This window comes from Mangrovimonas spongiae (assembly GCF_003944795.1).
GTDB classification, from domain to species: Bacteria; Bacteroidota; Bacteroidia; order Flavobacteriales; family Flavobacteriaceae; genus Mangrovimonas; species Mangrovimonas spongiae.
The window spans coordinates 115,344-173,014 of the sequence record NZ_RWBG01000003.1 but is presented as its reverse complement, the minus strand read 5'-3'; the positions used below and the strand labels follow the sequence as shown (position 1 = coordinate 173,014).

General features: G+C 35.1%; 43 protein-coding genes and 1 tRNA gene (2 of these 44 cut by a window edge). 12 read left to right on the top strand and 32 right to left on the bottom strand.

Going from position 1 to position 57,671, the window contains the following annotated elements:
* The 22 genes from EJA19_RS07880 to EJA19_RS07775 all read right to left on the bottom strand — a co-directional run.
* Nucleotides 1-583, bottom strand: the beginning of a protein-coding gene (locus EJA19_RS07880) for a gliding motility protein RemB (protein WP_125467816.1). The gene continues 1,529 nt to the left of window position 1, outside the view; only the first 583 of its 2,112 coding nucleotides appear in the window; it begins with the start codon at nucleotides 581-583; its stop codon lies beyond the left edge, outside the window.
* Nucleotides 584-691: 108 nt separating this feature from the next.
* Nucleotides 692-1,444: an energy transducer TonB gene (locus EJA19_RS07875; protein ID WP_125467815.1), complete on the bottom strand. Its 753-nt coding sequence runs from the start codon at nucleotides 1,442-1,444 to the stop codon at nucleotides 692-694.
* Between the two features lie 116 nt (nucleotides 1,445-1,560).
* Nucleotides 1,561-2,283, bottom strand: a complete 723-nt coding sequence (locus EJA19_RS07870; RefSeq protein WP_125467814.1) for an energy transducer TonB — start codon at nucleotides 2,281-2,283, stop codon at nucleotides 1,561-1,563.
* Nucleotides 2,284-2,350: 67 nt separating this feature from the next.
* The gene (locus EJA19_RS07865; RefSeq protein WP_125467813.1) at nucleotides 2,351-2,725 is read right to left on the bottom strand and encodes a VanZ family protein; all 375 of its coding nucleotides are present in this window, start codon (nucleotides 2,723-2,725) and stop codon (nucleotides 2,351-2,353) included.
* Nucleotides 2,718-3,098 carry a glycine cleavage system protein GcvH gene (gcvH, locus tag EJA19_RS07860; RefSeq protein ID WP_125467812.1) on the bottom strand — a complete coding sequence of 127 codons (381 nt, stop codon included), beginning with the start codon at nucleotides 3,096-3,098 and terminating at the stop codon, nucleotides 2,718-2,720. The genes EJA19_RS07865 and gcvH overlap by 8 nt, the downstream gene beginning before the upstream one ends.
* Nucleotides 3,099-3,166: 68 nt before the next feature.
* Entirely contained in the window at nucleotides 3,167-10,273 is a 7,107-nt protein-coding gene (gene sov, locus EJA19_RS07855; RefSeq protein ID WP_240640247.1) for a T9SS outer membrane translocon Sov/SprA, read from the bottom strand.
* 86 nt (nucleotides 10,274-10,359) lie between these two features.
* Entirely contained in the window at nucleotides 10,360-10,941 is a 582-nt protein-coding gene (gene ruvA / locus EJA19_RS07850; protein ID WP_125467810.1) for a Holliday junction branch migration protein RuvA, read from the bottom strand.
* A gap of 80 nt (nucleotides 10,942-11,021) precedes the next feature.
* On the bottom strand, nucleotides 11,022-13,301 hold the full coding sequence (locus EJA19_RS07845) for an NADP-dependent malic enzyme (protein WP_125467809.1): 2,280 nt from the start codon (nucleotides 13,299-13,301) through the stop codon (nucleotides 11,022-11,024).
* Nucleotides 13,302-13,352: 51 nt separating this feature from the next.
* Entirely contained in the window at nucleotides 13,353-14,276 is a 924-nt protein-coding gene (gene queG / locus EJA19_RS07840; RefSeq protein WP_125467808.1) for a tRNA epoxyqueuosine(34) reductase QueG, read from the bottom strand.
* Nucleotides 14,277-14,294: 18 nt separating this feature from the next.
* Complete coding sequence (locus EJA19_RS07835; RefSeq protein WP_125467807.1) at nucleotides 14,295-15,650, bottom strand: FAD-binding oxidoreductase; 1,356 nt, start codon at nucleotides 15,648-15,650, stop codon at nucleotides 14,295-14,297.
* A gap of 35 nt (nucleotides 15,651-15,685) precedes the next feature.
* Nucleotides 15,686-16,204 carry a YybH family protein gene (locus EJA19_RS07830; protein ID WP_125467806.1) on the bottom strand — a complete coding sequence of 173 codons (519 nt, stop codon included), beginning with the start codon at nucleotides 16,202-16,204 and terminating at the stop codon, nucleotides 15,686-15,688.
* Nucleotides 16,205-16,506: 302 nt separating this feature from the next.
* Entirely contained in the window at nucleotides 16,507-17,586 is a 1,080-nt protein-coding gene (locus EJA19_RS07825) for a nickel-binding protein (protein ID WP_125467805.1), read from the bottom strand.
* Between the two features lie 89 nt (nucleotides 17,587-17,675).
* Entirely contained in the window at nucleotides 17,676-19,016 is a 1,341-nt protein-coding gene (locus EJA19_RS07820; protein WP_125467804.1) for a cytochrome P450, read from the bottom strand.
* Nucleotides 19,016-20,038 (bottom strand): Holliday junction branch migration DNA helicase RuvB, encoded by a 1,023-nt coding sequence (gene ruvB / locus EJA19_RS07815; RefSeq protein ID WP_125467803.1) that lies wholly within the window; start codon nucleotides 20,036-20,038, stop codon nucleotides 19,016-19,018. Before ruvB ends, EJA19_RS07820 begins: the two co-directional genes overlap by 1 nt.
* Nucleotides 20,039-20,121: 83 nt before the next feature.
* Nucleotides 20,122-21,912, bottom strand: coding sequence for a cytochrome c oxidase subunit I (locus EJA19_RS07810; protein ID WP_125467802.1), 1,791 nt, complete (start codon nucleotides 21,910-21,912; stop codon nucleotides 20,122-20,124).
* Nucleotides 21,913-21,938: 26 nt separating this feature from the next.
* Complete coding sequence (locus EJA19_RS07805; protein ID WP_125467801.1) at nucleotides 21,939-23,000, bottom strand: cytochrome c oxidase subunit II; 1,062 nt, start codon at nucleotides 22,998-23,000, stop codon at nucleotides 21,939-21,941.
* Between the two features lie 29 nt (nucleotides 23,001-23,029).
* Entirely contained in the window at nucleotides 23,030-24,391 is a 1,362-nt protein-coding gene (locus EJA19_RS07800) for a quinol:cytochrome C oxidoreductase (protein ID WP_125467800.1), read from the bottom strand.
* A 27-nt stretch (nucleotides 24,392-24,418) separates the two neighbouring features.
* Nucleotides 24,419-24,886, bottom strand: a complete 468-nt coding sequence (locus tag EJA19_RS07795) for a c-type cytochrome (protein WP_125468017.1) — start codon at nucleotides 24,884-24,886, stop codon at nucleotides 24,419-24,421.
* 157 nt (nucleotides 24,887-25,043) lie between these two features.
* Complete coding sequence (locus EJA19_RS07790; RefSeq protein ID WP_125467799.1) at nucleotides 25,044-25,577, bottom strand: DUF3341 domain-containing protein; 534 nt, start codon at nucleotides 25,575-25,577, stop codon at nucleotides 25,044-25,046.
* Between the two features lie 9 nt (nucleotides 25,578-25,586).
* Nucleotides 25,587-27,311 carry an NrfD/PsrC family molybdoenzyme membrane anchor subunit gene (gene nrfD, locus EJA19_RS07785; RefSeq protein WP_125467798.1) on the bottom strand — a complete coding sequence of 575 codons (1,725 nt, stop codon included), beginning with the start codon at nucleotides 27,309-27,311 and terminating at the stop codon, nucleotides 25,587-25,589.
* Nucleotides 27,312-27,349: 38 nt separating this feature from the next.
* Nucleotides 27,350-30,457: a TAT-variant-translocated molybdopterin oxidoreductase gene (locus EJA19_RS07780; protein WP_125467797.1), complete on the bottom strand. Its 3,108-nt coding sequence runs from the start codon at nucleotides 30,455-30,457 to the stop codon at nucleotides 27,350-27,352.
* A 33-nt stretch (nucleotides 30,458-30,490) separates the two neighbouring features.
* Nucleotides 30,491-31,783: a cytochrome c3 family protein gene (locus EJA19_RS07775; RefSeq protein ID WP_125468016.1), complete on the bottom strand. Its 1,293-nt coding sequence runs from the start codon at nucleotides 31,781-31,783 to the stop codon at nucleotides 30,491-30,493.
* Between the two features lie 211 nt (nucleotides 31,784-31,994).
* On the opposite strand from EJA19_RS07775, the gene EJA19_RS07770 reads away from it, so the two are divergent.
* Nucleotides 31,995-32,387, top strand: a complete 393-nt coding sequence (locus tag EJA19_RS07770; RefSeq protein ID WP_125467796.1) for an SPOR domain-containing protein — start codon at nucleotides 31,995-31,997, stop codon at nucleotides 32,385-32,387.
* A gap of 26 nt (nucleotides 32,388-32,413) precedes the next feature.
* Here EJA19_RS07770 and EJA19_RS07765 read toward each other — a convergent pair whose 3' ends face one another.
* The 5 genes from EJA19_RS07765 to rimP all read right to left on the bottom strand — a co-directional run bounded on the left by EJA19_RS07765 (nucleotide 32,414) and on the right by rimP (nucleotide 38,335).
* Nucleotides 32,414-33,103 (bottom strand): T9SS type A sorting domain-containing protein, encoded by a 690-nt coding sequence (locus EJA19_RS07765; RefSeq protein ID WP_125467795.1) that lies wholly within the window; start codon nucleotides 33,101-33,103, stop codon nucleotides 32,414-32,416.
* 8 nt (nucleotides 33,104-33,111) lie between these two features.
* Nucleotides 33,112-33,696: a phage tail protein gene (locus EJA19_RS07760; protein WP_240640246.1), complete on the bottom strand. Its 585-nt coding sequence runs from the start codon at nucleotides 33,694-33,696 to the stop codon at nucleotides 33,112-33,114.
* Nucleotides 33,697-33,805: 109 nt separating this feature from the next.
* On the bottom strand, nucleotides 33,806-36,601 hold the full coding sequence (gene infB, locus EJA19_RS07755; RefSeq protein ID WP_125467794.1) for a translation initiation factor IF-2: 2,796 nt from the start codon (nucleotides 36,599-36,601) through the stop codon (nucleotides 33,806-33,808).
* Nucleotides 36,602-36,631: 30 nt separating this feature from the next.
* Nucleotides 36,632-37,864, bottom strand: a complete 1,233-nt coding sequence (gene nusA / locus EJA19_RS07750) for a transcription termination factor NusA (protein WP_125467793.1) — start codon at nucleotides 37,862-37,864, stop codon at nucleotides 36,632-36,634.
* Nucleotides 37,865-37,873: 9 nt separating this feature from the next.
* The gene (gene rimP / locus EJA19_RS07745; protein ID WP_125467792.1) at nucleotides 37,874-38,335 is read right to left on the bottom strand and encodes a ribosome assembly cofactor RimP; all 462 of its coding nucleotides are present in this window, start codon (nucleotides 38,333-38,335) and stop codon (nucleotides 37,874-37,876) included.
* Nucleotides 38,336-38,510: 175 nt separating this feature from the next.
* Here rimP and EJA19_RS07740 point away from each other — a divergent pair, with 175 nt between their 5' ends.
* Nucleotides 38,511-39,335: a universal stress protein gene (locus tag EJA19_RS07740; RefSeq protein ID WP_125467791.1), complete on the top strand. Its 825-nt coding sequence runs from the start codon at nucleotides 38,511-38,513 to the stop codon at nucleotides 39,333-39,335.
* Nucleotides 39,336-39,373: 38 nt separating this feature from the next.
* Here the strand turns inward: EJA19_RS07740 and EJA19_RS07735 are convergent.
* Nucleotides 39,374-39,446 (bottom strand) — tRNA-Gln (locus EJA19_RS07735).
* Between the two features lie 152 nt (nucleotides 39,447-39,598).
* Here EJA19_RS07735 and EJA19_RS07730 point away from each other — a divergent pair.
* Nucleotides 39,599-42,916, top strand: coding sequence for a DUF2723 domain-containing protein (locus tag EJA19_RS07730; protein WP_125467790.1), 3,318 nt, complete (start codon nucleotides 39,599-39,601; stop codon nucleotides 42,914-42,916).
* Between the two features lie 5 nt (nucleotides 42,917-42,921).
* Nucleotides 42,922-43,542, top strand: a complete 621-nt coding sequence (locus EJA19_RS07725; protein ID WP_125467789.1) for a polysaccharide deacetylase family protein — start codon at nucleotides 42,922-42,924, stop codon at nucleotides 43,540-43,542.
* Here EJA19_RS07725 and EJA19_RS07720 read toward each other — a convergent pair whose 3' ends face one another.
* Both EJA19_RS07720 and EJA19_RS07715 read right to left on the bottom strand, forming a co-directional pair.
* Nucleotides 43,543-43,839, bottom strand: coding sequence for a thioredoxin family protein (locus tag EJA19_RS07720; protein WP_125467788.1), 297 nt, complete (start codon nucleotides 43,837-43,839; stop codon nucleotides 43,543-43,545). It abuts the gene before it with no gap.
* A 142-nt stretch (nucleotides 43,840-43,981) separates the two neighbouring features.
* A complete protein-coding gene (locus EJA19_RS07715; protein ID WP_125467787.1) occupies nucleotides 43,982-45,217 on the bottom strand; it encodes a metallophosphoesterase in 1,236 nt (411 codons plus the stop codon).
* 112 nt (nucleotides 45,218-45,329) lie between these two features.
* Here EJA19_RS07715 and EJA19_RS07710 point away from each other — a divergent pair, with 112 nt between their 5' ends.
* The 3 genes from EJA19_RS07710 to EJA19_RS07700 all read left to right on the top strand — a co-directional run bounded on the left by EJA19_RS07710 (nucleotide 45,330) and on the right by EJA19_RS07700 (nucleotide 49,730).
* Nucleotides 45,330-48,254, top strand: a complete 2,925-nt coding sequence (locus tag EJA19_RS07710; protein ID WP_125467786.1) for a GH92 family glycosyl hydrolase — start codon at nucleotides 45,330-45,332, stop codon at nucleotides 48,252-48,254.
* A gap of 5 nt (nucleotides 48,255-48,259) precedes the next feature.
* Nucleotides 48,260-49,264, top strand: a complete 1,005-nt coding sequence (locus tag EJA19_RS07705) for an isoaspartyl peptidase/L-asparaginase family protein (protein WP_125467785.1) — start codon at nucleotides 48,260-48,262, stop codon at nucleotides 49,262-49,264.
* Nucleotides 49,265-49,493: 229 nt separating this feature from the next.
* Nucleotides 49,494-49,730: a hypothetical protein gene (locus EJA19_RS07700; protein WP_125467784.1), complete on the top strand. Its 237-nt coding sequence runs from the start codon at nucleotides 49,494-49,496 to the stop codon at nucleotides 49,728-49,730.
* 4 nt (nucleotides 49,731-49,734) lie between these two features.
* On the opposite strand, the gene EJA19_RS07695 is transcribed toward EJA19_RS07700, so the two are convergent.
* Nucleotides 49,735-51,135 (bottom strand): aldehyde dehydrogenase family protein, encoded by a 1,401-nt coding sequence (locus EJA19_RS07695; RefSeq protein WP_240640245.1) that lies wholly within the window; start codon nucleotides 51,133-51,135, stop codon nucleotides 49,735-49,737.
* A gap of 103 nt (nucleotides 51,136-51,238) precedes the next feature.
* On the opposite strand from EJA19_RS07695, the gene polA reads away from it, so the two are divergent.
* Nucleotides 51,239-54,082: a DNA polymerase I gene (gene polA / locus EJA19_RS07690; protein WP_125467782.1), complete on the top strand. Its 2,844-nt coding sequence runs from the start codon at nucleotides 51,239-51,241 to the stop codon at nucleotides 54,080-54,082.
* A 5-nt stretch (nucleotides 54,083-54,087) separates the two neighbouring features.
* Here polA and EJA19_RS07685 read toward each other — a convergent pair whose 3' ends face one another.
* Nucleotides 54,088-55,257, bottom strand: a complete 1,170-nt coding sequence (locus EJA19_RS07685; protein ID WP_125467781.1) for a lipase family protein — start codon at nucleotides 55,255-55,257, stop codon at nucleotides 54,088-54,090.
* Nucleotides 55,258-55,463: 206 nt separating this feature from the next.
* Here EJA19_RS07685 and rplM point away from each other — a divergent pair, with 206 nt between their 5' ends.
* The 4 genes from rplM to tsf form a co-directional block, all read left to right on the top strand.
* Nucleotides 55,464-55,919, top strand: a complete 456-nt coding sequence (rplM, locus tag EJA19_RS07680) for a 50S ribosomal protein L13 (RefSeq protein ID WP_125467780.1) — start codon at nucleotides 55,464-55,466, stop codon at nucleotides 55,917-55,919.
* Nucleotides 55,919-56,305: a 30S ribosomal protein S9 gene (gene rpsI / locus EJA19_RS07675; RefSeq protein WP_125467779.1), complete on the top strand. Its 387-nt coding sequence runs from the start codon at nucleotides 55,919-55,921 to the stop codon at nucleotides 56,303-56,305. The genes rplM and rpsI overlap by 1 nt, the downstream gene beginning before the upstream one ends.
* 139 nt (nucleotides 56,306-56,444) lie before the next feature.
* Nucleotides 56,445-57,209 (top strand): 30S ribosomal protein S2, encoded by a 765-nt coding sequence (gene rpsB, locus EJA19_RS07670; RefSeq protein WP_125467778.1) that lies wholly within the window; start codon nucleotides 56,445-56,447, stop codon nucleotides 57,207-57,209.
* A 98-nt stretch (nucleotides 57,210-57,307) separates the two neighbouring features.
* On the top strand, nucleotides 57,308-57,671 hold the beginning of the coding sequence (tsf, locus tag EJA19_RS07665; protein WP_125467777.1) for a translation elongation factor Ts. 458 nt of this gene lie beyond the right edge of the window; 364 of the gene's 822 nt are visible here — the first part of the coding sequence; the start codon lies at nucleotides 57,308-57,310; the stop codon falls past the right edge of the window.

Below are 57,671 nucleotides of genomic sequence, written 5' to 3'. Positions count from 1 at the left end.
CAAATCTAGAGTAATAACTATGTGTAAACGGAATATTTAACTCACTTGTTAGCTCTTTTTGCGTGTAAGGCACTAGTTTAAAACCGACACTATCATACTCTGTTTTAGCAGCTTTTTCTAGAGCTGTTAACGCATTACTTTTTCCATTTACGCTATCTACAGAAGTACTCTTCGCAGATATGGTTTGGTCTTGTAATGGAATTTTAATTACTACCGAATATTGCTTAAAAATAGGATTTCCATTATAAGTAGCAGGTTGTATTTTTGGTAATTTTGAAAATACATTTTTTACTTCATCTTTTAACTCGTCGTAAATAGCATCTACATAAATAACGCGAAAATCACCCTCTTTATCAACTTCAAACAAAACAGCCACATCACCCTCATAATCATCTTTTACAATATCTGGAACTTGAAATGTTTTAAAAATGTGACTGAAAATTTGATTATCGAAGCACGTCTTTATGTTTTCAATAGATTCATTTTCGCACTCTGGAAAGACAGGAGGTTTTTCATAAAATTGGGATTGTGCTAATGAAGAAAGGCTACATAGCGTCAATAACAGAAGACCATATAATTTCATATGAAAAGATAAAATTTATTCGACTTGAAAGATACTATTTTTATTAATAACGACTATAAAAAAACCACTGCATGCTACAGTGGTTTTAACGTCTATACAAACAATAAATTAGTTTTGAACTTGAAACATAATTGGCAAGCCATAAACAACATCTACTGCTTTTTTATCTTGTTTTCCTGGTTGCATATTAGGCAATTTACCAATAACACGTTTTGCCTCATTATCTAATTGTTTATATGGCGATCTTGCTTTAATATCGGTTACTTGACCATTTTTGTCTACTTTAAACATCACATTAATGCGTTGCAAACCGCTTAATCCCAGATCTGAAGCTATATTGGTATCGAACTTTCTTTTAATATGCTTTGAGATTTTTTCTGACATGCATTTAATGCGGGCCTTATTAGAGGTTTCATCTTCACAACCAGGAAAAACTGGCACTTGCTCAACAGCCATAATACTTACTGGCGGTAAATCGTCTGGTTTTTTCTCTACTACAATATTTCCTGGGTCGGCAATAGGATCGTTAGTTACTGGCTCTGTTACAATATCTGGTGTTTCTTCAGCTGTATCATCATCATTAGAGATTACGGGATCCTTAAAGACTGTTGGTTTTTTCTTTTTCACTTTAACTTCTTCCTGATATACTTTTACTTGTTTATCGAATACATAAATATCGTCTTCTTCTAAGTTAGTTAATACTTGTGGCGCATAGTCTTTAGATTCAAATTTCATTTCTAACAATCCATAGGTAATTAGCAAGCAGATAATTAATCCAACCTGAAAATACAAGGTTGAGTTTTTTTGAATAGACAACTCATTTTTCTTTAAAACCTTCTGATTTTTCTTTGATTTTTTCATAATAGTGATGTTTAAATGTTAATATTTTCACAATTCACAATAAACGTACCAAACAAAAAAATCCCGATACTTTTAACAAGTATCGGGATTTTGATATTATAAAAAACTGAGTTTGCTTAGTCTTGAACTTGGAATAAGATTGGTAACGAGTAAGGCACTGTTACAGCCTTACCACGTTGCATTCCTGGTTTCATTTTAGGTAAAGATTTTACAACACTTTCTGCTTCTTGTTTTAATTTAGGGTGTGGTGCTCTTGCTCTTACACCAACAATATTACCTGTTTTATCAATTTTAAACATTACAATAATACGTTGTCTTCCTGAAAGGCCTAAGTCGCCTGCTAAATCTGTATCAAACTTTCTTTGAACAAATCTTTGTATTCTTTCAGACATACATTTTTTCTTAGCGTTGTTTCCTTTCTCATTTTCACAACCTGGAAAAACTGGTACGTTTTCAATTACAGCAAAAGGCACTTCTACATCTTCTTCTACTTCTTCTACTTCAATTTCTTCAACCTCAACGATTTCTTCTTCTTGACTTGTTTCGGTAGACTCGATAACAGTTTCTTCCACTTCTTCCTCATCTTCAACAACTTCAATTACTTCTGGAGCTGCTGGCGGTGGTGGCGGTGGTGGCGGTGTCTGGATTTGCTCAGTAATTGGAATTTCTTCTTCCAATTCTTCTTCCATATCTAATTTACCAATATCTATTGCTTCTTTATCGTAGGTTTTGTAGTTAATCGCATAGTTTGTTAAGAATAACATTAATGCTAAACCTACGGCAAAGTAAAGTGAACTGTTACGTCCTACGTTTGCTTTCGAATTTTTCTTAGGTTCCATAATTGTTGTTTTTCCTGATTGCTAAAATAACCATTTATTTGGTAAAAAAGCAAGTGATTATATATTTTTAATGTTGCCCAATTTTTGACTTTGATAGTACAAAAACTGTAAATAAAACACCTAAAGTGTTTGATAAAATATCCCAAAAGTCGAAACTTCTAGTACTTGTAAGTGTCATTTGTAACACCTCAATTATTATACCAAAAGTAATTGAGAACAGTAATGACGACCAAATAGCTTTTTGTTTTAACATTTTAAGATGAAACATAAAGGCTCTCATCCATAAAAAAGTTAGCAAGGCGTAAGCTAAAAAATGAAATATTTTATCGCTAAATGAGGGTGCAAAATCTGGCACCTCATTAAAGTCTATACTTATTAAACAAACCAAGGTTAATGCTATGGTATAACCTATGGCAATAAGTAGACTATATTTTTTAGCCACCTATAATATCTTTGTACTGGTCTGCTGTAAGTAAATCGCTTACTTGAGTATCGTCAGAGATTTTTAGTTTAATCATCCAACCGTCGCCGTAAGGGTCTGTGTTTACTTTTTCTGGTTCGTCTTCAAGGTTTTCATTAAACTCGATGATTTCTCCAGATAATGGTAAATAAAGGTCTGATACTGTTTTAACAGCTTCTACTGTACCAAAAACTTCTTCAGCATCTAAGGTTTCATCTACGGTTTCTACTTCTACGTAAACGATATCTCCTAATTCGCTTTGTGCAAAATCGGTAATACCAATTGTAGCAACATCGCCGTCTATTTTAACCCATTCGTGGTCTTTTGTGTATTTTAAGTCTGCTGGAATATTCATTTTTGATGTAATTATGTTATGTTTTGGCAAATGTATCTATTCATATGATAATTTCAAACAAGTTAGAGTTAATTCCCAAAATTATATCGCAATGTTATGCCTGCTCGTATACTTGTTTGTGGAAAAGCTGTTGAAATAGCATATTCTGAAAACGCATAATCAAAATAGAAAATGCCTGTTAAGTTTTTACTAAACGAATAATCTGCTGTGAATTTAGCCGACCACATGGTTTGCCCAGAGGTAACTTGATTATTATCTAAATCAAGATATCTTATAATGGTTTTGTTATCTCTTAATGAAACATCGGCTTTCATGTTCAAATCGCTAACAATCATTCTTCTTGGCCCTGCTAGTTTTGATTTTATACGAACATCTTTAACCCTATACCCTAGTCCTAAAATGTATTCCATACCTTGAATTTCGGTCATTAAGTTGTTATCAAAACTTAGCGACAACATTCTATCTTTCTTTAACTCGGCTAGTATTTTTATGGAGTTTTTCATTTCCATATCAATTCGTACTAACGGACTAAACATTTCGGTTAAACTAATATTGCTATAAAGGGTTTTATTTCTAAAGTTTCCACCTTGATCTAGTTCTTCTGGATTTTGATCGTTATAATTTAAGTTTGTTCTAAACTGATTTATAGTGTAGTTAGAACGATAGCCGTGTGTTAATGAGAATCGTTTAAAGCGTTCTTTAAACCATTTCATCTTCATTAAACCTGTGTACTTAATATCCCAGTTAGGGATTGGCATATCTCTAAAAGCTCCTAAACTTATTTTGCCAGCATCTTTTCCTGTGTATGCCGATAGGAAAGAGGGTAGTAACACCGATTGATTATTCTTACCAAAGCCTACAGGATAACCTTCGGCGTCTCTTGGGAAGCTTGAACTACCATAGTGTTTTTCTGCTAACCTATTGGCGATTTCAATTCTGTTATTTCTAAACGTTTCAAAAGCTTCTGATTCGTTTTCATCGCTTTTACCAAATGCCGTTGCAATTAACATAGTAGAAATATTAAAGTTTCCAAAGGTATTTGGGGTAAGCGATTGGTATTCCAAATCGCCGTTAATATTATCTACACGATAATTTTCGGTATAATTCTCGGCCAAGATTCTATTCCCTACTAAATCGATTTTTAAATCATCAAATGGTTCTAAATTGGCTGAAAAATCTAGTTGTTTATTACGGTTAACGGTGTATTGTTCATTAAATTCTGGATACATTGTTAGCCAACCATTTCTTGCGGCTAATTGCCTTACATCACGCTGACTACCAAATGTAAAACCTACAGTAGGTTTTAATGTTCCTATAAATCCAGGTGTTCTTAAATACCCTGGTAAATAAGTTCCGCTTGTTTGAGCGTAATTTACTTGTACACGTTTTAAACTTGTAAGAAGTCCTATACCAAAGTTTAACAGTCCTTGACCGCCTTTTTTAGATTTAACCTCATCTTCTTTCTTTCCATCTACCTTTGCTGGTGGTGCTCCGCCAGGTCGTCTTCTTATGGTATTCCTGCTAGACGTACGTTTCTTTTTTAGGCCTATATAATTATAGAACCTATTCATATTTAAAGAGGTGTTTATATTATGTTGATTGGCATTGGAAATGGAGTTTCCTAAATTATAGGATTGCCCATTCAAATCAATATCGCCTAATAAATCGGAACCTTTTTGCCACTGGAATTCTCCGCTATAAGAATAGGTTGCATCAATAAAACTAAAGGTTGGTATTTTATTTATTGGTATATCGTAGTTTATTCCTAATTGCTGATATTGCCTATTAGGGTCTCCAAAATCGAAAAAGCCATCCCAAACATCTAATGATGGATCTTGCTCGCCATTAATAATATCATTTTTAAAATAATTTCTAACAATATTATTATTTGATGCTGTAAAGTTAACTTGAAGCGACTTGGTAAGGTTATAATTTATGGTGTATTGATAATCGAAAGTATAGTTTCTTCTATAAAATTCTTCTAAACCTATATTACCACCAGTTAAATCAACATCCCTAAATTTTTGTTTATTAAAGCTCCTATTAATATCTGTATTTACTGTAAAACTTGATGGCAGTGGGTTAATATTAAAATCTTTTAAGATTTTCCAATACTCACCGGTAAACAAGGAATCATTTTTCTTGAATGGTTCTATAGAAACAGGCTCGAAGTTATACGCGTAATTAACGCCAGCTCTTACCGTTTGGTCTATGGAGTTTTCTATTTCGAAATCGCGATGTTTCACCTTGTTATAAGAATAATTAAAGGTTAGGTTTTCAACATCGTAAAAATGTGGTTTAGAGTCGCCTGTTTTTATTTTTCTAACACCAATAAAGTTAATGCTTCGGCGTTTGGTATAATTTTCTGATTGCTCTCGAATTCTATCTTTTTCAGTATCGGTATCGGCTGCATCTATACGAGATTCTAACGTTAAATCTTTGTAAAACTGATCGTATTTAGGTGTAATGAGTTCTTCACCTTGGCCATAATTAAATGGTATTTGTAAGCCCCATTTTTCAGGAAATAATTGTCCAACATTTACGTTGGTAACTACATCGTATTGCACAACATCTTCTCGGCTTCTTTCGTTTGGACCTTGTTCTAAAGAACCAAATCCTGTTGTACTTTTTCTACCTGTTGCGCTAACATTTGCAAAGTCTGCAATGTTAGAATCCATACTTAATACAGCTGCCCAACCGCCTTCGTTATCCATATCTGATAAGCGCAACTCGTTAAACCATAATTTAGCACATTTATCAGAGGTTGATCGGTTTTTAACACCTACCATTAGTGTTCTAATATCGCCAAAGTTAGGATTTCCTTTAATTCCTATTCTATGGAATCCATTTCTATTTGTTGCTGCTGGTAAATCGGCATACTCGGCAACCGGAGCGCTACTTAAAGACCCTCCATTAACATCGTAAAAAACAGGATCAGGATTACTTAAAGCACCATTACTAATGGCTTCCGATTTAATATCTTGTAGTAGTGATAGCGCTAAATTTATTTCATTTTCTTCTGGCCATAATGCTTCTCTTGTTGTACCAATACTTTTCTTTAATGGTACTTCTATTTGATAATAGTTTTGGGTTAAATCGTTACCCATACGTATAAAGCCAACTAAATCATCATCATTTAAACCAGAAAGTTCACCTTCTTCGGCATGCATAAACATTCTTAGTTTTTTATATTGACGCATGTCTACGTTTATGTTTTTGAATACCGCTCTGGCATCGTGCGATTCTAAATCGCATACATTAACCACTAAAGATTGTTCGTTTTGGCGTACTACCGTATTGTTATTGTATAGTTCTTCAGGATCTACTCCTGGTGGCGATTGGTAACTTCCTTCGTTTTCTATAGTACTAACAACTCCAACACTAAACTCGGTTGCATCGTTTTCTGGGTCGCCTTCGTCTTCATCTAAAGTTTGAGTATATCGTCTCCAATCACTACGTACTAAATCTAAAGTACCAAAACGGAATACTGTCATTTCCGAGAACTCAGTTAAAAACATTCTTACAAAGCGTATAGATCTTAAATCACTTATTCCTCCAATAGCTTCTGTATATTCTGAAACTGGTATTCTAAATTGAATCCATCTTGGTGTTGCTGTTTGGCCATTTGGTAAATTTCTTATTTGACCTTCCTTAATATCGGCAATTAATGGGTTGTTGGTGTTTAATGTAGCTGGAGTTAACTCTACTTCATATTGATAGTAACTATCTATCGTATTCATGGTATTATCTCTATTAACATCTTCAACATCTGGTTGGGTTGTATTACCTCGGTTAGTATCTGAAAATGTATCTGGCGAGTTTCCATCTACTCCATTATATCGTTTATAGCGTTCAAAGATGTCACCACTCGTGTTTAAAAAATACGTATAATTATCTCTTGCTGGGTCATTTAAGCCCGCATAATCTGTAAAAATTTGTTGTTCTTCATTATCGCTATAACCATCGTAACCAACATCTTGATTTGTTCGTTCTTGTCCCGTAGTATCAAAGGCGTAAATTAAAGACTGGTTTTGAGGATAAACCGTTTCCCATGATGGTGATGTTGGCAAAACACCTACAACGTTACCGTCTTGTGGAAGTCCGTTTTCGTATAATTTTCTTCCGTCTTTTACGATATCTTCCGAGATATTCCCTAAATTAAAAACAAGTTTCCCTCCAGTATTAGCTTGATTTTCCTGAAAAGGATCTTGTAACCAAAATTCGATATATTCTACATTGGCTTGTTCAAAATCGGTAGATGTTAAGGCTCTTGTAATTCCTGCCCAACTATCTTCTGGAGCTGTTAATACATTATTTGGTATATCGACATTCGTTGTTTGAAAGTTGTAGGGACCTCGATCTTCGGGGTAATAAACTAAATCTAACGTATTAATTACAGCACTTTGTCCTTGCGCTATATCTTGTTGTGGGAATAGCTCTTCGCTGAACACACGACTGGTAAATAGGTTGGAAATATCGTCATCTGAAATATCGTCCGGTTTTCTATTTCCATAAAAAATCGGGTCGATATTATACCAGTTTAACAAGGCTCTATTATACCCTTGTTCAATGCCATTGGCATCGTCGTTATTATTATTAATACCCTTTGGTCTACTTGATAAAAACCAAGATTGAGGCGACTTTAAATCGATGGCATTTTGCGAGCCTTCAAAATCATCAACATAAGATGTTGCTTCGCCATTAAAATCGGTTCCTTTTGGCGCTCCCGGTAATAAATAAGCAAATTCTCCTCTTACTGAAAGATTTGATGGTGCATCGGTATCTATATTTGGTAACTTATTTACCATTCTAGTTAAAAATGGCACTTCGGTTGAATAATTACCATTTATACCAAAGATGTGATTGTTTATAGGTTCTTGACTGTAGTTTGCCTTTTGCGTAATAGGTCTTTCGTTTAAGTTTAACCACGTAGCGCCTAACACAAAGTTTTCATTAAACTTATGCTCTACATTAATTCCCGTAAAACGCTTGGTTTGCTGTCCGAAAACAGCATTATTTTCTGTAGAAACCTGTATTGGTGTGTTGGATGCTTTTAGGGCTTCATCTAAAATTTGTACCGTTCCTAAGTTATAGTTCACCGTGTAATCTATACCTTCTACTAACTTTCGGCCTCCTGCAGTAACTGTTACAGAACCTCTTGGTACATTAAATGCTCCTATAGGAATTCCATCGCCACCAGAGGACTTATAGCGCCCTTTTAATAAGAATTTATTTTTTTCGGCTTCTTCTAATGCTGCTGTTTTGGTTTCCTTATAAAGGATATCGTAAACATATTTGGTTTGATTATCGTTATAAGAAGCATCGTTGTTGTAATCTTCACTTGCAGAAATGGACAGTTTATCAAATAAATACTCTCCAAAAGGCTCTACTGTTGTAAAAATAATTTTTCCGTTTTGCGGTAAAACTGTTAAGCCAGGAACAAAATCGAAGAACCCATCACCATTAGCCTGCGGGTCGTTATTAAAGTTTAATCGGTCTAAATGAAAAAGCTTTAACAAGGTGGTCTCTTGTATGGGATTTCCATTAAAAGTAGGAAATGGTGTGCCATCAACAGGGGTTATAAAGTTTAATGGAGATGCTTCGTTATAAAAGATATTCAGCTTAAAATCATCTTGACTTAGTTGATATGCGCCTGTATCGTAAATGTTTTTCATCATTAAATCCCAAATAGGCTGATCGACATTGGTTATAGGGCTTTTAAGCATTTTAAGCACCAAACTATTATTAGTAACCATAGTAACTGTCGAGGTATCATCTACTGTAGTGGCATCTACACCATCGTTAGCAAATTCACCCACTTGGTAAACTTGCCCACCAACCGTATATTGATAGGCTACGGCTAAAATTTCGTCGTTGGTTAACCTTTGATTTAAAGAGATATATCCTAATTGTGGGTTTAAAGTATACTCTTGACCTTCTCGTAACTTTCTTGCATTTTCTAATTTACCATAGTCGGAACCTTCATTAACTACCGATGATAATGCACCAAACCCTTGCTGTGCTGTAGCAATATCTCTAATGGCTTCGGTTAATACAGATCCTGTTCCAATAGCTGTAGGATCGTAATCGTTATTACCATTGTCTGGAAAAGCGTTTGGTCCAGCATTGATAAATCCTCCTGGAATAGATTGTAAATATAAATTATTGGCATTTGGATCTGGGTTAGACTCCCCTAAATCCTGTAAGGCTACAATATTTCTAACATTTTCAGTAGAATTATTTCTATTGGTTATCCAAACTTCAATTCTTGTAATTTGAATATTGTTATTAATGTAGGGATAGTTTTCTAAGGCTCTATCGTAATTATCTCTAAAATAATGCCCTAAGAAAAAGTGGCGATTTTCATCGTAATCTCTAGCATAAAATTCAAAATCTTCTACAGTTCCACCGCCTTGAGCGACTACCGTTCTAGTATCTGATCTTTGCTCAGAAAACACTCCTGTAATGGTTGTTTTTCCAAATTGAAGTTGTGTTTTTACACCAAATAAACTTTGTGCACCTGAAATAAGTGAACTGTTAAGTGGCATATTTACATTACCTACTTCTATTTTTTGAATAATATCGTCTTCTGTGGGTGTGTATTCTAATTTAATTAAGTTTTGAAAATCGAAAGTAGACTCGGTGTCGTAATTTGCTGTTACTTGTAACCTTGTTCCTACTTTACCTAAAAGACTTAAGCTAATTCTTTGATCAAAATCAAACGAAAAATTCCTTCTGTTTCTAGGTGAAAATGTGGGATTGTCTTGTTTGGTAAATAACACCCCTAAATCTATTTCAACAGAACCTTGAGGCACCACATTAATGGTATTACCACCAAAGATAGTTTCAAAAAAACCAGATCTCACATAAAATTCTGGCAATAAGTTTTTTTGCTCTTCTTCAGAGCCTTCTTTTTTACCATCGTAAGCATCAACTTTTTGTTTGTAATATTCTTTAAGGCTTTCTTTTAGTATAAAATCTTGATACTCTTCTGGTGTAAGGATAATGGGATAATTAATATTAAAATCACCAACCGATTCGGTATAAATATATCTATCTGTTAAAGGGTCGTAAGTATATTTAGACTCTATACTATTGGGATTTGGCATGGTCATATTACCTAATGAATACCCTGTTTTTGTACTATCTTGCGCTGTTGGGTTTTGCTGTGCCATAGCAAATACACTGCAAAAGAAAGCCAAACTAAATACAATATGACGCCTTAGTAATTGATTAGTATAGTTAGTTGTCCTCAAATCTTTTATAAATTTTTTAAAGCCTCTTTTATCAAGAATTCAACGTCTGCTTCTGGCGTACTTTTTAAAATTTTATCTAGTACACGATTTGCTTGTTTTTTGTTGAACCCAAGAACTTCTAAAGCAGATAACGCTTCATCTTTGTTTGTATTGCTTTTTTGAGGTGAAAGTTCGTCAATATCATAAACTTTCAAAATTTTATCTTTCAAGTCCAAAATAACTCGTTGAGCGGTTTTAGCACCAATACCTTTTATAGATTGAATTAAAGCAACATCTTCTTGAGCAATCCCTTCTCTAACCTGTTTTGGTGTTAAAGAGGATAACATGGTTCTTGCTGTACTGGTTCCTACACCACTAACCGAAATTAAAAGTCTAAACACTTCACGCTCTGCTAAAGTAGTAAATCCAAATAGGGTATGCGAGTCTTCCTTAACTTGAAGGTGTGTATAAAGCTTTATATGCTCCTCATCAGGAATTTGGGAAAATGTATTTAAAGAAATGTTTAGTAAATAGCCAACGCCATTACAATCTACAACAATATCTGTTGGATTCTTTTCAACAAGTCTTCCTTGTATATGTGTAATCATTAATTAATCCTTAAAACCTCTCAAATGTAATAAAATTATTCACATTATAAAGCAGTTATCGTTGTAATGACACTTTTGTTTTATTGTTCTCTTTTCTCTTTTTGTTGCGCATCGACTACTGCTATAGCAGTCATATTTACAATTTCGTCAACACTAGCATCAAGTTGTAAAATATGTACAGGTTTTCTCATGCCCATCATTATTGGGCCTATAGAATCGGCTTTATTAAGTTCTTTTAAAAGCTTATACGTTATATTAGCCGCTTCAAGGTTAGGAAAAACTAATGTATTTACTTTTCTTCCAGCAAGCTTGGAAAACGGAAATATATCTTGAAGCATCTCACTATTTAAAGCAAAATCTGTTTGCAGTTCGCCATCTACAATCATATCTGGATAAAAACGGTGTAAATAAGAAACAGCCTCTCTTACCTTAGATGTGCGTTCATTATGAGATGATCCAAAATTTGAATAGGATGTCATAGCAATTACAGGCTCCATACCAAACATTTTAACTATTGTTGATGTCATTTGGGCGATTGTTGCTAAGTCCTTTGCTGTTGGGTCTATATTAATTGAGGTATCGCTTAAAAACATTGGACCACGCTGTGTCATCATAAGATTTGTGGTCGCCACTCTCGAAGCTCCTTTTGCCTTCCCTATAAGTTCTAGCATTGGTTTTACTACAGATGGATAGCTACGTGAGTAGCCAGATATCAATGCATCGGCGTCGCCTTCATTTACCATCATCGCAGCAAAATAATTACGCTCACGCATTTTCTTTTGAGCAGAGTAAAGCGTTACACCACGGCGTTTTCTGTGTTTCCAATACGCTTCGGCGTATCTATTTTTTCGCTCTGTTTCTTCATCTGATTTAGGATCGATGATTGGTAAATCTACATCAAACTCTATCTCTTCCATTAATGCTTGAATGGCATCTTTTCTTCCTAATAAAATAGGGTAAGCTATTCCTTCATCATAAGCAATTTGTGCGGCTTTTAAAACATCTAAATGATCGGCTTCGGCAAACACTACGCGTTTAGGGTTCATTTTAGCTCTATTAATTAAAAGCCTAACCATTTTATTATCTGACCCTAGTCTGTCTAATAATTGATTTTCATAGCGCTCCCAATCCTCAATAGGCTCTTTAGCAACACCACTCTCCATGGCAGCTTTTGCTACTGCTGGCGGAACTTCGGCAATTAATCTCGGGTCAAAAGGTTTAGGAATAATATAATCGCGACCAAACATTAATTTGGTTTCTCCATAAGCAATATTGACTTGCTCAGGCACTGGTTCTTTTGCTAATCTAGCCAAGGCTTTTACCGCAGCCATTTTCATTTCCTCGTTAATTTTGGTGGCCCGAACATCTAATGCACCACGGAAAATAAACGGAAATCCTAATACGTTATTTACTTGATTAGGGTGATCGCTACGGCCCGTTGCCATAATAATATCTTCTCTTGTTTTTACCGCCAAATCGTAAGCAATTTCGGGATCTGGATTGGCCATTGCAAAAACGATAGGGTTTTCTGCCATGTTGTTTAACATAGCTGGAGACACTATATCTGAAGTAGATAACCCTATAAATACATCGGCATCTTTCATAGCTTCGTCTAAGGTATTTAAATCCTTATCCGTAGCAAACTCTGCCTTTTGCGATGTTAGGTTTTCTCTATCTGCTCTAATAACACCTTTGCTATCTAGCATAACCATGTTTTCTTTTCTTGCCCCACAAGATTGGTACAATCGTGAGCAAGAAATAGCAGCAGCACCAGCACCACTAATTACAATGTTAACATCTTCTATATTTTTTTCGGCTAGTTCTAGAGCATTTAATAAGGCTGCCGCAGAGATAATGGCTGTCCCATGTTGATCGTCATGCATTACGGGGATATCAAGCTCTTCTTTTAGGCGTCTTTCTATTTCGAAAGCTTCGGGTGCTTTTATATCTTCTAGATTAATCCCGCCAAAGGTTGGCGCAATATTTTTAACGGTTTGAATAAATTCTTCAATATTTTCGGTATCGACTTCAATATCAAACACATCTATATCTGCAAAAATTTTGAAAAGCAATCCTTTTCCTTCCATAACAGGTTTTGAAGCTTCTGGCCCAATATTACCAAGACCTAAAACCGCTGTTCCGTTAGATATAACGGCTACTAAATTTCCTTTGGTTGTATATTTATAAGCATTGTTTTTGTCTTTCTCTATTTCCAAACAAGGCTCTGCAACACCTGGAGAATAGGCCAATGCTAAATCTCTCTGACTAGCATATTTTTTGGTGGGAACAACTTTTATTTTTCCTGGCGTTGGCTTAGCATGATAAACTAACGCTTCTCTTCGTTTTCTTGGATTACTCATAAATAGTTTTAAATATGTTATACAAATGTAGTAATCCTACAGAATTAAACTCTAATCTTTTAAGAAATCAATGTTACGAGTTAATCCTGAAAATTTAGTACGTTTTACTGCTGATTTTTTAAACACCTTTCTAAAGGTGTCTTCGGTAATCTCTTCCCAATCTTTTTTTGACATGTCTAAAAGTTCGGGATGAGGATTGAATAGTGGCTCGCTATGTGGCTTTGAAAAGCGATTCCAAGGGCAAACGTCTTGACACACATCGCAACCAAACATCCAATCGTCCATCTTGTCTTTAAATTCGGTTGGGATGTTTTCTTTTAGCTCGATAGTTAAATACGAAATACATTTACTGCCATCTACCACGTAAGGTTCAACAATAGCTTCAGTTGGACAAGCATCTATACAAGCTGTACAAGTACCACAATGGTTGGTAGTTGGGGTATCGTAATCGAGTTCTAAATCGATAATAAGTTCAGCGATAAAATAAAAGGATCCGACTTGTTGCGTAAGTAAATTGCTATGTTTTCCTATCCAACCCAAACCAGATTTTGCCGCCCAAGCTTTATCTAAAACTGGCGCGGAATCGACAAAGGCACGGCCTGAAACTTCGCCAATTCCTTCTTGAATAAATTGTAAAAGCGATTTGAGTTTATCTTTTATTACAAAGTGGTAATCGGTACCGTAAGCGTATTTTGATAACTTGAAACTTTCTGAGTTTTGGGTTTCCGAAGGAAAATAATTCAGCAATAAGGAAATCACGCTTTTAGAGCCTTCCACTAGTTTTGTTGGGTCTAAACGTTTATCGAAATGGTTTTCCATGTAACGCATTTCACCGTTCATATTATTATTTAACCATTTTTCTAATCTGGGTGCTTCTGTTTCAAGAAACTCGGCTTTACTAATTCCACAGGACAAGAAACCGAGGCGTTTGGCTTCGGTTTTTATAAGTTTTGTATAATGCTGCTTATCATTCACAGCACTAAAATAACATTTTTACCCTTTCGGTTTTATATTTTGATTAATATGAAAGAAATTATTAGGGTCGTATTTGGTTTTAACAATAACCAATTTTTCATAATTATTTTTATATGCTGCTTTTATACGTTCCTGACCTTCATTCATCATAAAATTGACATAGGCACCACCCATAGCATGAGGTATTAAGGCATCAAAATAGGTTTTACACCAATTTGTTACTTCATCTGCTTTATCGGGATTAGGATCTACACCTACAATTACTTGTGCCCAACGCGCTTCTCTATTTGCCCAAGCAGTCTCGGAGTTGGAAACTTCATGACACGCGCCATCTACAGGGTATAAATGTGTAGTTGTGTGCATGGTTGGTATTTTTGAGCCATGTTCTATATTTATTTTTATAGATTCTGGTGTTAATTCTTTAATGTAGTGGGCTTTCCAATACCATTGCATACCTGGTGGATACAACGCATCGAACATTGTGTTTAGTGCAGTCATAGGAATTTCACTTACAAAATCCAAAACAGGTGGTCCAAACTCACGAATAGGTTTAAAGACTTCTTCTGCTTTTTCAATTGGACCTGTATAATTCCAAACAATACCACAAACATTTTGGTTCCAAAGGTGTTCTGGAAAAGGCGCTGCTGGAGGCACGATTAAAAACGCAAAAAAACCATAAAGATCGTTGGAGGCATTTTTTGTGAATTTATCATAAAACTCCATAGCCTCTCTAGCTTGTTCTATTGGCCAAAACATAGGCCCAGCATATACATTTTTAACGTCAATTAAATTAAACTTAAAAGAAGTGACTACTCCAAAATTCCCTCCACCGCCGCGTAGTGCCCAAAACAAATCAGAGTTTATATCTTTATTGGCAGTAACTATCTCTCCATTAGCAAGCACCACTTCGCATTCCAAAAGATTATCTATGGTTAAGCCTGCTTTTCTACTTAAATAACCCAAACCACCTCCAAGAGTAATACCACCTATACCTGTAGTTCCAATAATACCACTTGGTAAAGCCAAGCCGTGTTCGTGGGTGGCTGCATCTAAATTGGCAAGGGTGTTTCCGGGCTCTACAATGGCTGTTTTGGTATTTGGGTTGACTGTAATATCATTCATTTGAGATAAATCTATTACCAAACCATCATCTACTAAAGCCAAACCTGCCCCATTGTGGCCACCGCTTCGTATGGAAACCTCTATATTATTTTTTCTAGCATAGTTTACGGCATTTACTACATCTTGAGTATTTTTACATTTTACTATTACAGCCGGTTTTTTGTCTATCATAGCATTATAAATGGCTCGTGCCTCATCGTAATCGGTATTTTGTGGGGTAATAACTTCTCCTGATAAATTTTGATAGTTCATAATTCATGTGCTTTGGTTAGCCTTCTGGTTTTTAATTAATGATTGATGGCTTTATTTTTTAATGGTGAATGGTGTTCATGTACAATTTTCCAATTACCTGTATTGTCTTTTACAAAAAGTAGCGATATTTGATCATTTACAATTACTGAATCATCTCCAAATTTTAAATGGAAATTGGAATGAAAGGTTACATTAGCTACCTTATCATAAAATATGGCAACCTTTAAGTCGTTTACATCAAACTTTACAATTTCGGTAACACTCCCAAATATTTTACGTTCGTGTGCTTCGTTTTCTTCACTTCCTACACGTTTTTCACCCATTTTAAACTCAGTGAATTTTGGTCCGTAAGCATGAAAAGCGATTAACTTTTCTACATTACCTTCTTTAACACTTTGCACTATAGCCTTCATGGTTTGTTTTACTTCTTCTTGTGCCCATGGATATTCTTTTTGAGAAATATCATTTTTAAGGGTTTGAGCCAATAGAAACTGAACGTTTAAGAACAGGATTACCAACAGTAACTTTCTTAATATTGAAATTTTGGCCTTCATAATATTTTGGTTTTCAAATCACTCAAAACTACTGATAATCAACACAAAACATCAACTCATTTCATTCAAAGAATATCACAAATGTTTCAATATAGCTATGACCAATATTTTTTTTATGGCCTAATTATGGCACTAAATTAATACGTGGAACTGGAAGGATATATTCTTAAAAGTTGAGAGAACTTACTTTAAATGAGGCTTAACTTCATCAAATTATTTCTTAAATAATCATCTTTCAAATAAATCACTAATCGTAAAGTTAAATTGAATCTATTTGATACAAATCCATTAGTCTATTATTATCAGGCAATAATAATTTTTGAAGGCAATAAGCCATATTTATCCTTAAATTTTTTTGTAAAGTAAGATGGGTTTGAATAGCCTAATTGATAAGCAATTTCAGAGACGGAAAGTTTATTTTCCTTTATTAAAGATAAGGCTTTCTTCATTTTAATATCACGAAGGAACAAGATAGGCGACCTTCCTGTTAATGCTGTAATTTTTCTGTAAAGCTGTGGGCGACTTATACCCAAATTTTGACTAATATTGGTAATATTAAACGCTTCATCTGAAAGGTTTTTCTCTGTATAATCAAAAAAGTCTTCTACAAATTTTTGTTGAGATGCACTTATAACTTTTATAGTATTTTTGTTTTCGCTACCATTTTCTACAAGCAATTTAGAAAAGTTTTTGGAGAGGATTATTTCTCCTTTATTAGCCATTAAAGCCAATTGTTTCGTAAAATCTATGGCGTCTTCAAAAAAACCATCTCTATGTGTTACTGGTTGACCTTCTGACATCCCTATTCTAAATTCGATATTTTGCTTTTTGGATAATAAATTTTGAATACTAGAAGCACACTCAAAAGCTGCAATAGCTCCATTAAAAACCGCAATAATACTATCGTCACTTATATTTTTTACTTCAGAGCCTTTATGTGCTTTTATCAATTTAAATACAGTATTTCTAGCAAACGTAGGAACGTTAAACCTACTTATATCATCTGTATTGGCTTGTTGGGTTTTTGCCAAGATATCGACAATAAGAATAAACCTAAATCCTGTATCTAGGTTACCATCGTTGTAATAAACAATTCCATGGTTAATCTTATGGTTTTTTCCCATAAATGCATCAATCAGACCTGCTTCAACTTCAACAATATTACAAGCCACATTACCATGAGCCTCTTTATGCACCTTTTCACAAGCTTCTGGGCTTGGTCCTTCAATTAAGCAGAAAATAGTTCCAGCTTCTTGATTAACCCAAAACTGATGGTATTTTACACCATACTTACCTTGGGTCTGCTTATCGGCCATATGTCCTTTCTTTACATCTTCTACTGTAACACCAGGGAAATGGTGGTAATCCATATAAATGGGCATAGCAAAACGTTTTAATTACTTATTAATAAGCGATTAATAGGTAGGGGAGATATTAAAGATACTAAAAAAAAAGATGAAAACCTGTCTATTTAAACTCTATCAATAAATATCACTTTTGCATTTTTAGGTTTTAAGGTGATTAATGGATTAATGTCTATAGAATTGTTTACGGGGTGAATTTGGTACTTTACTACAAGTTCTGAAATAGTTATAATCATTTCGTACATGGCAAAATTATTACCAATGCATTTTCTTGGACCGGCGCCAAACGGAAAGTATTGCGATGAATAGTTTTTGGTTTGATCTGGAGAAAACCTATTTGGATTAAAATCTTCAGGATTGTCCCATAAGTTTTTATGTCTGTGGATTTCGTAAATAGAAAACAACAAACTGCTTCCTTTTTTTAATTGATAACCATTAAATTCATCATCTTGTATATTCACACGATCTATAAAATACGCTGGCGGATATAATCGTAAGGACTCTTCAATAACCTGTTTGGCTAGCTGAGATTGTGTTACTGCTGTTAATATATCGGTATCTTTATTTTTTATAATTGTTTGGTACTCTAAAGCAACTTTTTCTTGCCACTTGGCGTGCTGCGCTAACAATTGTACTGTAAAACTTAATGTGTTTGCTGTTGTTTCGTGGCCTGCAACAAAAAGCACTAAAATTTCATCAATTAGTTGGTCGTTGTCCATACTTGAGCCGTCTTCATAACGTGCATTTAAAAGCATATCCAACAAATCATTGTATTGAATTTTAGATTGTTTTCGTCTATTAATTATACCTTGAAGAATGTTTCGTGATTCTTTGGTGCGTGACAAATGCTTTTTTATAATCCCAAAAGATTCAAAATACCATTTTAAATAAGGTTGACGCAACTCTTTTACCAACATGTTTTGGTTCTCTTCGGTCACTTCCTGAAGGGTTTTAATCTCAGCATCGGAAGCAGCATTACTAAACAACGATTTTACAACCACTTTAAAAGCTAAGTCGCTAAAAAAAGGGAGCACATCCATATCAATACCTGTTTGGATACTATGTAGCTCTTCAATAATCGTTTCCTTTATGGTAGCAATTAAATTTTCGAGATGTTTTTTATGAAATGCCGGTTGAATGAGTTTGCGTTGCTTTCGCCAATGTTCGCCTTCAGAAGTTAATAAGCCATTTCCTAAATATTTGGCAAGGTCCTTTGTTTGAATAGGTGATTTGGTATAATTTTTCCAGTTTTTTTGAAGTACATATTCTGCTAAGGCAGCATCTCGGGAAAAAATAGCATAGTTACCAAAACCAATATTCAGCTTAAACGTATCGCCATAACGTTTAAAGTTTTTATGATGAAATGGTAGCGGATTATTAAGAATGTTAATAGCGTGCCTTAAAAAGGTAAAGGTAGAAACCTCAGGTATTTGTTTTTGATTATTCATTAAAACAATCCACCTTGTGTTCCTCCTTTTACACGTCCAAGGTGTTTGTACGCTTGTTCGGTTACCTCTCGACCACGAGGTGTACGCATAATAAAGCCTTGTTGAATAAGGAAAGGCTCGTACACTTCTTCTATCGTTTCAGCACTTTCGCTAACCGCTGTTGCCAAAGTGGTAATACCTACTGGGCCGCCTTTAAATTTATCGATAATAGTAGACAGGATTTTATTATCCATTTCATCTAAACCATGTGCATCTACATTTAAAGCTTCAAGGGCAAATTTGGCAATTTTGATATCTATTTTACCATTCCCTTTTATTTGGGCGAAATCGCGAACACGTCGTAATAATGCATTAGCTATTCTTGGGGTTCCTCTACTCCTGCCAGCAATTTCTACAGCTGCCTCCATAGAGATAGGCACATCTAAAATTGAGGCACTACGCTGGACTATAGTTGTTAGTAATTCGGTATTATAATACTGAAGTCGGCTACTTATTCCAAAACGCGCTCGCATAGGAGATGTTAGTAAACCTGAACGTGTTGTGGCTCCAACTAATGTAAATGGATTCAGGTTAATTTGAACTGTACGCGCATTGGGTCCAGTTTCAATCATTATATCTATTTTATAGTCTTCCATTGCCGAATACAAGTACTCTTCTACAATAGGACTTAAACGATGAATTTCGTCTATAAAAAGGACATCACGCTCATCTAAGTTAGTTAACAGCCCTGCTAAGTCACCTGGTTTATCCAATACGGGACCAGAGGTAACTTTAATGCCCACGCTTAACTCGTTAGATAAAATATGAGCCAACGTAGTTTTTCCTAATCCTGGAGGGCCATGAAATAAGGTGTGATCTAAGGCTTCGTCTCTTAAGTTGGCTGCTTTTACAAAAACCTGTAAGTTTTCCAACACTTGGTCTTGTCCTGTAAAGTCATCAAACGACAAGGGACGTAATTTTTTCTCTACATCTAACTCTTCTGGTGAAAAATTGTCGTTTGTTGGATCTAGGTTTTCATTCATAAAAACAAAGATAAAGAAAAAGCCTTTCCAAAACGGAAAGGCTTTTTAATATCTTTTAATATTCACTTTTGTAAATATAAGTTCTAGTGTTGAAGTTCCTCTTCACCTTCTTTCATTGGAACATTTTGAGGCACGAAATCTAACTCATGTCCTGGCTTACTATAATCGTATGCCCAACGGTGTACATGAGGTATTGCACCTGGCCAGTTCCCGTGAATGTGCTCTACAGGAGTTGTCCATTCTAATGTATTCGATTTCCAAGGGTTTTGCTCGGCTTTCTTTCCGTAGAATATACTCACAAAGAAATTATATAAGAACACTAACTGGAAGGCCCCACCAACTAAAGCAAATATTGTTATAACAACGTTTACATTGGCTAAATCATCAAATAATGGGAAGTTAGAGTTTGTATAATAACGTCTTGGTAAACCTGCCATTCCAATAAAATGCATTGGGAAGAATACACCATAGGCACAAATTGCTGTTATCCAAAAGTGTAAATACCCTAGCTTTTTATTCATCATTCTGCCAAACATTTTAGGGAACCAATGGTAAATTCCTGCAAACATACCATATAATGCAGAGATACCCATTACTAAGTGAAAGTGAGCTACTACAAAGTATGTATCGTGTACGTTAATATCTAATGCACTATCTCCTAAAATAATTCCTGTTAAACCACCTGTAATAAATGTTGACACCAAACCAATAGAAAACAACATGGCTGGATTCATTTGTAAGTTACCCTTCCACAGTGTTGTAATATAGTTAAACGCTTTAACAGCCGATGGAATAGCAATTAACAGGGTTGTAAAGGTAAACACAGACCCTAAGAATGGGTTCATACCTGAAACGAACATGTGGTGCCCCCATACAATTGTAGATAAGAAAGCAATTGCTAAAATTGATGCTACCATGGCTCTGTAACCAAAAATTGGCTTACGCGAGTTGGTTGCTATAATCTCGGAGGTAATTCCTAATGCTGGTAATAATACAATGTATACTTCTGGGTGACCAAGGAACCAAAATAGGTGTTCGAATAATACAGGAGAACCACCTTGGTAATGTAATACTTCACCTTGAATAAAAATATCTGATAAGAAGAATGATGTTCCAAAACTTCTATCCATGATAAGTAATAATGCCGCTGATAGTAATACAGGGAAAGATACTACACCAATTATTGCTGTTACAAAGAATGCCCAAATAGTTAATGGTAAACGTGTCATTGACATTCCTTTAGTTCTAAGGTTAATAACCGTTACTATGTAGTTTAATGATCCTAATAAAGAGGACGCAATAAATATAGCCATAGATACTAACCACAATGTCATCCCCATACCAGATCCTGGCTGAGCCATTGGCAAGGCACTTAACGGTGGATAAATTGTCCATCCTGCTGCTGCTGGTCCAGCTTCAACAAATAAGGACAATACCATGATTACACTAGATAAGAAGAATAACCAATACGATACCATATTTAAGAACCCTGATGCCATGTCTCGTGCACCAATTTGTAATGGGATTAATAAGTTACTAAAGGTTCCACTTAATCCTGCTGTAAGTACAAAGAATACCATTATTGTACCATGAATGGTAACTAATGCTAAATAAATATCAGCGTCCATAACGCCATCTGGTGCCCATTTACCTAATAATGCTTCAAAAAGGACATTAGGTTGTTCTGGCCATGCAATTTGCATACGGAACATTAAAGACATCATAACCCCAATAATTCCCATAATCGTACCTGTAATTAAGTACTGTTTGGCAATCATTTTATGGTCTTGACTGAATATATATTTAGTTATAAACGTTTCTTTATGATGATGCCCGTGGTCGTCGTGTGCGTGAGTATCTGCGTGTGCTGACATAATCTTGTTTCGTTTTAAGTCTTTGTTTAGTTAATTAAAGAGTTTTTAAAGGTCTTTTGTTCTTTGATCCAAGCGTCATATTCTTCTTGAGTCTCAACAATAATTTTCATTTGCATGTTATAATGAGACTTACCACAAATTTTGTTACATAATAATAGGTAATCAAACTCATATCTTAAATCTTGACCTTTCGCTTCTATCTCGGCTTTGTTCTCTACACGAATTTTATTAATATTCGCTACTTTTTCTATAATATCTGGATTTTGTCTCATCTCAGCTGTTGTTACAGATGGTGTAAACCCAAATTGTGTTATCATACCAGGAACACAGTTCATTTGTGCTCTAAAGTGTGGCATGTAAGCAGAGTGAAGCACGTCTTGAGAACGCATTTTAAATAATACTGGCCTACCTACTGGTAAATGTAACTCGGTAGTTATAATATCGTCTTGTGCGTTTGGATCTGATTCATCTACACCTAAAATATTGGCTCTGTCAATATCTATTAATCTTACATTGGCTTTACCTAACACATTGTCTTGTCCAGCATAACGAGCTTTCCAGTTAAATTGTTGTGCATAAAGTTCTATTACTAATGGGTCTTCATCTTCATTAACATTCATAATACTAGACCAAGTGAATAATCCGTAGATAATTAAACCTGCTAAAGTTATTACAGGAATAATAGTCCAAATGGCTTCTAATGTATTATTATCTGCATAGAATAAAGCTTTTTTACCTTTTTCTCCTTTGTATTTAAAGGCAAAATAGTGTAATAAAAACTGAGTTACTGTTTGAACGATAAAAATAATAACTAAAGAAATTATCATTAAAGTATCAATTTGCGACCCATGTTCGGATGCTGAATTTGATAATAATGGTAAATCTCCCCATTTATAAATACATACTATAGTTATGGCATAAATGAAGACAAGAAATGCCATCATTAAATACCCATTAAGCTTGTTATCTTTATCTGTAGCAATTTGGGCGTTATCTGCGCCTACGCTAGCCAAATCGAATATTTTGACCATTTGCCAGATTGCAACAGCTACAAAAAATACTATTAAAATTGTTAATAAAGCAGTCATCGTTATTTCTCTTCTTTACTTATTAAATATTAGTAATGGAAATTTTCACTTTCCTTAATAAATGGGTTTCTTTTTGCTAGTAATGGTGCTTTGGATATTGCTGTAAAAACAACAAGCATAAACAGTCCAGCGAATAAGCAAATAGCGCCAATTTCAGGTACACCAATAAACCATCTGTCTCCTACTGTTGCAGGCATAATCATATTAAATACATCTAAATAATGTCCAAATAAAATTACAATACCTGCCATTACTATAAACCATGGTATTCTCTTGTAATCACTATTCATTAAAACAAGTAGTGGGAAAATAAAGTTCATAGCAAGCATGCCAAAGAATGGTAACTTATAATCATTTATTCTTGTAATAAAGTAGGTTACCTCTTCTGGTATATTTGAATACCATATTAGCATAAATTGTGAGAACCATAGGTAAGTCCAAAAGATACTAATGGCAAACATAAATTTAGCTAAATCGTGTAAATGACTATCATTTACAAACTCTAATAATCCTTTTGATTTTAAGTACATAGTGATTAATGCAATAACGGTAATACCACTTACAAACATACTTGCAAATACATACCATCCAAATAATGTACTAAACCAGTGTGGATCTACACTCATAATCCAATCCCAAGACATTATAGATTCTGAATAGATATAGAATACTAAAAATGCCGCTGCGATTCTAAAAGATTTTTTAAAGTTTTTATCGTCTTCAGCATTATCTTGTGCTAAAGAGAATTTTCTTGCAAAGTGACGGTATAAGCTCCATCCTGCAATAAAAATAAAACCTCTTACGGCAAACATTGGTAGGTTTAACCAACCTGCTTTACCTTGAATAAGTTTATCGTGTGCCACTACATCTGGATCCATCCAAATAAAAATGTTGTAATGTCCTATTGTACCTGATGCAATAGCAATAGCTAGTACAATTAAACCTCCAGGAAGCACATAAGCTGTAATACCTTCCATTACTCTAAATAGTACTGGAGACCAACCTGCTTGTGATGCTCTTTGAATGGCATAAAATGCTAACACGCCTAAAGCAATCATAAAGAAAAAGAAAGCGCCTACATAAAGGGCAGACCATGGGCGGTTAGATATTTGATGTTGTACATGCTCTACATGTTCTTTATGAGCATCGGCATGGTGCGCCTCGTCTGTACTCGAAGCTTCTTCACCATGCGAGTCGTGTGCCATTTCTGTAGTGGCATGTGCTGTTTCTTCGGCATGACCACCTCCATGGTGTGAGGCTTCTTCAGCCAACATAGTTTCAACTTCTTCAAAAGATTTGTGAGAAGTCATAAAACCGTAACCAACACCTAATAAACCTATAATAACTAAGGCTATGGAAAATGTCTTTAATTTATTTGAGAATGTGTACATATCTATATAAATAAACTTTATTCTATCTTACTTTTCTAATTTAGCTTTAAGTTCCATAACATAAGCTACAACTTGCCAACGCTCTTCTTCATTAATCTGGTTTGCATAAGAACCCATGGCGTTTTTACCATAATAAATGGTATGATAAACACTACCAGCTGTTATGGCTCTACCAGCATCGTCATAACTAGGAATACCTAATATTTTTTCACGTTTTACTAAGTTTCCTTGACCGTCTCCTTTGTTACCATGGCAAATACCACAATAAATATCGTATAACTCTTTTCCTTTGGCTAAATCGATTTGTGTAGAATCTAAAGGTGAGTTTAATGAGTCTTTAGCTAGTTGATACCCTTCTATAGTGTTTTCTATATCAAAAGGTTTAAATCCTCTAGGTATAGTTCCTTCTGCTGGAAGTTGTCCTTCTTTCCCATTACGGAAAGCTGCAGATTCTGAATAGGTTTCGTATCCTACAGATTCGTACATATTTGGCATAAATTGATAGTTTGGTCTAGTATCTTTTTTACAAGCTACTACCACTACCATAAGAAATGCTAGAAGTGATATTTTAATTAAGCCTTTCATCTGTAACTTTATATTTTTCATTTTTTATTAAATGTTTGTAGCACTATATCTAGGACTACTTAACAGTTTAATGTGTGTCTTTATCAACAATATTAATTTCTACGGCACCAGTTTCTTGAAGCAACGTTTCAAGTTCTTGTTCGTTACCATGAACTGGAATTTCCATCAAGAAATGATCATCTGTTGTTCTTGGATCAGGGTTTTCAGCATTTTTAAATGGCCACATTCTACTGCGTAAATAAAATGTAATTACCATTAAGTGGGCTGCAAAAAATACGGTCAGCTCGAACATAATTGGCACAAAAGCTGGCATGTTCTCGATATAACTAAAACTTGGTTTACCACCAATATTTTGCGGCCAGTCCTCGATCATGATAAAATTCATCATTGTAATGGCTACTGCTAATCCTAAACATCCATATAAAAAAGATGCTATTGCTATACGTGTTGGTTCTAAGCCCATAGCCTTGTCTAGCCCGTGAACTGGAAATGGTGTATAAACTTCCTCTATATGATGCTTTTCTGCTTTTACTTTTTTAACAGCAGACATTAACACATCGTCGTCTGTATAAATCGCGTGAATTACTTTAGATGCTTCCATTGTCTACGTTTATTTTATAAGATTTTTTGCTTGACCAGACCAATCATCACGCTCTGCTCTTCCTGGGAAAGAACCAGTGATTTCATCTAATAAGTCGTATTCTTTTTTTGTCATTTTACTAACCTGTAAGAATGTGTAAATACCTATACTATTTAAAGCTTCTTCCATTTTTGGTCCTACACCATTTATCCTTTTAAGGTCATCTGCTGTTTCTGTGTTAGGATCGAAAGTTCCTATGCTAGCTAAAAGGCTATCTACTTTAGCGGAGTTATCTACTTTAGGAGCATCAGTATTAACAGCTGGTTGCTTACCTGAGGTTCTTTCATCTGATCCTGTACCTACTAAACTCTCTCCTGCTTCTCTAATTCTTTTGTAACGTTCTCCAGAAGATTTTAAGATTGTTTTAACCTCTGCTTGTGCAATTACTGGGAATGTTCTTGAGTATAATAGGAATAACACAAAGAAGAATCCTATGGTTCCTATAAAAATGCCAATATCTACAAATGTTGGTGAGAACATGGTCCATGAAGATGGTAAATAATCGCGGTGTAATGATGTTACAATAATTACAAAACGCTCAAACCACATACCTATGTTTACTACAATAGAGATAAAGAACGAGAACATAATACTTGTTCTTAATTTCTTAAACCACATAAACTGTGGCGAGAACACGTTACAAGTCATCATTGCCCAATATGCCCACCAGTAAGGTCCTGTTGCTCTATTTAAGAAGGCATATTGTTCGTACTCTACTCCAGAATACCAAGCAATAAATAGCTCTGTAATATAGGCCACACCTACGATTGAACCTGTAATCATAATTACAATGTTCATTAATTCGATGTGTTGTACTGTAATATAATCTTCAAGGTTACATACTTTTCTCATGATGATAAGTAATGTATTTACCATAGCAAATCCTGAGAAAATTGCCCCTGCCACGAAATATGGTGGGAATATTGTAGTATGCCAACCAGGGATAACTGATGTTGCGAAGTCAAAAGATACAATAGTATGTACAGAAAGTACAAGTGGTGTAGCTAAACCTGCTAATACTAATGATACTTCTTCAAAACGTTGCCAATCTTTAGCACGACCTGTCCATCCAAAACTTAATAACGAATATATTTTCTTTTGGAAAGGTTTTACAGCGCGATCACGAATCATAGCAAAATCAGGTAATAAACCTGTCCACCAGAACACTAATGATACAGATAAATACGTTGAAATTGCGAATACGTCCCATAATAATGGCGAGTTAAAGTTAACCCATAACGATCCAAATTGGTTTGGAATTGGTAACACCCAATATCCTAACCATGGACGACCCATGTGAATTACAGGGAATAAACCAGCCTGAACTACAGAGAAGATAGTCATCGCCTCTGCCGAACGGTTAATTGCCATTCTCCATTTTTGACGGAATAGAAGTAATACTGCAGAAATAAGTGTTCCTGCGTGACCAATACCTACCCACCAAACGAAGTTGGTAATATCCCAGGCCCAACCTACGGTTTTATTTAAACCCCAAGTTCCTATACCTGTAGATATGGTATAAATAATACATCCAATTCCCCAAAGAAAAGCTACCAGTGAAATTCCAAAAACTATCCACCACTGCTTATTCGCTTTACCTTCTATAGGTTTTGCCACATCCACAGTAACGTCGTGGTAGGACTTTTCACCTGTAACTAAAGGTCTTCTAATAGGTGCTTCGTAATGAGACGCCATAATCTGTTTATAATTGTTTCTTAATTAATTCTTTATTGTTAAGCTTCTGTTGTATTTCTCACTTTTGTTTGATACATCACGTTTGGTTTTGTTCCTACGTGTTCTAACAAGTGATACATACGGTCTCCTGCTTTAAGATGTGCTACTTCACTATCTTTATCGTTAATATCTCCAAAGGTCATTGCACCACTACTACAAGCTGCAGAACAAGCCGTTTGGAATTCGCCATCTTTTATTTGTCTTCCGTCACGTTTAGCATCTAAAATAGTCTTTTGTGTCATTTGAATACACATAGAGCATTTTTCCATAACCCCACGAGAACGTACTACAACATCTGGATTCAATACCATACGTCCTAAATCATCATTCATATGGTAATCAAACTCATCATTTTCAGAGTATAAGAACCAGTTAAAACGACGTACTTTATAAGGACAGTTATTAGCACAGTAACGTGTACCTACACAACGGTTGTAAGCCATATGGTTTTGGCCTTGGCGACCGTGTGATGTTGCTGCCACTGGACAAACTGTCTCACATGGTGCGTGGTTACAATGCTGACACATTACTGGTTGGAAAGCGACTTGTGGATTTTCTGATGGGTGCTCCATCTCGCCAAACTCACTTAATGAACTTCCTAGTCCAGAAATATTGTCTTTTTTCTCGTTATCTCCTTCAAAAGATCCTTCTGAAGAATAATATCTATCAATACGTAACCAGTGCATATCACGGCTACGACGTACTTCTTCTTTACCTACTACAGGTACATTATTTTCAGCATGACATGCAATAACACACGCCCCACATCCTGTACAAGCATTTAAATCGATAGATAAGTTAAAATGATGTCCTATTGAACGATCAAACTCATCCCACATATCTACATCTGGAGATGTTACTGGTGTTTCCTGGTGATCTAAAGACACAACAGGAATAGCATTCCAGTACTCTTTATCTTTAGTGTTAAAGATTTCAAGTGTTGTTTCTTTTACAATATCACCACGTCCCATTAATGTATTGTGCAGCTGTACACAGGCAAATTCATGCATTCCTGAAGCAGCTGCAACACTAACATTTTGTATATCGTTAAAACCTTGGTAAAGCTTAAAAGCATTTACACCGGTTTTCATTTCATCTTTTAAACCTGCTGTTCTACCATAACCAAATGATAAACCTACAGAACCTTTAGCTTGACCTGGTTGTATTAAAACAGGTACATTTTTTAAGGTTACACCATTAACCGTTACATCTGCATAACTTCCATCTAAAGCACCTGTTGCAACATGTTCGTTTTTTAAGCCTAATTTTTCGGCATCAACTTTAGATACTGTTAAGTAGTTATCCCAGGATACTCTTGATATTGGATCTGGAAATTCTTGCAACCAAGGGTTATTGGCTTGCTGCCCGTCTCCCATTCCTGTTTTACTATATAATGTAAGCTCAAGTCCTGAAGCTGATTTTACAGATGAAGCTAAAGCTCTTGCTGCATTTCCAGAAGGTGTTTCAACAGTCTCTTCCTCTTCAGTTTCTATCTCAGTATTTTCAACTGAAACAGGCGCATTATTTACATAAACACCATCATGGAGTGCTTGGTTAAATGAACCACCGTTTAATACCGATGTCTTCCAAGTATCTTTTATGTAATCTGTATATGATGTGCTGTTTCCAGTCCACTGTAATAAAGCTTCTTGGAATTGTCTTGTATCAAATAAAGGACGAATAGTTGGTTGCGTTAAAGCATAATGTCCTTTTTTAATTTCAACATCTCCCCAAGATTCTAAATAGTGAGGTGCAGCCGCTGCGTATTCTGTTAAAGACGATGTTTCATCTACTTTCATTGAGAAAGCAATAGATAAGTCTGTTTTCTTTAACCCTTCGGCAAAGTCACTAGCATTTGGCAATGTATACATTGGATTAACGCCACTCATTATAATAGCACCAACTTTACCTGCGTTCATATCTGTTACTAAATTAGCAACAGTTTTTGCGTTACCTTGTCTTGTTTTTATAGGTGTTGTAGCGTTAAACACACTACTATTTAAGTATTCGTTTATTTCTAAGGCTACTGTTTGCGCATTCACATCTTGAATACCTGTAACAACAACAGCTTTATTACCAGACTTTTTAAGTTGTGTAGCCGCTTTACGAACTGCTTCATCAATATTTTTTGGTAAGTCTCCTGAAACCGAACCACCAACAACATAACTATATAGTTTAGCTAAAGCTACTTTTTGTTGACTTGGTGTTAATGGCACACGCTTATCGGCATTTGCCCCAGTTAAAGACATATTAGATTCGAATTGAATATGTCTAGACATTTTTCCTTTTGCAGGAACACGTCCTTTAGCATATCCAGAATCAAATCCACCACCTTGCCAATCTCCTAAAAAGTCGGCACCAACAGAAACGATTGTTTCTGCTTTAGAGAAATCGTAATCTGATAAACCACGTTCTCCGTATTTTGCTTGGTATGCATCTAATGCAGCTGATTCCGAAACTGAATCGTAAACTACATGACGTACATTACCATATTTTTCTTTGAATTCTGATATTAGTTTTGAAGTAGAAGGACTCGCATAAGTTTGTGTTAACAACACGATCTCTTTACCAGAGTCTTTTACTGCAGATAACTTTTGTTTTGTTTCAGCATCAAACGTACTCCATGAAATAGCAGAATCGCCTTTCATAGGCCCTTGAAGTCTTAAACTATCGTACAATCCTAAAACCGATGCATTTACTCTAGCATTGGCACTCCCATGAGTTGACGCTAAGCTATTGTTTTCAATTTTAATTGGACGACCTTCTCTAGTTTTAACCAAAACACTAGCAAAATCAAAACCGTTGGCAATAGTAGTTGCATAATAGTTTGCCACTCCAGGAACTATTTCCTCTGGCTGCACTACGTAAGGTATCGATTTTACTACAGGACCTTCGCAAGCAGCTAACGATGCAGCAGCTGTACTAAATCCAACATATTTTAAGAAGTCACGACGTGTTGTTTTTGAACTTTCTAATGAATTTTTATCACCTAAAAACTCATCAGTTGGTATTTCTTCAACAAACTCGTTGTGTTTTAGCGTCTCAACAACAGAGCTATTATCGTTAAGCTCTTCAACACTTTTCCAGTATTTCTTGTTTGATGACATATATAATAGAATTAACTCTTTTATTAATTTAACTTAGTAATGGCACTTACCGCATTCCAATCCACCCATTTGAGCAGCTGTTAGCTTTTCTACACCATATTTTTTAGATAGCTCGGCATGAATTTTTTCATAATAAGCATTATCTTTTACTTTAACCTCTGTTTCTCTGTGACAGTTAATACACCACCCCATAGTTAATGGCGCATGTTGATACATGATTTCCATTTCCTCAACAGGTCCATGACATGTTTGACATTCGATTCCAGCGACAGTTACGTGTTGCGAGTGATTAAAGTAAGCAAAATCTGGAAGGTTATGTATTCTAACCCATTTTACCGGCGTTGTTTCACCTGTATATTTTTGCTCAGCATCATCCCATCCAGCAGCAGCATAAAGCTTTTTAATTTCTCCATCGTAAAACTCTTTACTATACTCTGCCGTTGTTTCGCCTTTGTATTCGTATACTGATTTATGACAGTTCATACACACATTTAATGACGGAATACCTGAAGTCTTACTAACTCTAGCTGAAGAGTGACAGTATTTACAATCTATACCATTATCTCCTGCATGAATTTTATGTGAAAAATGAATTGGCTGCACTGGTTGATATCCTTGATCCACACCTACTTGCATTAAGTAGCCATAAACAAAGTAACCACTAGCTAATAACAAGAAAATACATGTAACTAAAACCAAGAATTGGTTTTGCACAAATGCTTTCCACAACGGTAATCCTTTTTGATCTTCAGGAACCTCAACACCTTTAGCTTCAGCAAACCTATTAAGCGTTTTCCTAACAAGGATTAATGCCACAGCTAGTAGGGCAAACAACAATGCTAAAGCTCCAAGAACTAACTTATTTGATGTCCCAGATTGCGCTGCTTGACCACCTCCTGCAGAAGCTGCTTCTGTTGCTGGATCTGGCTTTGGAGCATCCTGCGCTGTATATGCCAAGATATCAGAAATATCTTGATCTGAAAGCTGCGGGAACGCCGTCATAGCTGTTCCGTTATATTCATCAAAAATCTTGTTTCCGTAATCATCTCCAGATTTCACAACAGCAGCACTGTTACGAATCCAAGCACTTAACCACTCTCTATCTAAGCCGTGATCATCAGACAATCTTTGCTCTACATGGCGTAAAGCAGGACCGGTCATTTTACGATCTAAATTATGACATGAAGCACAATTAGTATTAAACAATGTTTTCCCTTTTGCAGGGTCTCCTTCTTGTGCAAAAAGTGAGGTTGAAAGTGTTAGTAATAAAATAAAACTCAATTGGAGAATATTCTTACCTAACGTACGGCGAGTCACCTGTTCCATATTATTGGTTGAATTAACTTCTAAACTTTGGTATGATTTTTTCATCTAAAAATAAAAAAACACAGTTATAAAATCTCTCGCAAAAGTAACACTTAAAGTCGATTTTAGAAATGTTAGAGAAGCGTTAATTACTAATTTAGAGAAATTCTAAATAATAATTTGATAAAAATTGAGTTTAAACCCTACATTTGCATTAAATACTTAACTAGATATGAAAGTTTTACAAAAAAAATCTAATTTATTACTTTTTACCGCATTGGTTTTATCGTCAGGAATTTATGCACAAAATGGGCAACTTTCTATAAAGCAAGACAAAAAAATAGATGAGTTAATTGCATTAAAAAAGGAGATAAACACTTCTGAAAATGCTTTAGACCGATATAAGATTCAAATTTTTTCTGGTGGCCGTAAAAGTGCCGAAAAAGCCAATTCGACTTTTAAAGAAAAACTCCCTAATTGGACTTCTAGAATGGAATACGAAACCCCTAATTATAAAATTTGGGTAGGTAGTTTTAGAACACGACTAGAAGCTGATAAAGCACTTATAAAAATACAAAAAGAGTTTCCTACGGCGTTTATTTTTAAACCTAAAGTTAAAGAATAAAAAAAGCGGCAATTAAGCCGCTTTTTTTATTGAACAATAATTTTTTTTATCAGCCTATTTTTAGACGTCGTATTAATCTCCATGAGATATACACCAGTTTTAACTCCAGATAGACTTATATTTTCAAATTTATTAACTTGCTGTTTCACTATTTTTCCTTGCAAATTGAATAATGTAATATTAGAAATAGCATGATTAGGACTAGTTACAGAAATCATATCCTTTGCTGGTACTGGATAAACCTTAATGCTTGATAAAATATTCGAGCTAATATTTAAGGTTTCATCTTGCACATCGCCTATTAAAGTTGAATTTAGTTCTGTTAAGGCTCCACCACAATTGCCTTCTGTTACAACTGTATTTTCAATCCAAGTTCCTAACTGCAAGCTTGGTGGGTTAGGTGTTGAAGCTTCAGTATTGTAATAAATTAAAAAAGGACTTGAAAAATTACCGTCACCATCATCTGCAATAAATTCCCAGCGATTGTTTGTTTCACCCCATGATATTTCAAACTCACAAACCCCTATACCATGACAAGGTTGGTTTCCATCTACAGGCGTAGTTACAAAAATGTTTCTCCCTGTGGCATCTGATCCTGTATTTACGAAAGTGAAATCTTGATCGTTAAATAAATAATGACAACCATTAAAGGTGATTTGCCCATAACTAAACGAACAAAATAGCATCATAACAATATATATATAGTGTTTTGTCATGACTCTAATTAATTTCTAGATGGAAAAATTCCTTGAACACATATAACATAACGTAAACCTATATAAGGTTGCTTGTTATTTACTGGCATATTACCTCCTGAATTCCCAATCATATTGGGGTTCATAGCTGTAGGAGTTCCTCCATTAGCATACTCTTTGTCTAATAGTTTAGTGCCAGCAGGAAAGTTTCCTGTGGGCGTTGCACTATTTCCATCTTCAATCACAGCATTAACAGTATGATTATGTGATGGCATTTGTGAAACGGTTAATGTATTTGTTTCACTACCACCGGTGTCACCTAATTGCACCGTAGTTAATCCAGGTCCAGAACCTATGCCAACTGGCACACGACCTCTTAAATCTGGTAAAGCAAAAGTTGTTATACCATCACCACCATAAGTTATTCCTAAAAGTGAAAATAATGCGCTGTGCTGTGCAATTGATAAAAGACGACCATCACATTCCATCCAACCGCGTTGTTCAAAAGTAATAGCTGTTAATTTAATATCGCCTAAATAAGCTTCTTGAGCTTGTGTTGTTGTACTAAAAAAGGTAGTCATTAATAGCACGATAAGTGTCATTGTTTTTTTCATAATTAAAGTAATTTGTTAATAGCTAGCCAAAGAACGTGAAAAGAGACTAAAAAACACAAAAAAAAAGCGACCAAATTGGTCGCTTTCAAATATTTACACAAAGAAAATGTTATTTTAATTTCTTCTTAACCTCTACTTCTTGGAAGGCTTCAATTACATCTCCTTCTTTAATATCGTTATAGTTTTTAACTTGCATACCGCAATCGTAACCTTTAGACACTTCTTTAACATCGTCTTTAAAGCGTTTTAACGAGGCTAATTCGCCGGTGTAAATAACCACACCATCTCTAATAAGACGAATTCCAGAGTTTCTGTAAATCTTACCATTGGTTACCATACATCCTGCAATGGTTCCAATTTTAGAGATTTTGAAGGTTTCTCGTATTTCTGCTGTACCTGTAATTTCTTCTTTAAGTTCTGGTGACAACATACCTTCCATAGCATCTTTAAGATCGTTAATCGCATCGTAGATAATAGAGTATGTACGGATATCGATTTCTTCTTTGTCGGCTATTTGTCGTGCATTACCCATTGGTCTCACATTAAACCCTATAATAATAGCGTCTGATGCTGATGCCAGTAACACATCACTTTCGGTAATAGCTCCAACACCTTTATGAATAATATTGACCTGTATTTCCTCGGTTGATAGTTTCTGGAACGAATCGGTTAAAGCTTCAACAGATCCATCCACATCACCTTTAAGAATAATATTTAATTCTTGGAAATCACCTAAAGCAATACGACGACCAATTTCGTCTAATGTAATATGACGTTGTGTACGTACAGATTGCTCACGTTGTAATTGGGTACGTTTTGCAGCAATTTGCTTAGCTTCACGCTCATCCTCAAACACATTAAACTTATCACCTGCTTGCGGTGCACCATCTAATCCAAGAAGTGACACTGGTGTTGATGGTCCAGCTACTTCAATATCATTTCCTCTTTCGTCATGCATTGCTTTAACTTTACCACTATGCTTACCTGCTAAGACATAATCACCTATTTTAAGTGTTCCTGCTTGTACTAGCACCGTCGCAACGTAACCTCTTCCTTTATCTAAAAAGGCTTCAACAATGGTTCCTACTGCTGGTTTATCTGGATTTGCTTTAAGCTCTAACAGTTCGGCTTCTAACAAGACTTTTTCTAGTAGCTCGTTAACACCTTCTCCTGTTTTAGCTGATATGTCTTGCGATTGTACTTTACCTCCCCAATCTTCAACTAATAAGTTCATATTAGCTAAGCCTTCTTTAATTTTATCTGGGTTGGCGGTTGGTTTGTCAATCTTGTTAATTGCGAAAACAATTGGTACGCCAGCAGCTTGTGCGTGAGAGATAGCTTCTTTGGTTTGCGGCATAATATCATCATCTGCTGCCACAACAATAATAGCAATATCTGTTACTTGTGCACCACGAGCACGCATAGCCGTAAAGGCCTCGTGACCTGGTGTATCTAAAAAGGCAATTTTTTGACCATCTTCTAGAGTTACACCGTAAGCACCAATATGCTGTGTAATACCTCCCGATTCGCCAGCAATTACATTTTCTTCACGAACGTAATCTAACAAGGATGTTTTACCGTGATCTACGTGACCCATAACAGTTACTATTGGAGCACGAGATTGTAAATCTTCTGGTTTATCTTCAACTTCTTCTATAGACTCTTCAATATCTGATGTTACAAACTCTACTTCGTAACCAAATTCTTCTGCTACAATACTTAAGGTTTCGGCATCTAGACGTTGGTTCATGGTTACCATCATACCTAACGACATACATGCAGAGATAATTTGAGTCACAGAAACATCCATCATGGTAGCAACCTCACTAGCTGTAACAAACTCGGTTACTTTTAGTGTTTTACTATCGGCTTGTTCTGCCTGAAGTTCTTTTTCGGTTTGCTCTCTATGTTGTTCTCTTTTTTCTCTTCTATACTTGGCACCTTTTCCTTTACTAGACTTTCCTTGAAGTTTCTCAAGTGTCTCACGGATTTGCTTTTGTACTTCTTCTTCTGTAGGTTCTTCTTTTACTTGGCGTTTTTTGCCTTTATTTTTAGATCTGAACCTTTCGTTTTTATTATTAGATTGAGTTGAAGATTTACTTATTCTACGACGTTTTCTTCTTCCTCCTGAGGATTTATCGTCGTCCTTTTTATTTTTATTATCCTTTTTCTTTTTAGGCTTATTGAATTGAGAAAGGTCTATTTTTTCACCAGCAATTTTAGGTCCAGAAAGTTTTTTGTATTGGGTTTCTACAACTTCCTTTTTAGGTTCTGTAGATTCTTTTTCTGGTGCGGCTTGTTTTACCTCCTTTTTAGGTTCTTTCTTTTTCTTCTCGTCCTTTTTAGGGGTTTCTTCAGCTTTTTTAGGTTTTGGCTTTTCGGCTGGAGCTGGAGTTTCCTCTTTTTTCTTTTTAGGTTTTGTTGCAGCTTTTTCTTTTGGTTGAGTTTCTTTCTTTTCAACCACTTTCTCTTCCTCTTTTTTCTTAGCAACTGGCTCTTCGGCTTTCTTTTCTGGCTTTTCGTCTTTCTTTTTGTTTTCAAGATCGATTTTACCAACTTGCTTAGGTCCAGAAAGTTTTGTTTTGGCTCTTACAACGTCCTCTTCTTTTTTAGCAGCTTCTTCTTTAGCGCTTTTTTCTTTTTCTTTTTGCTCTATTTCACGCTCACGCTCTTCCCTTAAGGCTTCTTTTTCTTTTTGTTTTGCCTCACTAACTTCTTTTGATGCTACTTTTTTATCGGCATCGGTTTGAAATTCATCTGAAAGGATTTGATAAACTTCATTTGAAATTTTTGTAGTTGGACGCTTCTCTATTTCGACACCTTTTGAATCTAAATATTCAACGGCACGATCTAAAGAAATGTTTAATTCGCGTAAAACTTTATTTAACCTAATTGTTCCAGCCATAAATTGCTTTAAAAATAACCTAATTAAATTCTATTCTTCAAATTCTTCTTTAAGAATTCTTCTTACTTCTTCTATTGTTTCTTCTTCTAAATCTGTTCTCTTGACTAAATCTTCAACCTCTAGCTCTAATACGCTTTTTGCCGTATCTAGACCTACACGTTTTAATTCATCAATAATCCATTTTTCTATTTCATCTGAGAATTCAGACAGTTCTACATCTTCTTCTGCTCCTTCTCTAAACACGTCTATTTCGTAACCCGTTAATTGGCCTGCTAGACGAATGTTGTGTCCGCCACGACCAATAGCTTTGCTAACTTCTTCTGGTTTTAGCATAGCTTCGGCACGTTTGTTTTCTTCATCTATTTTTATAGATGTTACGCGTGCTGGGCTAAGTGCTCTTGTAATAAACAACTGCAAATTGTTTGTATAGTTTATTACGTCTATATTTTCGTTACCTAATTCTCTTACAATACCATGAATACGAGATCCTTTCATTCCTACACAGGCGCCTACTGGATCTATTCTATCATCGTATGAATCTACGGCTACTTTGGCTTTTTCACCTGGAATTCTAACCACTTTTTTAATAGTAATTAATCCGTCGAAAACTTCAGGAATTTCCTGTTCAAATAGTTTTTCTAAGAAAACAGGTGATGTTCTTGACATGATAATAGACGGCTTGTTTCCTTTAAGGTCTACTGTTTCTATTATTCCTCTTACGTTATCGCCTTTTCTAAAGAAATCTGAAGGGATTTGTCTATCTTTTGGTAAGATAATTTCGTTTCCTTCGTCGTCTAAAAGAATAACTGCTCTATGACGTATATGATGTACTTCTGCAGTGTATATTTCTCCTATTAATTCTTTAAATTGCTTATATATATTAGTGTTATCGTGTTCGTGTATTTTAGATATTAAGTTTTGTCTTAATGCTAAGATGGCACGGCGTCCAAGATCTACTAATTTTACTTCTTCAGATACATCTTCTCCAACTTCAAAATCTGGCTCAATCTTACGAGCTTCTGTTAAAGAAATTTCTTGATTTGAATTTTCTACTTCGCCATCGGCAACTACAATTCTATTTCTCCAAATTTCTAAATCTCCTTTATCCGGGTTTATAATGATATCAAAATTATCGTCATCTCCAAATTTTCTCTTTAAGGCTGCTCTAAAAACTTCTTCTAAAATAGCCATTAACGTCACACGATCTATTAACTTATCGTCCTTGAACTCTGAAAACGAATCAATTAACGCAAGATTTTCCATATCAACAAATTAAAATTTAATCATAACTTTAGCTTCTACTATATTTTCGTAGGCAATATTAGCCTCTTTTTTTACGGTATGTTTTCCCTTACCTACTGGTTTAGGTTCTCTGGCTTTCCATGTTAATGTAATGCCTTCGTTTGTTGCATTGGCAAGATTACCTTCGTAAGTATCGTCGTTAGTTTTTACTTTTAACGATCTTCCTAAATTCTTCTTATACTGTCGCTGGTTAACCAATGGCGATGTTGCTCCAGCCGAAGTTACTTGTAAAGAGAAGTCTTGTTCTTCTCTATCTAAGTTGTGCTCTACGGCACGACTTACAAAAATACAATCTTCAACAGTAACGCCATTATCACCATCTATCACTACTTTTATAGAATAATCCTCGCCAATAGTAAAGTCTATTAAAAATAGATTATCTCTTTCCTCTAGGGCTTTTTCAAGTAATTTTTTTACGGTGTCTTTAAACATTTTTTAGTATAAAAAGAGGGGACTTCCCGTCCCCTCATGTAATTCTTTGTCCTAACAACGGTGCAAATATACAACAAAATTATTGATTTTCACAATGATTAGGAAGTCATTTTTTATTCTTAAATTTAATGTTATCAACTAAAAAGCTAATTCAAAACTCTTAAAAACATCGCTCATGAAAAAATTACTCGTTCCCACCGATTTTTCTAAAGAAGCCGAAAATGCATTAAAAGTTGCTGCGCAACTAGCAAAAAATCATCATTGTGAAATATATTTATTGCACTTTATAGAAATGCCGCTTCAACAAATAGATGTAATAAACAATCATAGCGACTTACCAGAAGCTATGTTTTTTATGAAGTTGGCAAGACAAAAGTTTGAAGAGGTATTAGATAGCGATTACCTAAAAGACATTACAGTACACGATATTGTTGAGTTTGGCGAAAATTTTGCCAACTTATCTAACATAGGCAAAGAAAAGGGTGCCGATTTAATTGTTATGGGATCACATGGCGCCAGTGGTTTAAAAGAAATGTTTATTGGGTCTAATGCTGAAAAAGTAGTGAGAACATCTGAAATACCCGTTCTTGTTATAAAAAATGAACACGACAATTTTGATATCAACGACTTTGTATTTGCTTCCGATTTTAAAAACGATAACAAGGAGACTTACAAACAGGCTTCTGAATTAGCAGAAAAATTTAATGCTAAGATACACTTGTTAATGGTAAATACAGTTAGCCAATTTTCCACAACTACTAAAGCTAAAAACAGAATTAAAAATTTTATTAAAGATTATCCTTTTGATAATTACACCGTAAACATATACAACGACACAAGTGTTGAAAACGGTATTTTAAACTTCTCTAAAGACATAAATGCTGATTTAATAGGCATAAGCACACATGGTAGGCAAGGTATAGCACACTTTTTTAATGGTAGTATTAGCGAAGACTTAGTAAACCACGCTAAAAAGCCAGTTATTACTTTTAAAATTTAAGCCACAAAAAAAGCCTCCGAAAAATCCGGAGGCTTTTGTTGGCCTACTAGGGCTCGAACCTAGACTCTTCTGGACCAAAACCAGACGTGTTGCCAGTTACACCATAGGCCATTCTTGTTTTGAGGTGGCAAATTTACAACAAACTTTTTTATCAGCAAACATTTTTTAAATAAAATATATGTTCAATACTTAACGTTTCCTTAAATATAGTTTTCGTTACATAATTATTGTTAAATTCGCTGCATCTATCAAATAAAGAGAATATGACAGACCTTAGCTTTAAAAAATGGAATACCCTATTAGGTTGGTTTTCCTTTTTAATTGCCTTAATAACATATAGCCTAACTGTTGAACCTACAGTAAGTTACTGGGATGCTGGTGAGTACATTTTAACTTCTTCAAAATTACAAGTTGGACACCCACCTGGCGCGCCACTATTTCAAATGTTTGGCGCTTTTTTCTCCATTTTTGCTTTTGGCGATCCTACTAAAATTGGTTTAGTTATGAATATGATGAGTGCTGTAGCTAGCGCTTTTACTATTCTATTTATGTTTTGGACGATTACACTCCTACTAAAAAAAATAATTACGTTTAACAATGGCCAGTTTTCACAAGGCAAAAAAGTAGCAGTTTTAGGAAGTGCTCTAGTAGGCAGCTTAGCCTTTACATTTACCGATTCGTTTTGGTTTAATTCGGTTGAAACCGAGGTGTATGCTATGGCCACACTAATCATGTCTGCTTTATTTTACTTAGGACTTCGTTGGGAGCAAGATATGGACAAACCCAGAGGTAATAAATGGCTTATTTTAATTGCCTTTTTAATTGGATTATCGTTTGGTGTACACTTTATGGGACTGCTAACTATTCCTGCCATAGGCTTAATTTATTATTTTAAAAACTATAAAACCATCACTATTAAAAACTTCATTATAGCCAATGTTGTTTCTGTGGCTATATTACTTTTTATCTTTAAGCTTTTAGCCCCTAATATTCTTAGGTTTTTTAGTAGTATGGAATTGTTTTTTGTAAACTCCGTTGGGTTACCTTTTAATTCAGGGACCATCATTGCAGGGCTTATACTAATCGCTTTTGTATATTTTGGCTTAAAATACACCAGAGAAAAACAATACAAACACCTCAATACAGCTCTATTATGTGTAACGTTTGTAGTTATAGGGTTTTCTACTTGGTTAATGCTCCCTATTCGCGCCAATGCCGATGTTGTAATTAATGAAAATGACCCTTCTGACGCTAGAGAACTATTAGCTTATTACAACCTAGAACAATACCCCAAAACCTATTTGTTTTACGGACCCCAATTCACCGATCAGTTTTCTGGTTTAGATGAAGACCAGCCCTATATAGATGACAAACCTAACTACGAAAAAGACTATAAAAAAGGAGAGTATGTTATTATAAACGATTGGAAAAATGCTAAACAAAATTATAATTCCGATCACGCCTCTATACTACCACGAATGTGGAGCACCGAGCATGCAGAAAATTACATGCTTTTTACGGGCTATTTAGATTTTAATCTTAAGCCAGAATACCAAATGGAAAACGAGCTTCGCAATGCTGTTTTTGGTTTTAAAAACGATGTCGCTCAAGGTTTGGTAGATTATGAAGATTACATGAGTTTTTTAAGACAATTCAGTCAATATATCGACATTGAAAAACCTTCTTTAGGAAGTAATGTTGCTTATCTTTTAGAATACCAATTAGGCTATATGTACTGGCGTTATTTTATGTGGAATTTTGTTGGAAGACAAGATGATATACAAGGTAAATACGATAATCATGGTAACTGGCTAAGCGGCATTAAATTTATAGATGAGTGGCACTTAGGGCTTTCTCAAGACAATCTACCAAGTGACGTAGAAAACAATAAAGGACGAAACACATATTATTTCTTACCATTTATTCTTGGGTTAATAGGTTTCTTTTTCCTTTTTAATAAAGACAAAAAATTGTTTTGGGTCATGCTTGTATTTTTCCTATTTACTGGTTTAGCCATACAAGTATATACCAATGTACGCCCATTCGAACCTAGAGAACGAGACTATTCGGTTGTTGGCTCTTTTTATGTTTTTGCTTTATGGATTGGTTTTGGCGTGTACGCTTTATACGATATGTTAAAAAAACATATCAAAACTAAAATGCTTGCACCAGCGATAACTTTGGTCTGCCTTATCTTAGTTCCTGGAATTTTAGCTGCTAACAATTGGGACGACCATGACCGCTCTGGGAAATACACCGCAAGATCTATGGCCAAAAAATACTTAGATTCTTGTGCAGAAAACGGTATCCTATTCACCATTGGCGACAATGATACGTTTGCCCTTTGGTACGCTCAAGAAATTGAAGGCTACAGAACCGATGTGCGTGTAGTTAACACAAGCTTATTTCAAACCGATTGGTATATCGACCAAATGAAACGCAAAGCTTACGAGAGCGACCCTATCCCGTCTCAATTAACTCACGACCAATATCGCTATGGTACTAGAGATTATATTATGAAACGCTTAATGTCTAAAGACACTATGGACATTAAAGACTTTTTAAATTTTGTCTCTAGCGAGAACCCTAGAACAAAATTTAAATACGTATTGCAGCAGCAAGGAGAAGACCCTAGCTTTTATCCAACACAATTAACAAACTCAAATTATTTCCCTGTAGAAAACATTAGTATTCCTGTAAATAAAAACAATGCTATTAAGAGTGGTATTGTTAAAGAAAAGGATGCGAGTAATATTGTAGATAGTCTTTACATTACAATTACAGGAAGTGCGCTTTATAAAAACAGACTGTTAATGCTTGATGTTGTTGCCAATAATAACTGGGAAAGACCAATTTATTTTACTGGTGGCGCTTTTGGAGATGAGGATTACATTTGGATGAAAGATTACCTACAACTAGATGGCATGTGTTACAAATTAGTGCCCATAAAAACACCTGTAGACCGAGCCAACCCTTTTGATATGGGACGCGTAGATAGCGATTTAATGTATAATAAAGTTGTTAATTGGGATTGGGGAAATAGTGGTAACGACGATATTTACCACGATCCAGAAACACGTAAAAACGCTATAACTTATCGCGGTAATCTGGCAAGACTAGTTGAACAGCTTATTAATGAAGACAAATTTGATAAAGCCGAAGAAGTAGCTGACATTGCTATGGAAAATATGCCTGTTGAACATTTTAACTACTACACGTTATTAGAACCATACATTGGCGCTTATTACGAAGTAGACAACAAAGAAAAAGCCCGACAGTTATTTAAACAAGTTGCCGAAAAATATCAAGAAAACTTGACCTATTACGGAAACCTAAAAATTGAAAATCAGTACAATTTACTTGAAGACATTTTAACCGACATTGAACGCTATAGAGGCATCTTAGATGTTTTAGATGAGTATGATGAAGCGTTTTCTAAAACAGAAAACAACATATTTTCAGATTACCTAGATCTATTCAGTCATTTTTATGAAGATGAAGAAACTGAAAGCCCTAAACAGGATATTGATATAGATGACGTTTTAGAAAGCGACAGTTTGTTAATCGATTTAAATGAATAACCCTAATGGCTAGAGTTCCTGCTAAACTTCCAGCCATAGTTAAATATGTGTTCCCAAACTATGTTTGGAATGTAAACACCAACAAAAAACACATTTATCTAACTTTTGATGATGGTCCAACACCTAAAATTACACCTTGGGTCTTGGATCAACTTCAAAAGTATAATGCGAAAGCCACGTTTTTTTGCATAGGAAATAATGTAGATAAACATCCCGAAATCTTCAATCAGATACTTAGTCAAGGTCATACTGTTGGTAACCACACCTACAACCATATAAAAGGCTGGAAAACTAATACCAATGATTATGTAGAAAATGTTATAGCAGCATCTAAAGTAATTTCATCAAAGCTATTTAGACCGCCTTACGGTAGAATTACCAGAAAACAAGCACATTTAATTTCAGAAAAAGGCTTTAAAATTATTATGTGGAGTGTAATTTCGGTAGACTGGGATAAATCTCTTACTAAAGAAACATGTTTAAACAACGTTATTAAAAACACAAAGAAAGGAAGTATTGTTGTTTTTCATGATAGTGTTAAAGCGTCTAAAAACATGCAGTATGCGCTCCCTAAGGTATTGGAGTACTATTCAAAAAAAGGATACGAGTTTAAATCGTTACAATAACTAAACGTATTTTTGCATAACTTCTATAAGTGTATTTGCATCTTGCTCGCCGCTATGGCGCCATTTCATTTCGCCGTTTTTATAAATAATTAATGTTGGTAGTCCTTTTACACGAAGTGCTTCGGCAAGTTCTTTATTTTTATCAACGTCTATTTTAATCACTTTAGCTTTATCGCCTAAAGCTGCAGCTACATCTCTTAAAATAGCATGCATAACTGTTGATTCCTCGTTCCATTCTGTAAAAAAATCAAGTAGAACAGGAACGTCTACATCTATAAGTTCCCCAAATTTAGACATACATTTATGGTTTAATATTAAATGCGTTAGTACAAACCTACATATTTTTATCGTTTTGTTGTAAGGGGCAACAGTAGTAAGCTCATAACGTATTTATTATAAAGATAAGTATTTTCTTATTAAAAAGTCTTATGCGCATAAATTATGTAGTTTTTGAGGCTTTTTTCAATTCTATAACGGTTACTTCTGGCCATATACCTACTCTACCAGGAAAGGCATGATAACCAAAGCCTCTATTTACATTAATAAAACGCCCAAACTCTTCGTAAAGACCAGCCCATTGCTTGTAAACATATTTTGAAGGGCTCCATTTTATTAATCCAGGAATTTCAATACCCATTTGAAGACCATGCGTATGGCCGCTTAAAGTTAAGTGATAATGAAAATCGTCTTGTTTAACTTGATTTTCCCAATGTGAAGGATCGTGAGACATTAAAATTTTAAAATCAGATTTATCAACACCAACTTTGGCCTTATTTAAATCGCCAGCTTGGTTAAACCCTTTCCCCCAATTTTCAACGCCTATTAAAGCAATTTTTTCGCCATCTTTTTCAATATAACGGTTTTCATTCATTAATAAATCAAATCCTATTTTAGGATGCAATTCCTGAATTTTTCTAAAATTAGCTACCTTATCGTCTTCTGTTTCCCAATCAACATAATCGCCATAATCGTGGTTCCCGAGTATAGAGTACTTCCCTTTTGGTGCTTTTAACGCCTTAAACATAGTTACCCAATCATCCATTTCGGAAGCAACATTGTTTACAATATCGCCTGTAAACAATATAACATCCGATTGTTGCTCGTTTATTAAATCTACCCCATATTGTATCTTCTTAGCATTGGTAAAACTCCCTGAGTGGATATCGGAAATTTGTGTTATGGTAAACCCATCAAAAGCATCTGGTAAATCATCAAAAGCTAACTGATATTTAAGCACCTTATAATTATATCTTCCTTGTACTATTCCATATAAAAAAGAAGCAAAAGGTATGGCTGCTAAGCCTAACGCTATTTTTGAAATAAATGCACGCCTACCTTGAATAGGTTGTGTTTGCCCAGGAGTAAACCAACTCACTAATTTAACGCCAAAACGCCAAATGTCTTCAGAAAACATTCCTAGAATTAAAATGGCTTTAGGGATTAAGATGGTTAGCATAAACCCAACGGCATATTGAAATTGCAAGGTTTGACCAACACTTCTAGAGGTTGAAAAGATAACATAAAGTAAATTAGCATATACTAAAGCAGAGACCCCTAACCAAACGCCTTTAATTACTCGACTTCTAGTTATGGTTTTTAGTGCTTGAAAAGCATAAGCTTCAGCTATAAATATAATGACCGCTAAAATGATTAGCCGTATTACCCAACGTGACATATTACAATTTTACATCAAAGATAATTGAATTTTAGCTCTTTAAGCTGTATCAAAATAGCTTTAACTATACATTAAGAATTAGTATCTTTCACCAGTATTTATAAAAAACAAAATGAAACACCCTTTTTTAATTCTTTTTTTAAGCCTTCTACTACTTAATTGTTCTAACCCTACTAGTGGGCAACTTGCTGCAAAAAAAGACACTTCCTTAATTTCTTACGTTAATCCATTTATAGGAACAGGCGGGCATGGACACACCTACCCTGGAGCGACAATGCCTTTTGGCATGATGCAACTTAGTCCAGATACCAGATTAGACGGTTGGGACGGCTGTTCAGGCTACCATTATTCCGATAATTATATCTATGGATTTTCGCATACACATTTAAGTGGTACCGGTGTTTCAGATTATGGCGATATTTTATTAATGCCCACAAACAAAGCAACCTTTAATAATGGTGCTGATGGCAAACAAGGATATCGTGCTCATTTTAGCCATGATAATGAAATAGCCGAACCTGGTTTTTACAGTGTATTATTAGATTCTACCAATATTAATGTAGAATTAACCATCTCCAAACGAAGCGGGATTCATAAATATAAATTTCCTAATTCCGATAATCAATATGTGATTTTAGATTTAGAACATCGCGATATGTTACTATCGCATAACATAACACAACTAGACAATAAAACAATTAAAGGACACAGACATAGTAAAGCTTGGGCAACAGACCAACGGTTATTTTATTACATGACGTTTTCCGAAGCCATAGACACTATCATTTATAACACCACTAATAATCCCACAAAGGCTGCTATTCGCTTTAAAAACCCCGACAACAATCCTCTATATACTAAAATTGCCATCTCGGCAGTAGACAACATAGGAGCACAAAAAAACCTTGAAGAAGAAATTGGTGCCAAAACGTTTTCAGAAATAAAAGCTGAAGCCCAAAACACATGGGAGCAACAACTAAGCAAGATTATTATTGAAAGTAATAATAATGATTACAAAACTAATTTTTACACAGCGCTTTACCACACCATGATTGCCCCTAATTTATATCAGGATGTTGATGGCCGATATCGTGGTATGGATTTAAACATTCACGAAACGAAAAAATTTGAATATCATACGGTGTTTTCACTCTGGGACACGTATCGCGCAACACACCCGTTATATACCATAATCGAGCAAGACCGAACTAATGATTTTATCAATACGTTTTTAGCTAAATACGATGAAGGCGGCATAATGCCTATTTGGGATTTAAGTGCTAATTATACAGGATGCATGATTGGTTACCACGCCGTTCCTGTTATTGCCGATGCGTATTTAAAAAATATTAGAGGTTATAATACCGAAAAAGCATTTAATGCTATGAAGCATAGTGCCACTCGTGATAAATTGGGACTAAAATCGTATAAAGAATTGGGGGTTATTCCTGTAGAAGAGGAAAGCGAGTCCGTTTCAAAAACGTTGGAATATGCTTATGACGATTGGACCATTGCACAAATGGCCAAAGCTATGGGCAAAAACAAAGATTATAAAACTTATCTCCAACGCGCACAAAACTACAAAAACGTATTTGACCCAAAAACGCAGTTTATGCGTGGTAGATTTAGAAACACCTGGTTTTCACCTTTCGACCCTTATGAAGTAAATTTTAATTACACCGAAGCCAACTCGTGGCAATACAGCTATTATGTACCTCAAGATATCTCTGGTTTTACAACACTGTTGGGTGGTAAACATCAACTAGAAACCAATCTAGATAAACTTTTTACAGCTGAAGATAAAACGTCTGGCAGACATCAAGTAGATATTACAGGGCTAATTGGGCAATATGCTCATGGTAACGAGCCAAGTCATCACATGGCATATTTATATAATTTTGTTAACAAGCCTTATAAAACACAAGAAAAAGTACATCAAATACTAACCGAACTTTACACAAATGCGCCAGATGGGATTTCTGGTAATGAAGATTGCGGACAAATGAGTGCTTGGTATGTGTTTTCTTCTTTAGGATTCTACCCTGTAACTCCTGCAAGCAATACATACATTATTGGAACGCCACTTTTTGACGAAGCAACCATAACCTTGGAGAACAAAAATCAGTTTACCGTTGTAGCCAAAAACCTCTCAAAAGAAAATAAGTATATTCAATCTGCCACTTTAAACGGGAAACCTTTAAATAAAACCTACATTAAGCATTCAGATATTATAAATGGAGGTCTATTAATTTTTGAAATGAGCAATCAACCCTCGTCTTGGGGTACACAACAAGGTGAAGAACCCATCACCAAAATAGACGAGCATCTTATAACTCCCGCACCATTTATTGCAAAAGGCAACATCGCTTTTAAAGACAAAACAGAGGTTACTTTAAAAAATGTCGATGACGAAACAACTATTTTTTACAAATTAAACCATTCGGATTATACAAAATATATTTCTCCATTCACAATTTCAGAAGCAACTACGCTTTCTGTTTATGCTGAAAAAAACAATATTAAAAGTTCTGTAATAATTACTAAATTTAACAAAATAAACCCCAACCTATCTATTACGCTAGAGAACCAATATGCTAATCAATATAATGGCGGTGGCAATAATGCTTTAATCGATGGTGTCCTTGGCACAACCGATTTTAGAACAGGCACTTGGCAAGGATATCACAACACAGATTTAATCGCTATTGTTGATTTAGGAAAGGTAAAATCAATTAACACCATTAGTATTAATTTTTTACAAGATCAAAAGTCGTGGATTTTCTTCCCAACAGAAGTTGAATGTTGGGTTTCAGACAATCCAAACAGATTTTACAAAAGTCTTCCTAAACAAACGTTTAACAACAAAACACCTGCAACAACTAACCAGATAAAACCTGCCACATTCAACATGAATGGCTATAAAGCACGTTATATAAAAATTAAAGCAAAAACATTGGGCGAACTTCCAACATGGCATTTAGGACATAAACACGACGGTAGAAGTTGGCTATTTGCTGATGAAATCACTATAAAATAATGTAAATGAAACGCAGAAAATTTATAAAAAATGCCTCACTAACAGGTATTGGCTTAAGTGTTAGCGCTTCGGTCTTAGCATGCGACAAAAACACTTCAAAAACAAAACACCTAACTACTGTTAGTACAACACCATCTCTACCATTAGTTATCGCCACATGGAATGTTCCTAATGCTACCGCAAAAGCATGGCATATACTAGAAAACGGTGGCTCGGCTCTAGATGCTGTTGAGCAAGGCTGTATGGTAGAAGAAGCCGACGTAAATAATACTTCGGTTGGCAAAGGAGGATTACCAGATCGTGATGGCCACGTAACTTTAGATGCTTGTATTATGGACAAACATGGTAATTGTGGTTCGGTGGTATGTCTGGAAAATATCACACACGCTGTTTCTGTAGCTAGAAACGTTATGGAGAAAACACCACATGTTATGCTTGCAGGTAAAGGCGCAGAACAGTTTGCCTACGAGCAAGGCTTTAAAAAAGAAAATCTTTTAACCGAAGCTTCTAAAAAAGCTTGGGAAGATTGGAAGATAAAAAGTGAATACAAGCCTATTATTAATATAGAAAACCACGATACCATAGGTATGTTAGCTATTGATAAAAATGGTGATATTTCTGGGGCGTGTACTACTAGCGGACTAGCTTATAAAATGCATGGTCGTGTAGGAGATTCGCCTATAATAGGCTCTGGTTTATATGTTGATAATGAAGTTGGTGCTTGCGTTGCAACTGGATTAGGCGAAGAGGTAGTAAAAACAGTAGGAAGTTTTTTAGTCGTAGAATTAATGCGTCAAGGGAAATCGCCACAAGAGGCTTGCGAGGAAGCTATAAGTAGAATTGTAAATAAACCTAATAGCAATTACAAGAATTTTCAAGTGGGCTATATTGCTGTTAACAAACAGGGTGAAACTGGTAGTTATGCAATTCATCAATGGTTTAGCATGACCAAATACCAAAACAATAACAATGACAATATACAAGCTACTTTTTATTTAAAAGACAAGTAATCATTTTACCGAAAAACCTGCATTTCATCGAAAAATAGACACAAATCAACTTAAAAATAAATCGCAAATACCTCACTTACAGAATATTACACCTATAAATGCATTTCATCGATGTTTTTTGATTTTGTTTTCAGATTATCAAAAAATTTTACGTTATAACTATTTTTTTTAGCTGTTACGCCTTTTGCCTGTTTCTTTGTTCGAGAAATTAGAATTAAAAGCTAAAAAAATGAAAACGTTAGTTGCTGTATTAGGATTTATGTTTATCTCTACAACCGTTTTAGGTCAAGAAAACACGTCTACTATGACGACTTCTAATAACACTAAAATTACTACAACAAAAACTTTAAAAACCTCTAAAAAAGTAAGTAGTAATAAAACAACGCGTATCCTTTTAGAATCTGATTTTGATAGAGCAGCACTTTTATTTAGAGGAAAAAAATCTAAGCGAGTTAAACTTTGCTAGTCATTTAAAACCATTTTATCGTCCAATCCACTAATTTTTGTTTCATTGTTGTATACGGCGGAAACAAAAACTCCGTAGCACCTTTTGTATGCTGTTTTAATACGGCTCTCCTATTAGAGAATGCTTCAAAGCCATAAAACCCATGGCTTTTCCCAATACCACTATTATTGCTACCGCCAAATGGTAAATGATGATTACTGTATTGTAACACATTATTATTTATAGCTGTTGTACCCGCTCTAGTATTTTTTATAATGTAATTAATATTCGATTTGCGCTTACTATAAATGTATAACGCCAATGGTTTCTCTTTTGAATTGATATAAGCAACAGCTTCCTCTAGATTGCCATAAGTTTTAATAGGTAAAATTGGTCCAAAAATTTCTTCTTGTAACAAACTAGCCTTTTCAGGAAGATTGGAAATTACGGTAGGCTCAATAAAGTTCTCTGTTTTGTTTGATACACCACCAATCTCGATTATAGCGTTATGTTGTTTGGCATTTTCAATATGATTTACCAGCCTATCAAAATGTCTATTGTTCACTACACGGCTGTAATCAGCAGAATGATTGGTGCTTTTCGTATAAAACACTTTTAGTTGTTTTTTAAATTCTGAAATAAACGCCTCTTTTACAGTTTCGTCTATTAAAATATAATCCGGCGAGACACAAATTTGTCCATTATTTAAAAACTTACCCCAAGCAATTTTCCGTACGGCATGGCTTAAATTTGCGGTCTTATCAATAATGGTTGGCGATTTCCCACCTAACTCTAAAGTTACCGAGGTTAAATGCTCGGCTGCAGCTTTCATTACTATTTTGCCAACTGCTGGAGAACCTGTAAAAAAGATATGATTGAATGGTAATTGCAATAATGCTTTGGACGTTTCTACAGCACCTTCAACTAGTGCCACCTCATCTTCTGTAAAAATTTCCTGCACTATTTCAGCCATGATCCTAGAACTGTTAAGTGTCATTTCAGAAGGTTTTAAAATCACCGTATTTCCAGCAGCTATGGCACTCACCAAAGGTCCAAATGTAAGATTAAACGGAAAGTTCCATGGCGAAACAATCAAGCAAACACCTTTAGGTTCGTAAGTTACCCAGGACGACGATCCCAACAACGCCATAGGCGTTTCTACTTTCTGGCGTTTCATCCAAGATTTTAAATTTGCCGAAACAAACTTAATTTCACTAACAATGGGATAAATTTCGGTAAGATCTACTTCCAATTGAGGCTTTTTAAAGTCCTTATAAAGCGCTTCTCTTATCCTATCCTTATAAGTCACCTCAACAGCATAGCGCAAAGCCTTAAGCTTTTTTAAACGCTCTTTATATGTTGTATTTCCAACCTTAAACTGATTGTTTTTCTGACGGTTAAATAATTCTAAATATGGGTTTTCCAAAATTATCGTGAATTTACGTTTGTGTAAAATACAAATTGCAAATCAATTTATTCATAATCTTTCATAGTTTTCGTAGTTTTACGTTTCTTTCAAAACACGATTCATGTCAGAACAAAAACGTTTATTTCTAGTCGATGCTTATGCCTTAATTTTTCGCGGGTATTATGCATTTATAAAAAACCCAAGAATTAATAGCAAAGGCGTCGATACTTCGGCCATTATGGGCTTTATGAATTCGCTTTTAGATGTTATAAAACGAGAACGCCCCGATCATTTAGCTGTTTGTTTTGATAAAGGAGGAAGTGCCGATCGTGTAGAAATGTTTGAAGCCTACAAAGCCAATCGTGATGAAACACCAGAAGCCATAAAAGTAGCCGTTCCTTACATTCAAGATATTTTAAAAGCCATGCATATTCCCATTATGGTGAAAGAAGGTTTCGAGGCCGACGATGTTATAGGAACCCTCTCTAAACAAGCCGAAAAACAAGGCTACCAAACGTTTATGGTAACACCAGATAAGGATTTTGCACAATTGGTTTCAGATAATATTTTTATGTATCGTCCAAAATCGTTTGGCGGTGGCTACGAAACTTGGGGTATTCCCGAAGTGCAGAAAAAATTTGAAGTAGAACGCCCAGAGCAGGTTATTGACTTTTTAGGTATGATGGGCGATTCCAGCGATAATATCCCTGGATTACCTGGCGTTGGTGAAAAAACTGCTAAAAAATTCCTAAAAGCCTATGGTAGCATGGAAGGTCTTTTTGAAAATATCCATGAATTAAAAGGCAAAATGAAAGAAAAGGTTGAAGCCAATCAAGAATTAGGCTTACTATCTAAAAAACTAGCGACTATTATGCTGGATGTTCCTGTCGAATTTGATGAAACCGATTTTGAAATGTCTGAACCCGATATTGAAGGCGTAACAAACATTTTTCAAGATTTAGAATTTAGACGACTTACCGAAAACTTTCTAAAAACCTTTGCTCCAGATCAAGAAACACCAGCTCCTTCAAAAGACAACAAAGCTGAAACAAAATCAAAACCTAAAACAAATACAACTGCAGGTGCGGGGCAATTTTCATTATTTGGTAACGATGGAAAAGCTCCATCGGAAACTACACCCGAATACACCAGAAAAGTTGCTAAAACCACTTCGCACTTTTACCAAAGCATAAACACGCCATTGGCAAAACGATTGTTTATAGAAAAACTCATGCAACAAAAATCGGTTTGTTTTGATACTGAAACCACAGGTTTAAATCCGTTACAGGCCGAATTAGTAGGCATTGCTTTTTCTTGGGAAACTGGCAAAGGATTTTACCTACCTTTTCCTGAAGATAAAACCGAAGCCCAAGATTTAATTGAAGAACTTCGCCCATTTTTTGAAAGCGAAACTATCGAAAAAATAGGTCAGAACTTAAAATACGACATCAAAGTTTTAGCCAAATACAACATCGACGTAAAAGGTAAATTGTTCGATACCATGTTGGCTCACTATCTTATCAATCCAGATATGCGTCATAATATGGATGTGCTTTCGGAAACCTATCTTAACTACACGCCAATTTCCATTGAAAGTCTTATTGGAAAAAAAGGAAAAAACCAATTATCTATGCGCGATGTGACTTTAGACAAGCAAACCGAATATGCCGTAGAAGATGCCGATATTACACTTCAGTTAAAAGAACATTTTCAAAACGAATTAGGCCAAGCCAACACCCAAACTTTATTCGATGAAATTGAAGTCCCTTTATTACGTGTTTTAGCCGATATGGAATTAGAAGGTATTAATTTGGATACCACTTTTTTAAACACCCTTTCCAAAACATTAGATAAAGACATCAAAGATTTAGAAACCAAAATCTATAAAGATGCTGGCGAAGAGTTTAACATTGCGTCACCTAAACAATTAGGAGAGATTTTATTTGGCAAACTTAAACTGGTTGACAAACCTAAAAAAACAAAATCAGGACAATACTCTACCGCCGAAGATGTTCTAAGTTACTTAGCCAAAGACCATGCTATCATTCAACATGTTTTAGATTATCGTGGCTTAACCAAACTAAAAAGCACCTATGTCGATACCTTGCCAGAGCAAGTTGACCCAAAAACAAAACGTGTTCATACAGATTACATGCAAACCGTTGCTGCCACTGGTCGTTTAAGTAGTAACAACCCTAACTTACAAAACATTCCTATACGTACCGAACGCGGACGACAAGTGAGAAAAGCTTTTATCCCGCGTAGCAAAGACTATACATTACTCGCTGCCGATTACAGTCAAATTGAATTACGTATTATTGCTGCCTTAAGCGAAGAGGAAACCATGATTGAAGCTTTTAAAAATGGTGAAGATATTCATGCTTCAACTGCTGCCAAAGTATTTAATGTTCCAATTTCTGAAGTAACCCGTGAACAACGTAGCAATGCTAAAACCGTAAACTTTGGAATTATCTATGGCGTATCGGCTTTTGGACTTAGCAACCAAACTTCTTTAAACCGTACCGAAGCCAAAGAATTAATAGATACCTATTACGCCACATATCCTAAATTAAAAAGTTACATAGGAAAACAAGTGGATTTTGCTCGCGACCACGGCTATGTACAAACCGTTTTGGGACGTAGAAGATATTTAAAAGACATTAACTCTAGAAATGCCGTTGTTCGTGGTGCCGCAGAACGTAATGCCGTTAATGCGCCTATTCAAGGTAGTGCTGCCGATATTATTAAATTGGCTATGATTTCCATTCATAAAAAGTTAAAAGATGGTAACTTTAAAACTAAAATGCTATTGCAAGTACATGATGAGTTGGTATTTGATGTTTACAAACCTGAATTAGAAACCGTTTCTAAACTTATTAAAACCGACATGGAACAAGCTTACAAACTTATTGTTCCTTTAGATGTTGATGTAGATACTGGCGATAATTGGTTAGAAGCACACTAACTCACTTACAAGTCGGTTAATAAAAATTTGTTCTCAAGTTTATCATAAGCCATTGTATCCCATTTTTTAAGCACGTGAACATAATACCCGTATGGCTTGTGTTGAAAGAATGATTTTTCTTTATAGTAGTATTTACCTTCAACCTCTGTAAATTTTTCTCGGTCTCCAACCGTCATATTAGAAACATCTACTTCCACCTGTGGAAACTCGAACGAATCAATTTCCATAATCTTTCCTGTAGGGTAATAATTAATATCGTCTATAAACTCAGGCATATCAACTTGTCCAAACCTAAAGTTAACAAACTTATTAATTAAAGAGTTTGAGTTTTTTATATGGCTTTTTAAACCACCTTCAAAAAGCTTAACTAACATATTCTTTCCAAAATTTTTAGCATCAAAATCAGTTTCACCAAATACCCAAGAGGCTATGGTTTCTTTATTAAGTAATTTATCGTCTTCATTATAGTTAATGGGTAATTCTGGAATAGGATCTTCAGGGTTTATAATCGAAAAGCTTGTTTGTGTGTCGCTAAATTGTTGGTCATAGTCATTTGCAAATTCTTTGTTACCACACATAGGAGCTGCAAAAGCATACGTTTTAAAATTATTTTTTTGGTTAAATGTGCCTTCAGGCAAGTGTTCTAAATAAGCTCGCATTAATGTAGCTAAAGCGCCACCTTGGCTATGTCCAGTTATTATAATATTTGAAATACCTTTTTCATTCAATGTTTTTACTTGCTCTATAATATCCTTAGAAAGCATAACAACCGTTAGTGCATAACCAGAATGTACCGCTGCGCTATCAACTTGTGTAAACGTGTAATTATAATCTTTTTCTTTAATAGTCATGTTTCCTTTGGCAGGTATCATGGCTGCATAACAGTTTTCTACCCAACTCACCATCTTATCTGTAGAACCTCGAAAACTTATAACACCATACTTATCATTATCAAATACACGAAATTTATTATCCATAGACATAATACCAGAATCATAATTAAGTGTAAATGCTTCGGGTAAAATAGCATCGTGTGAATTAAATTGTTTATCAAAATTGAATGTATTACAAAGCGCTATACTAGAAATAGCTTCCTCATTTTTAAAACCAGTTTTAAACTGAGAAAAACAAAACGTGGTCGTTAACATGATTATAATGATTTGAATGTTTTTCATAATGACGTGTTTTAATTTTTGGTGATAAACCTTAAAATACAAAAACGGTTCCAAAGTATAAATTAGTCTAATTTTAGATGTATTTTTTACTATAAAAGCCTATACTACTTAAAAATAACGTAGAGTATTTGGTAATCAAATAGATTATCGTAAATTTGCAAACTCTTTTTTAAGAGAGGAATGTTTAATAATTAAATTTAAAAAGTGTGGACACATTAAGCTACAAAACCGTTTCGGCAAACAAAACCACTGTAAATAAAGAGTGGGTTTTAGTTGATGCTGAAGGGCAGACTTTAGGTCGCTTAGCTTCAAAAGTTGCAAAACTTTTAAGAGGTAAGCACAAGCCTAACTTCACACCACACGTTGATTGTGGCGATAACGTAATCGTTATCAATGCTGAAAAAATCAACTTAACTGGAAACAAATGGGACGACAAAACATACATTCGTCACACAGGCTATCCAGGTGGGCAAAGAAGTTTAACTGCCAACGAACTATTCTCAAAAGATCCAGCGAGATTAGTCGAAAAATCAGTAAAAGGCATGTTACCTAAAAACAAATTAGGAGCAAACCTATTTAGAAATTTAAACGTTTATGTAGGTGCTGAGCACGATCACGACGCTCAAAAACCTAAAACAATTAACTTAAACGAATTTAACTAATGGAAGTAATTCACAAAATTGGTCGTAGAAAAACGGCTGTTGCTCGTGTATATGTTGCTCCTGGAAAAGGAAACATCACAGTAAACAAAAAAGAATTAAATACTTACTTCCCAACTGCAACATTACAGTACAAAGTAAATCAACCGTTAGCAATGACTGACAACCAAGACAACTTTGACGTATCTGTAAATGTAATTGGTGGTGGTATTACAGGTCAGGCTGAAGCTGTTCGTTTAGCTTTATCTCGTGCTATGTGCGAATTAAACGAAGAAAACAGAAGCATTTTAAAGCCTGAAGGTTTATTAACAAGAGACCCAAGAATGGTAGAGCGTAAGAAATTCGGTCAGAAGAAAGCGCGTAAGAAATTCCAGTTCTCTAAACGTTAATATTTTAAACAAAATTTTAATCCGTTATTGTTGTCCATGGCCTATTAGGCTAGGATTTAGTTTAGCATCTAAATGTTTAAGGCCGTTACAAACGCCACTTAAATATTGCTAATTCAACAGAACGTAAACTATTACAAAAATGGCAAAAGCAGAAGTAAAAGAGTTATTAGAAGCTGGTGTACACTTTGGTCACCTAACTCGCAAATGGGATCCTAACATGGCTCCTTATGTATATATGGAGCGTAATGGCATCCATATTATCAACCTCTACAAAACAGCAGCTAAGATTGAAGAAGCTAGCGCAGCATTAAGCAAAATCGCAGCTTCAGGACGCAAAATCTTATTTGTTGCTACTAAAAAACAAGCAAAAGATATCGTTGCCGATAAAGCTGGCAACATTAACATGCCTTACATCACAGAAAGATGGCCAGGTGGTATGTTAACAAACTTTGTAACCATTAGAAAAGCAGTGAAGAAAATGGCTGCCATCGATAGAATGAAAAAAGATGGTACCTTCAATTCACTTTCTAAAAAAGAGCGTTTACAAGTAGATCGTCAACGTGCTAAATTAGAAAAGAACCTTGGCTCTATTAGCGACATGACGCGTTTACCAGGCGCACTGTTTGTAGTGGATATTAAACGTGAACACATTGCAATTAAAGAAGCACAAAAATTAAACATTCCAATTTTTGCTATGGTAGATACCAACTCTGACCCACGTCAAGTTGATTATGTTATCCCAGCAAATGACGATGCTTCTAAATCTATTGAGAAAATATTATCGCATGTAACCGATGCAGTTGCTAACGGCCTTCAAGAGCGTAAAGCTGAAAAAGAAGCCGCTAAAGCTGCTCCTAAAAAAGCCGCACCTAAGAAAAAAGCTGCTGCTGAAGAGGAAGAATAAACTAAACATAATATTTACTTAACACATTAAAAGTCGTTCAGTTTGTTTCTTAACAGAGTAAATTAAACGACTTTTTTTAAATATTTTAAACACACATTATGACAAAAATAACAGCCGCAGAGGTTAATAAATTAAGAAAAGCTACCGGTGCTGGAATGATGGATTGTAAAAAAGCATTGGTTGAAGCAGAAGGAGATTTTGATACAGCTATTGAAATTCTACGTAAAAAAGGACAAAAAGTAGCCGCAAAAAGAGCCGATAGAGAATCTACAGAAGGTGCTGCAATTGCAAAAGTAAATGCAGATAACACTACTGGTGTAGCTATTGTTTTAGGTTGCGAAACTGACTTTGTTGGTAAGAATGAAAACTTTGTAGAGTTAGCTAATAAATTAGCCGATTTAGCATTAACAGTATCTTCGAAAGAAGAACTTTTAGCTGCCGATTTTGATGGTATGCCAGTAT

Excerpts from the sequence above, each read along its gene's own strand:
- EJA19_RS07875 (WP_125467815.1), bottom strand. The coding sequence starts at position 1,444 with ATGAAAAAATCAAAGAAAAATCAGAAGGTTTTAAAGAAAAATGAGTTG.
- EJA19_RS07870 (WP_125467814.1), bottom strand. The coding sequence starts at position 2,283 with ATGGAACCTAAGAAAAATTCGAAAGCAAACGTAGGACGTAACAGTTCA.
- gcvH (WP_125467812.1), bottom strand. The coding sequence starts at position 3,098 with ATGAATATTCCAGCAGACTTAAAATACACAAAAGACCACGAATGGGTT.
- sov (WP_240640247.1), bottom strand. The coding sequence starts at position 10,273 with ATGGCACAGCAAAACCCAACAGCGCAAGATAGTACAAAAACAGGGTAT.
- ruvA (WP_125467810.1), bottom strand. The coding sequence starts at position 10,941 with ATGATTACACATATACAAGGAAGACTTGTTGAAAAGAATCCAACAGAT.
- EJA19_RS07845 (WP_125467809.1), bottom strand. The coding sequence starts at position 13,301 with ATGAGTAATCCAAGAAAACGAAGAGAAGCGTTAGTTTATCATGCTAAG.
- EJA19_RS07835 (WP_125467807.1), bottom strand. The coding sequence starts at position 15,650 with ATGAACTATCAAAATTTATCAGGAGAAGTTATTACCCCACAAAATACC.
- EJA19_RS07830 (WP_125467806.1), bottom strand. The coding sequence starts at position 16,204 with ATGAAGGCCAAAATTTCAATATTAAGAAAGTTACTGTTGGTAATCCTG.
- EJA19_RS07825 (WP_125467805.1), bottom strand. The coding sequence starts at position 17,586 with ATGCCCATTTATATGGATTACCACCATTTCCCTGGTGTTACAGTAGAA.
- EJA19_RS07820 (WP_125467804.1), bottom strand. The coding sequence starts at position 19,016 with ATGAATAATCAAAAACAAATACCTGAGGTTTCTACCTTTACCTTTTTA.
- ruvB (WP_125467803.1), bottom strand. The coding sequence starts at position 20,038 with ATGAATGAAAACCTAGATCCAACAAACGACAATTTTTCACCAGAAGAG.
- EJA19_RS07810 (WP_125467802.1), bottom strand. The coding sequence starts at position 21,912 with ATGTCAGCACACGCAGATACTCACGCACACGACGACCACGGGCATCAT.
- EJA19_RS07805 (WP_125467801.1), bottom strand. The coding sequence starts at position 23,000 with ATGACTGCTTTATTAACAATTTTAATAGTATTTTTTGTAGCTGTTGCA.
- EJA19_RS07800 (WP_125467800.1), bottom strand. The coding sequence starts at position 24,391 with ATGTACACATTCTCAAATAAATTAAAGACATTTTCCATAGCCTTAGTT.
- EJA19_RS07795 (WP_125468017.1), bottom strand. The coding sequence starts at position 24,886 with ATGCCAAATATGTACGAATCTGTAGGATACGAAACCTATTCAGAATCT.
- EJA19_RS07790 (WP_125467799.1), bottom strand. The coding sequence starts at position 25,577 with ATGGAAGCATCTAAAGTAATTCACGCGATTTATACAGACGACGATGTG.
- nrfD (WP_125467798.1), bottom strand. The coding sequence starts at position 27,311 with ATGGCGTCTCATTACGAAGCACCTATTAGAAGACCTTTAGTTACAGGT.
- EJA19_RS07780 (WP_125467797.1), bottom strand. The coding sequence starts at position 30,457 with ATGTCATCAAACAAGAAATACTGGAAAAGTGTTGAAGAGCTTAACGAT.
- EJA19_RS07775 (WP_125468016.1), bottom strand. The coding sequence starts at position 31,783 with ATGGAACAGGTGACTCGCCGTACGTTAGGTAAGAATATTCTCCAATTG.
- EJA19_RS07770 (WP_125467796.1), top strand. The coding sequence starts at position 31,995 with ATGAAAGTTTTACAAAAAAAATCTAATTTATTACTTTTTACCGCATTG.
- EJA19_RS07765 (WP_125467795.1), bottom strand. The coding sequence starts at position 33,103 with ATGACAAAACACTATATATATATTGTTATGATGCTATTTTGTTCGTTT.
- EJA19_RS07760 (WP_240640246.1), bottom strand. The coding sequence starts at position 33,696 with ATGAAAAAAACAATGACACTTATCGTGCTATTAATGACTACCTTTTTT.
- infB (WP_125467794.1), bottom strand. The coding sequence starts at position 36,601 with ATGGCTGGAACAATTAGGTTAAATAAAGTTTTACGCGAATTAAACATT.
- nusA (WP_125467793.1), bottom strand. The coding sequence starts at position 37,864 with ATGGAAAATCTTGCGTTAATTGATTCGTTTTCAGAGTTCAAGGACGAT.
- rimP (WP_125467792.1), bottom strand. The coding sequence starts at position 38,335 with ATGTTTAAAGACACCGTAAAAAAATTACTTGAAAAAGCCCTAGAGGAA.
- EJA19_RS07740 (WP_125467791.1), top strand. The coding sequence starts at position 38,511 with ATGAAAAAATTACTCGTTCCCACCGATTTTTCTAAAGAAGCCGAAAAT.
- EJA19_RS07730 (WP_125467790.1), top strand. The coding sequence starts at position 39,599 with ATGACAGACCTTAGCTTTAAAAAATGGAATACCCTATTAGGTTGGTTT.
- EJA19_RS07725 (WP_125467789.1), top strand. The coding sequence starts at position 42,922 with ATGGCTAGAGTTCCTGCTAAACTTCCAGCCATAGTTAAATATGTGTTC.
- EJA19_RS07720 (WP_125467788.1), bottom strand. The coding sequence starts at position 43,839 with ATGTCTAAATTTGGGGAACTTATAGATGTAGACGTTCCTGTTCTACTT.
- EJA19_RS07715 (WP_125467787.1), bottom strand. The coding sequence starts at position 45,217 with ATGTCACGTTGGGTAATACGGCTAATCATTTTAGCGGTCATTATATTT.
- EJA19_RS07710 (WP_125467786.1), top strand. The coding sequence starts at position 45,330 with ATGAAACACCCTTTTTTAATTCTTTTTTTAAGCCTTCTACTACTTAAT.
- EJA19_RS07705 (WP_125467785.1), top strand. The coding sequence starts at position 48,260 with ATGAAACGCAGAAAATTTATAAAAAATGCCTCACTAACAGGTATTGGC.
- EJA19_RS07700 (WP_125467784.1), top strand. The coding sequence starts at position 49,494 with ATGAAAACGTTAGTTGCTGTATTAGGATTTATGTTTATCTCTACAACC.
- polA (WP_125467782.1), top strand. The coding sequence starts at position 51,239 with ATGTCAGAACAAAAACGTTTATTTCTAGTCGATGCTTATGCCTTAATT.
- EJA19_RS07685 (WP_125467781.1), bottom strand. The coding sequence starts at position 55,257 with ATGAAAAACATTCAAATCATTATAATCATGTTAACGACCACGTTTTGT.
- rpsI (WP_125467779.1), top strand. The coding sequence starts at position 55,919 with ATGGAAGTAATTCACAAAATTGGTCGTAGAAAAACGGCTGTTGCTCGT.
- rpsB (WP_125467778.1), top strand. The coding sequence starts at position 56,445 with ATGGCAAAAGCAGAAGTAAAAGAGTTATTAGAAGCTGGTGTACACTTT.